This window comes from Micromonospora sp. NPDC007208, from assembly GCF_042869175.1.
GTDB classification, from domain to species: domain Bacteria; phylum Actinomycetota; class Actinomycetes; order Mycobacteriales; family Micromonosporaceae; genus Micromonospora; species Micromonospora foliorum.
In genome coordinates, this window is record NZ_JBIAFG010000025.1 from 1 (window position 1) to 57541 (window position 57541).

The 57541-nt window shown below is 69.7% G+C and carries 47 protein-coding genes and 2 pseudogenes (1 of these 49 cut by a window edge); 16 read left to right on the forward strand and 33 right to left on the reverse strand.

Annotated elements, in window-relative coordinates:
* The first annotated feature begins 281 nt into the window (after positions 1-281).
* Complete coding sequence (locus tag ACFYL6_RS31530; protein WP_030333934.1) at positions 282-623, forward strand: helix-turn-helix transcriptional regulator; 342 nt, start codon at positions 282-284, stop codon at positions 621-623.
* A gap of 115 nt (positions 624-738) precedes the next feature.
* Here ACFYL6_RS31530 and ACFYL6_RS31535 read toward each other — a convergent pair.
* A pseudogene (locus ACFYL6_RS31535) lies at positions 739-1044 on the reverse strand (hypothetical protein); the annotation flags it as partial.
* On the opposite strand from ACFYL6_RS31535, the gene ACFYL6_RS31540 reads away from it, so the two are divergent.
* Both ACFYL6_RS31540 and ACFYL6_RS31545 read left to right on the forward strand, forming a co-directional pair.
* Complete coding sequence (locus ACFYL6_RS31540) at positions 980-1735, forward strand: hypothetical protein (protein ID WP_387176935.1); 756 nt, start codon at positions 980-982, stop codon at positions 1733-1735. The pseudogene ACFYL6_RS31535 and the gene ACFYL6_RS31540 overlap by 65 nt on opposite strands.
* 182 nt (positions 1736-1917) lie before the next feature.
* Entirely contained in the window at positions 1918-2406 is a 489-nt protein-coding gene (locus tag ACFYL6_RS31545) for a nitroreductase/quinone reductase family protein (RefSeq protein WP_387176876.1), read from the forward strand.
* Positions 2407-2463: 57 nt separating this feature from the next.
* On the opposite strand, the gene ACFYL6_RS31550 is transcribed toward ACFYL6_RS31545, so the two are convergent.
* Entirely contained in the window at positions 2464-2847 is a 384-nt protein-coding gene (locus ACFYL6_RS31550; protein ID WP_387176877.1) for a hypothetical protein, read from the reverse strand.
* 407 nt (positions 2848-3254) lie between these two features.
* On the opposite strand from ACFYL6_RS31550, the gene ACFYL6_RS31555 reads away from it, so the two are divergent.
* Complete coding sequence (locus tag ACFYL6_RS31555; RefSeq protein ID WP_387176878.1) at positions 3255-3740, forward strand: DUF6223 family protein; 486 nt, start codon at positions 3255-3257, stop codon at positions 3738-3740.
* On the opposite strand, the gene ACFYL6_RS31560 is transcribed toward ACFYL6_RS31555, so the two are convergent.
* From ACFYL6_RS31560 to ACFYL6_RS31575, 4 genes are all read right to left on the reverse strand, one after another.
* On the reverse strand, positions 3695-4357 hold the full coding sequence (locus ACFYL6_RS31560) for a response regulator (RefSeq protein ID WP_387176879.1): 663 nt from the start codon (positions 4355-4357) through the stop codon (positions 3695-3697). The genes ACFYL6_RS31555 and ACFYL6_RS31560 overlap by 46 nt on opposite strands.
* The gene (locus ACFYL6_RS31565) at positions 4354-5487 is read right to left on the reverse strand and encodes a sensor histidine kinase (protein ID WP_387176880.1); all 1134 of its coding nucleotides are present in this window, start codon (positions 5485-5487) and stop codon (positions 4354-4356) included. Before ACFYL6_RS31565 ends, ACFYL6_RS31560 begins: the two co-directional genes overlap by 4 nt.
* Before the next feature lie 69 nt (positions 5488-5556).
* The gene (locus ACFYL6_RS31570; protein ID WP_387176933.1) at positions 5557-7437 is read right to left on the reverse strand and encodes an ABC transporter ATP-binding protein; all 1881 of its coding nucleotides are present in this window, start codon (positions 7435-7437) and stop codon (positions 5557-5559) included.
* Positions 7438-7686: 249 nt separating this feature from the next.
* On the reverse strand, positions 7687-8178 hold the full coding sequence (locus tag ACFYL6_RS31575; RefSeq protein WP_387176881.1) for a MarR family winged helix-turn-helix transcriptional regulator: 492 nt from the start codon (positions 8176-8178) through the stop codon (positions 7687-7689).
* A 109-nt stretch (positions 8179-8287) separates the two neighbouring features.
* Between ACFYL6_RS31575 and ACFYL6_RS31580 the strand changes: the two genes are divergently transcribed.
* From ACFYL6_RS31580 to ACFYL6_RS31590, 3 genes are read left to right on the forward strand one after another with little or no spacing between them, the layout of a single operon-like run.
* Entirely contained in the window at positions 8288-9337 is a 1050-nt protein-coding gene (locus ACFYL6_RS31580; protein ID WP_387176882.1) for an LLM class flavin-dependent oxidoreductase, read from the forward strand.
* Complete coding sequence (locus ACFYL6_RS31585) at positions 9330-10358, forward strand: LLM class flavin-dependent oxidoreductase (protein WP_387176883.1); 1029 nt, start codon at positions 9330-9332, stop codon at positions 10356-10358. Before ACFYL6_RS31580 ends, ACFYL6_RS31585 begins: the two co-directional genes overlap by 8 nt.
* A gap of 27 nt (positions 10359-10385) precedes the next feature.
* Positions 10386-11087 carry an NADPH-dependent F420 reductase gene (locus tag ACFYL6_RS31590; RefSeq protein ID WP_387176884.1) on the forward strand — a complete coding sequence of 234 codons (702 nt, stop codon included), beginning with the start codon at positions 10386-10388 and terminating at the stop codon, positions 11085-11087.
* Between the two features lie 83 nt (positions 11088-11170).
* On the opposite strand, the gene ACFYL6_RS31595 is transcribed toward ACFYL6_RS31590, so the two are convergent.
* Both ACFYL6_RS31595 and ACFYL6_RS31600 read right to left on the reverse strand, forming a co-directional pair.
* Positions 11171-11893, reverse strand: coding sequence for a tetratricopeptide repeat protein (locus ACFYL6_RS31595; protein ID WP_387176885.1), 723 nt, complete (start codon positions 11891-11893; stop codon positions 11171-11173).
* 53 nt (positions 11894-11946) lie between these two features.
* Positions 11947-12720 (reverse strand): GNAT family N-acetyltransferase, encoded by a 774-nt coding sequence (locus ACFYL6_RS31600; protein WP_387176886.1) that lies wholly within the window; start codon positions 12718-12720, stop codon positions 11947-11949.
* A gap of 206 nt (positions 12721-12926) precedes the next feature.
* On the opposite strand from ACFYL6_RS31600, the gene ACFYL6_RS31605 reads away from it, so the two are divergent.
* The 4 genes from ACFYL6_RS31605 (at position 12927) to ACFYL6_RS31620 (ending at position 16128) form a co-directional block, all read left to right on the forward strand.
* A complete protein-coding gene (locus ACFYL6_RS31605) occupies positions 12927-13373 on the forward strand; it encodes an iron chaperone (protein ID WP_387176887.1) in 447 nt (148 codons plus the stop codon).
* Positions 13374-13439: 66 nt separating this feature from the next.
* Entirely contained in the window at positions 13440-14237 is a 798-nt protein-coding gene (locus ACFYL6_RS31610) for an inositol monophosphatase family protein (RefSeq protein ID WP_387176888.1), read from the forward strand.
* Between the two features lie 114 nt (positions 14238-14351).
* On the forward strand, positions 14352-14756 hold the full coding sequence (gene sodN, locus ACFYL6_RS31615; protein WP_387176934.1) for a superoxide dismutase, Ni: 405 nt from the start codon (positions 14352-14354) through the stop codon (positions 14754-14756).
* A 61-nt stretch (positions 14757-14817) separates the two neighbouring features.
* Complete coding sequence (locus ACFYL6_RS31620; RefSeq protein ID WP_387176889.1) at positions 14818-16128, forward strand: radical SAM protein; 1311 nt, start codon at positions 14818-14820, stop codon at positions 16126-16128.
* Between the two features lie 132 nt (positions 16129-16260).
* Here ACFYL6_RS31620 and ACFYL6_RS31625 read toward each other — a convergent pair whose 3' ends face one another.
* On the reverse strand, positions 16261-17814 hold the full coding sequence (locus ACFYL6_RS31625) for a polysaccharide lyase family 1 protein (protein ID WP_387176890.1): 1554 nt from the start codon (positions 17812-17814) through the stop codon (positions 16261-16263).
* A 488-nt stretch (positions 17815-18302) separates the two neighbouring features.
* Here ACFYL6_RS31625 and ACFYL6_RS31630 point away from each other — a divergent pair, with 488 nt between their 5' ends.
* On the forward strand, positions 18303-19616 hold the full coding sequence (locus ACFYL6_RS31630) for a hypothetical protein (RefSeq protein WP_387176891.1): 1314 nt from the start codon (positions 18303-18305) through the stop codon (positions 19614-19616).
* Positions 19617-19677: 61 nt separating this feature from the next.
* Here the strand turns inward: ACFYL6_RS31630 and ACFYL6_RS31635 are convergent, their stop codons facing one another.
* The 8 genes from ACFYL6_RS31635 to ACFYL6_RS31670 all read right to left on the reverse strand — a co-directional run bounded on the left by ACFYL6_RS31635 (position 19678) and on the right by ACFYL6_RS31670 (position 31098).
* The gene (locus tag ACFYL6_RS31635) at positions 19678-20757 is read right to left on the reverse strand and encodes a hypothetical protein (protein WP_387176892.1); all 1080 of its coding nucleotides are present in this window, start codon (positions 20755-20757) and stop codon (positions 19678-19680) included.
* Between the two features lie 59 nt (positions 20758-20816).
* Positions 20817-21449, reverse strand: coding sequence for a hypothetical protein (locus ACFYL6_RS31640; protein ID WP_387176893.1), 633 nt, complete (start codon positions 21447-21449; stop codon positions 20817-20819).
* Positions 21450-21476: 27 nt separating this feature from the next.
* Positions 21477-23834, reverse strand: coding sequence for a family 43 glycosylhydrolase (locus tag ACFYL6_RS31645; protein WP_387176894.1), 2358 nt, complete (start codon positions 23832-23834; stop codon positions 21477-21479).
* 232 nt (positions 23835-24066) lie between these two features.
* The gene (locus ACFYL6_RS31650) at positions 24067-26532 is read right to left on the reverse strand and encodes a glycoside hydrolase 43 family protein (protein ID WP_387176895.1); all 2466 of its coding nucleotides are present in this window, start codon (positions 26530-26532) and stop codon (positions 24067-24069) included.
* 281 nt (positions 26533-26813) lie between these two features.
* On the reverse strand, positions 26814-27968 hold the full coding sequence (locus tag ACFYL6_RS31655; RefSeq protein ID WP_387176896.1) for a serine hydrolase domain-containing protein: 1155 nt from the start codon (positions 27966-27968) through the stop codon (positions 26814-26816).
* Positions 27969-27971: 3 nt separating this feature from the next.
* Positions 27972-28796, reverse strand: a complete 825-nt coding sequence (locus ACFYL6_RS31660; protein ID WP_387176897.1) for a carbohydrate ABC transporter permease — start codon at positions 28794-28796, stop codon at positions 27972-27974.
* Positions 28793-29746, reverse strand: a complete 954-nt coding sequence (locus ACFYL6_RS31665) for a carbohydrate ABC transporter permease (RefSeq protein ID WP_387176898.1) — start codon at positions 29744-29746, stop codon at positions 28793-28795. The genes ACFYL6_RS31660 and ACFYL6_RS31665 overlap by 4 nt, the downstream gene beginning before the upstream one ends.
* Positions 29743-31098: an ABC transporter substrate-binding protein gene (locus ACFYL6_RS31670; RefSeq protein WP_387176899.1), complete on the reverse strand. Its 1356-nt coding sequence runs from the start codon at positions 31096-31098 to the stop codon at positions 29743-29745. Before ACFYL6_RS31670 ends, ACFYL6_RS31665 begins: the two co-directional genes overlap by 4 nt.
* 374 nt (positions 31099-31472) lie before the next feature.
* Between ACFYL6_RS31670 and ACFYL6_RS31675 the strand changes: the two genes are divergently transcribed.
* Positions 31473-32498 carry a LacI family DNA-binding transcriptional regulator gene (locus ACFYL6_RS31675; RefSeq protein ID WP_387176900.1) on the forward strand — a complete coding sequence of 342 codons (1026 nt, stop codon included), beginning with the start codon at positions 31473-31475 and terminating at the stop codon, positions 32496-32498.
* Positions 32499-32549: 51 nt separating this feature from the next.
* Positions 32550-33512 (forward strand): annotated as a pseudogene (locus ACFYL6_RS31680) (family 43 glycosylhydrolase); the annotation flags it as partial.
* A gap of 52 nt (positions 33513-33564) precedes the next feature.
* On the opposite strand, the gene ACFYL6_RS31685 reads toward ACFYL6_RS31680, so the two are convergent.
* The 6 genes from ACFYL6_RS31685 to ACFYL6_RS31710 all read right to left on the reverse strand — a co-directional run bounded on the left by ACFYL6_RS31685 (position 33565) and on the right by ACFYL6_RS31710 (position 41617).
* Positions 33565-35958, reverse strand: coding sequence for an RICIN domain-containing protein (locus ACFYL6_RS31685; RefSeq protein WP_387176901.1), 2394 nt, complete (start codon positions 35956-35958; stop codon positions 33565-33567).
* Between the two features lie 81 nt (positions 35959-36039).
* Positions 36040-36891, reverse strand: a complete 852-nt coding sequence (locus tag ACFYL6_RS31690; protein WP_387176902.1) for a sugar phosphate isomerase/epimerase family protein — start codon at positions 36889-36891, stop codon at positions 36040-36042.
* Between the two features lie 6 nt (positions 36892-36897).
* Positions 36898-38079 carry a substrate-binding domain-containing protein gene (locus ACFYL6_RS31695; protein ID WP_387176903.1) on the reverse strand — a complete coding sequence of 394 codons (1182 nt, stop codon included), beginning with the start codon at positions 38077-38079 and terminating at the stop codon, positions 36898-36900.
* A 13-nt stretch (positions 38080-38092) separates the two neighbouring features.
* Positions 38093-39076, reverse strand: a complete 984-nt coding sequence (locus tag ACFYL6_RS31700; protein ID WP_387176904.1) for an ABC transporter permease — start codon at positions 39074-39076, stop codon at positions 38093-38095.
* A 2-nt stretch (positions 39077-39078) separates the two neighbouring features.
* A complete protein-coding gene (locus ACFYL6_RS31705; protein WP_387176905.1) occupies positions 39079-40050 on the reverse strand; it encodes an ABC transporter permease in 972 nt (323 codons plus the stop codon).
* A gap of 55 nt (positions 40051-40105) precedes the next feature.
* Complete coding sequence (locus tag ACFYL6_RS31710; RefSeq protein ID WP_387176906.1) at positions 40106-41617, reverse strand: sugar ABC transporter ATP-binding protein; 1512 nt, start codon at positions 41615-41617, stop codon at positions 40106-40108.
* Positions 41618-42137: 520 nt separating this feature from the next.
* Between ACFYL6_RS31710 and ACFYL6_RS31715 the strand changes: the two genes are divergently transcribed.
* Complete coding sequence (locus ACFYL6_RS31715) at positions 42138-45680, forward strand: ThuA domain-containing protein (RefSeq protein ID WP_387176907.1); 3543 nt, start codon at positions 42138-42140, stop codon at positions 45678-45680.
* An 89-nt stretch (positions 45681-45769) separates the two neighbouring features.
* Here the strand turns inward: ACFYL6_RS31715 and ACFYL6_RS31720 are convergent, their stop codons facing one another.
* The 8 genes from ACFYL6_RS31720 to ACFYL6_RS31755 form a co-directional block, all read right to left on the reverse strand.
* Positions 45770-46762, reverse strand: a complete 993-nt coding sequence (locus tag ACFYL6_RS31720; RefSeq protein WP_387176908.1) for an aldo/keto reductase — start codon at positions 46760-46762, stop codon at positions 45770-45772.
* Positions 46759-47637: an amidohydrolase family protein gene (locus tag ACFYL6_RS31725; protein WP_387176909.1), complete on the reverse strand. Its 879-nt coding sequence runs from the start codon at positions 47635-47637 to the stop codon at positions 46759-46761. Before ACFYL6_RS31725 ends, ACFYL6_RS31720 begins: the two co-directional genes overlap by 4 nt.
* Positions 47634-48395: a 2-dehydro-3-deoxy-D-gluconate 5-dehydrogenase KduD gene (gene kduD / locus ACFYL6_RS31730; protein WP_387176910.1), complete on the reverse strand. Its 762-nt coding sequence runs from the start codon at positions 48393-48395 to the stop codon at positions 47634-47636. Before kduD ends, ACFYL6_RS31725 begins: the two co-directional genes overlap by 4 nt.
* A complete protein-coding gene (locus tag ACFYL6_RS31735) occupies positions 48392-49417 on the reverse strand; it encodes a zinc-binding dehydrogenase (protein WP_387176911.1) in 1026 nt (341 codons plus the stop codon). Before ACFYL6_RS31735 ends, kduD begins: the two co-directional genes overlap by 4 nt.
* Before the next feature lie 106 nt (positions 49418-49523).
* A complete protein-coding gene (locus ACFYL6_RS31740; RefSeq protein ID WP_387176912.1) occupies positions 49524-50747 on the reverse strand; it encodes a mandelate racemase/muconate lactonizing enzyme family protein in 1224 nt (407 codons plus the stop codon).
* A 1-nt stretch (position 50748) separates the two neighbouring features.
* Entirely contained in the window at positions 50749-51576 is an 828-nt protein-coding gene (locus ACFYL6_RS31745) for a carbohydrate ABC transporter permease (protein WP_387176913.1), read from the reverse strand.
* The gene (locus ACFYL6_RS31750) at positions 51576-52556 is read right to left on the reverse strand and encodes a carbohydrate ABC transporter permease (protein ID WP_387176914.1); all 981 of its coding nucleotides are present in this window, start codon (positions 52554-52556) and stop codon (positions 51576-51578) included. The genes ACFYL6_RS31745 and ACFYL6_RS31750 overlap by 1 nt, the downstream gene beginning before the upstream one ends.
* A 4-nt stretch (positions 52557-52560) precedes the next feature.
* Positions 52561-53823 (reverse strand): ABC transporter substrate-binding protein, encoded by a 1263-nt coding sequence (locus ACFYL6_RS31755; protein ID WP_387176915.1) that lies wholly within the window; start codon positions 53821-53823, stop codon positions 52561-52563.
* Between the two features lie 147 nt (positions 53824-53970).
* On the opposite strand from ACFYL6_RS31755, the gene ACFYL6_RS31760 reads away from it, so the two are divergent.
* On the forward strand, positions 53971-54741 hold the full coding sequence (locus ACFYL6_RS31760) for a FadR/GntR family transcriptional regulator (RefSeq protein ID WP_387176916.1): 771 nt from the start codon (positions 53971-53973) through the stop codon (positions 54739-54741).
* Positions 54742-54814: 73 nt separating this feature from the next.
* Here the strand turns inward: ACFYL6_RS31760 and ACFYL6_RS31765 are convergent, their stop codons facing one another.
* Both ACFYL6_RS31765 and ACFYL6_RS31770 read right to left on the reverse strand, forming a co-directional pair.
* Positions 54815-56116 carry an RICIN domain-containing protein gene (locus ACFYL6_RS31765; RefSeq protein WP_387176917.1) on the reverse strand — a complete coding sequence of 434 codons (1302 nt, stop codon included), beginning with the start codon at positions 56114-56116 and terminating at the stop codon, positions 54815-54817.
* A 510-nt stretch (positions 56117-56626) separates the two neighbouring features.
* Positions 56627-57541, reverse strand: partial view of an endo-1,4-beta-xylanase gene (locus ACFYL6_RS31770; RefSeq protein ID WP_387176918.1) — the 3' portion only. 543 nt of this gene lie beyond the right edge of the window; 915 of the gene's 1458 nt are visible here — the last part of the coding sequence; its start codon lies off the right edge, out of view; it ends in the stop codon at positions 56627-56629.

Here is a 57541-nt window from a genome sequence, read left to right on the forward strand (position 1 = left end):
CCACGGGGGCGAACCCGTTTTTTACGGCCCACCTGTTCGCCGCGGGGCCGCCTTAGGCCCGCCCCCCCCCCCCGCCCGCGCCCCGCCCCCCCCCCCCCGGGCGGGGGGGCGCGGGGGCACCCCCCCCACGGCCCGTGTGCCACCACGGACGTCGGCGTTCGACTCACGTTCGGTGGTTCCATCGCGCCATCCGGACGCCATCGGAGGGCTGGTGCCGGATCTGCCGGTTTATTGATGGTGTTGGTGTCACTATGGCAGGCGTGGGAACTGCGAAAACTGCCATGCCTGCGATCTCGCCGCTCACCGGCGATCCCATCAAGCGGGCCGATGCCGAACGGCTAGCGGGGGTGCTGAAGGCCTTCGCCGATCCGGCGCGACTCCGGTTGCTCAGCCTGATCCAGTCCGCGCCGGAAGGTGAGGCGTCCGTCAGTGACCTCACCTCGGCGCTCAATCTCTCCCAGCCGACCGTGAGTCACCACCTTCGGATCCTCACCGAGGCTGGCCTACTCGAACGCGACAAGCGCGGGGTCTGGGCGTACTACCGCCTGGTGCCCGCCGCGATCGCGCAGATCGCCGACCTGTTGACGCCGCCCCGGAAGCGGGCGACGAAGAGGGCCCGCTGACCGAGGCGGGAGGCCGGGCGTCGCCCGCCACTGCGGCGACCAGATCGGCCAGGGTCCGGTCGGCAAGGGTCAGGTTGAGGAAGCCCGGCCCGGAGACCTCCGCCGACACGCCGAGGTCGTCGAGCACCGCGTGCGCCAGCACCGCGGCGGCGATGTCGCGCGGCGGGCGGCCGAGCCAGCGGCAGCGCCGCGTCGGACTGGAAGTCCGCACGCGGGGGCCGCCGCACGAGCGGGTCGACCGAACCGCCAGCCGGTCGGCAACAACCTCGGTTCCGGTGGTCCGGCCGATGCCCGAGGCGTGGTCGTTTCGTTGGACCCCGGGCAGGGCACTAGCCCAGGACAGACGAGGGGTGATGATGAGCCGACACACACCACTGCCGGTGACCCGTACGCGACGCGCGCTCGCGCTGCTCGGCACCATCGCCCTGACCGCCGCCTGCACCACCACGGAGGATCCGCCCGACTCGGCCCCGGCGACCACCGCACCGGCCACCGCGTCGGCGTCGACGCCCCCGACAGACCCACCGTCCCCGAGTGCGAGCACCCGGGTGACCATCCCGACCTCGGCCTTCGTCGAGTTGCCCGCCGAGCTGCGGAAGTCTCCCCGACGGACGACGCCCGTCGAGGAGGCCCTGCCGAAGCTGTGTGGCAACGAGTTCGGCACCGGCGGCCGGCAGGTCACCGCGAGCGCCGCGATGACAGTCACCTACCAGAAGGCCGGCGAGCCCTCCAGCAACGTGCCGCAGGGGATGATCCACCAGACCATCTTCACCTTCGACGGCGACGGCGCCTCGGGTTATCTGGGCCGTCTCCGCACCGCCCTGCGGGCGTGCCCCTCCTACGACCAGTCCGGAAACCGCGTCACCGTCAAGAGTCAGGCGCTGCCCGGCGTGGGCGACGAGGCGCTGCTGCTGACCCGGACCTGGCCGGAGACGAGCCTGAACGGCGAACGCACCGGCGGCACCGCGTCCAGCCAGACCGCCGTGGCCCGGGTGGACAGCACGGTGACGGTCTTCGACGACCAGGGCTGGGAGGGTGCCAGCGGCAACCCCGCCATCCTGGACCGGGTCGTGCGGGACGGCGTACGCGTCATCGACGCCTGGCAGCGGTAGGCCACCCGCCCGCCACCGACGCGGGCTTCCACCGATCGGTTCGATCCTCGGTCGAATCATGGACACCCGAACGCGAGTCGCGCTTCCGCCGGAAGACTTGAGGATCGCGGTCCACAGTGGCGGCCCCGACGACGTGCGGCAGCCACCCGGGCCATCAGCGTTGGTCGGTGGAGGAGGTCGTCATGTCGGATGGTCAGGAAACGAAGGCACCGTGGCTCCCACCGCGGTGGTTCATCCGACTGGCCTGGTCGGTGCACCGGGGTCTGTACCGGGTCACCGGCAGCCGGGTCGGGCTGTGGCTACCGCGCGAGACCCGCTGGGGCACGTTGCGGTTGACCACGACCGGTCGTCGCACCGGTCAGCAGCGCAGCGTCATCATCGCGTACTTCGAGGATGGCCCGAACCTGGTCGGGGTGGCGATGAACGGCTGGGGCGAGGGCGCTCCCGCCTGGTGGCTCAACCTCCAGGCGCACCCGGACGCGTCCGTCGATCTGCCCGACGGGCGGCGGCTGGTCCGCGGTCGCGCCGCCACGGCCGACGAGCGGTCGCGGCTGTGGCCACGCTGGCGCGAGGCCGACAAGAACTTCGACGCCCACGCTGCGCGGCGATCGTCCGAAACCACGGTGGTGGTGCTGGAGCCCAGAGCGGATGGCGACGCCTCGGTGCGATGACGCATCCCGCGGCCTCCGCACCCTCGGCTCTGCCGGGCTACCCGGCTCCACCCGGGCTCAACGGCCGAACGCGAGGTAGAGACCAAGGCCGAAGTTCACGACCAGGATGATCGCGCCGACGACCGCGAACCCGCGCTGCCAAGCGGTCCACCGGACCGTCCTCTGCGACTCGACGATGCCCGCCTCCTCCACTCGAACCGCCGCGATCCTGTCCCGCTCACTGGCGTCACGGCGGCCCTCGGTCACGTTGGCACTGAACAGAGAGACGTTGCCGCGGAGTTCCTCGGTGAGAGACCGGAGCGCCTCCGTCATCGCGTCGATCGAGCCGTTGATCCTTTGCAGGTGCTCATCGTGCCCCTGTAGACGCTGCTCGATCCGGCCCGCGTCGAGACCGCGGGCGTAGGCGGCCGCCATCCTCTCCGCGTTCTCCGGGCTTGTCATCGTGGGTCCGTCAGCCACGAGGACGCCGCCCCTATCCCGCACTCGGGCGGGATAGCCGTAGCCGCCGGGTGGAAGGGCCGCCGCCGGGGCGTGGTGCTCGTGAGACGCATCCGCCACCTCCTACCGACCCCGCACCACCCGGTCCGAGGTATCAGTCGTACCACTCCCGGGCCCCGAACACCACTGTTCGAATCCGACAAAACCGCAGGTCAGAGGCGCGTTCATGGCGGGGTCGGGCGTAGGTGGCAGGTGCCGGGCGACGGCCTGGAGACAACCGCTGCGGTACGTCAACCCGAGCGCGTACATCCCGGGTGGTAGGCCCTTCGGCAACTCCGGCATGACGACGCACCGGTGGTCTGCTTCCTAGGCTGCCATCCGTACCCGTCACGCGACCGAGGAGATCCACGATGTCCATCCGTCACCTGCTCGCTGCCGCCGTAGCCGCCCCAATCGGAGGGCTCGCGCTGGCCGCACCGGCAGCCGCGCACGTCTCGGCCCAACCGACCGCCGCCACTGTTTTCTCCATGAGCTCCGGGCGTTTCGGTGCCAGTACGGCCGTCCTGCTGGGACTTGTCGGCGCCGTCATCGGCGGGCTGGCCCTGGCCCGCCCCGCCAGTCGGCTCGGTACCGGCTCGGGAAGCCTCGGAGCAGTCTTGGCCCTGGCGACGGGGCTGATCGGCTTGGCGCTCGGCGGGCTGGTGGTGGCCACCTCCGACAGTGGCATCGGCACGGGTAACGGGCGAGGCGGGGCCTACGTGGCGCTGGCGGTTGGACTGGCCGCCGTGGTGCTCGGTGGGCTGGCCCTGGTTCGCGCGCGCCGCACCGGCCGACCAGCCGATGGTGGTGGTCAGGAGCGAGCGAGCCAACCAGGCACGGTCAGGCCGCACTCGTAGGCGAGGATCACCAACTGGGCTCGGTCCCGGGCATGCGCCTTGGTCATGATCCGACTGACGTGTGTCTTGGCCGTCGCCGGGCTCAGCACCAACCGCGCGGCGATCTCGTCGTTGGAGAGGCCGGCGGCGACAAGCGTCAGCACCTCACGCTCCCGCTCGGTGAGCACGCTCAGTCGCGGCCCAGGGTCGGGATGCTTGGCCCGGGCCGCGAACTCGGCGATCAACCGTCGGGTGATCGACGGCGCGATCAGCGCGTCACCCCGGGCCACCACCCGCACGCCGTGGATCAACTCCGCTGGCTCGGTGTCCTTGACCAGGAAGCCGCTGGCACCGGCCCGCAGCGCGCCGTAGACGTAGTCGTCCAGGTCGAACGTGGTCAGGATGATGACGCGCGCATCGGAGTTCGCGACGATCTCACCCGTGGCGGCCAGGCCGTCGAGACCGGGCATCCGGATGTCCATCAGGACGACATCCGGCCGCAGTTGCCGGGCCAGCCGCACCGCCTCGGCCCCGTCGGCAGCCTCGCCGACCACCTCGAGGCCGTCCTCACCGTCGAGGATGGACCGGAAGCCCGCGCGGACCAAGGTCTGGTCGTCGACGATCAGCAGCCGGATCACATCTGCTCCCTCGCCGGTGCCGGGCCGGGCCGCATCGGCAGACGGGCGCGGACCCGGAAGCCGCCGTCCGGCTGCGAGCCCGTGGTCAGTGAGCCGCCGAGCGCCCGGGCCCGCTCGCGCATGCCGAGGATCCCGCTGCCCGGCGCACCCGGCTGGCCGGTGCCGTCGTCCTCGACCTCGACGAGCACGTCGTCGTGATCGGGCCGGACCCGGACCACCGCGGCGGTGGCGCTCGCGTGCCGTGCCACGTTGGTGAGCGCCTCCTGGACGATCCGATACACCGCCAGGTCGACCTCCGGTGGCAGCGACCGGGTCTCGGCGACCTCGGTGCGGATCTCCAACTCCGGCCGGGCGGCCGTCCTGACCAGTTCGCCGAGGCGGTTCAGACCGGGTGCGGGCCCGATCGCCGGGTCCTGCCGCAGTGCGCCCAGCGTCGCGCGCAACTCACTCAACGTCTCCTTGCTGGTCAGTTTGATCGCGGTGAGGGCCTGCTCGGACCGGACCGGATCCGGTCGGTGCAACGCGGCGCTGGCCTGCACGTTGATCAACGACAGGTGGTGGCCGAGCACGTCGTGCAACTCCCGGGCGATGCGCAGCCGCTCCTCGGTGGCCCGTCGCCGAGCCTCCTCCTCCATCCGCTGCTCGGCGACGACCGCTCGGGCCTGCGCCTCGGCGAGGTAGGCGCGGCGGTTGCGGGTCACGCCAACGATGACCGCGACGAGCCAACCGGCGTGCAGCAGCGTCGCCCCGTTCATTGTGTTCGGGGACCGGTCGTAGCTGTCCGCCACGGCGAAGGCGATCACCGAGGCGAGACCGAGCCCGATGGCGACCGCGAGATGTCCCTCGTCGACGACTGTGTAGAGCGCCACGACGAACACCAACATGATCGGGCCGGGCCGGTGCAGCAACGCCCCGTACGCGCCGATGGCGGCCAGCGCCACGACGCCCACCGGCACCGGGTGGAGCCGGCGGACGTACAGGGCGCAGGAGGAGAGCAGCACCGCCAGCAGCGCCGCCCATTCGGCGGCGGTGTCGATGCCGCGCGACTGCACCACCAGGCCCACGACGGCGACCAGACCCACGGCGAGCACCAGGGCCACGTCCGCCGTCCGGCCCCGCCACCCTGACATGCGCCGAAGCCTAGCCTCCAGCGGGTGAGCGGGAGAAGGTCTGACGGCCGAGGCTGGCGGCGCCTGTCCTCACTGGGCGGTCCGGGTGCGCTGGTGGTCCTCGGCCAGGTTCGCGTCGTAGCCGGCGGCCTGGAGGGCGAACAGTTCGGCGTACCGGCCGCCGGCGGCGACGAGGTCGGCGTGCGTGCCGGCCTCGACCAGTCGGCCGTGGTGCAGGACGAAGATCCGGTCGGCGTGCCGGACGTTGGCGAGCCGGTGCGTGATGAGGATGGTGGTGAGGCGACCTCTGCGGTCCCGAATGGTCTGGAACAGGGCGTCCTCGGCGCGGGGGTCGAGCGCGGAGGACGGCTCATCCATGATCAGTAGTTCGGCGTCGCGGAGGAACCCGCGGGCCGCGGTGATGCGCTGCCACTGTCCACCGGAGAGGTCCTGGCCGCGCGCGAAGGTCCGGTCGAGCAACGTCTCGTACCCGTGCGGAAGTTCATTGATCATGTCGTGGGCGACGGCGCGGCCGGCGGCGGCCTCGATGCGATCCTGCCGGGCCTCGCTGTCGACGTCGCCGATGGCGATGTTCGTGGCCGCGGTGAACGGCCACTTGTGGTATTCCTGCGTCACCACCGCGATCCGGGCCCGCAGCCCGTCGACGTCCCAGTCCGACAACGGGCGGCCGTTCCACTCGATGCTGCCCTCGGTGGGTGCGCGGAGGCTGGCGATCATCGCGGCGAGGGTCGTCTTGCCCGAGCCGTTCTCCCCCACGAATGCGACCGTCTGTCCGGCGCTGATCGTCAACGTGACGCCGTCGACGGCGGGGGCGTCCCGATCGGGGTAGCGCAGGCTCACCTCGTTGACGGTCAACTCCCGCAGCCGGTCCGGGTCGGCCGCGGCTACCGGTCCGGTGTTGTCCGGTAGGTAGGCGTCGGCGCGGGTCATGAAGCCGGTGTAGTCGCCGAAGTGCTGCCCCTCGGTGTAGACGTGGTCGACCTGGAAGGTGGCGATGGCCAGGGATCGTTGCGCGGACTGCACCGCGATGACGCAGGTCGCCGCCGCGGCGAGCGGGATCTGCCCGTCCAGGAGCAGCAACCCGAGCAGGGCGTAGACGGTGCCGGTGGCGAGGCCACCGACGATCGCCCCGACCGTGGTCGTCGTGGTGACGCGTCGAGCGAGGGCGAGCTGGATGTCGGTCTCCACCTGCATCACCCGGTCGTACTGGTCGAGCAGGAACCGGCGCAGCCCGTAGGAGCGCAACTCCGGGGCCGAGGCACGTTCGGCCATCAACTTGTGCAGCAGCCACAGTCGACGTCGGCGCACCGACCCGGTGGTGTACGTCTGGTAGCGCAGATGCCCGGCCCGCAACGACGCCCACGCGTTGGGCACCGTGGCGACCAGCAGCGCCAGTAGCAGCAGCGGATGGATGACGATGACGGCAGCCGCCACGGCGAGCAGCCCGGCCAGCCCGGCGAGCAGGTTCATCGACGCCTGCACCAGCCCGATCGTCGACTCGGTGCCTCGCGAGGCGCGTTCCATGTCATCGGCGAACGCGTCGGCGTCGAACGCCTCCAGCCGGACCGCGGTCGACACCTCGAACAGGCCCCGCTCCACCTCACGGCTCACCCGAGGCGTCAACCCGTTCTGCGCGTACCCGGTGGCGATGCCCATCCCCGCACGGAGCGCGACCGTCGCCGCCAGCACGGCCAGCGCGGGCAGCGCCGCCCGCACCTTGTCCGCGGTGGGGCCGCCGGCGAACAGCTCCACCAACACCCGTTGGGTGGCCAACAGGCCGAAGGCCGCCATCACCCCCGCGCCGACCGTCGCCGCGCCCACCACACCGGTACGGAGCCGGTCCGCGCGCCAACTGATACCGAGGGCTGTCCAGACGAGCCTGGGCAGTTCCGCGAAGACGGCGAAGACGCCGGCCTCCGCGCGCGCCCGCACGCCCGTCTCCCACCACATCTCCCGCAGTTCCGGCAGCACCGACTCCGTGCGCCCAGGGTGAGACGTGCCGGGCGTGACGCGGTGGGCCTCTGCGGTGACGGTCTCGCTCATGGGCATACCTCCCGGGCGGCGCAGCCGTCGCCATCCCCGCCGGTCCGGCGGGGCGGCGGCTTTCTGGAGGATTGGACCACCCGGACGTAGCTCTCGGCAATCGCCCGAACACTCGCGGTTATGGATGCACCGGCGCCGGGGAGGCGCCCCGGCGTGTCACTCCGCGCGCAGGACGTCGAGGCGCGTTCTCAGCGCCGCGGCGATCTCGCCCGCCGCGACGATCTGCTCCGGCGTAAGGGCGTCGACGAACAGCTCACGGATCGCGCGTAGGTGCGGAAAGGTGGCCCCCGTGAACGCCTCGGCGCCGGCCGTCGTGAGCAGCACCTCCGCCCCCCGGGGAACCGTCGGGCACTCCTGGCGGCGGATGAGGCCGCGCCGCTCCATCCGTCCGAGATGGTGGGAGAGCCGACTCCGCTCCCACCCGATGTGCGCGGCGAGTTCGGACGACCGCATCGACTGACCCTCCGCCTCGCTGAGGGCGAGGAGCACGGCGTAGTCCCCGGTCGAGAGCGAGGAGTCGCTCTGTAGGCGGGACTCGAGCCGGGAGCCGAGCGCTGCCGTCGTCTCGATGAAGTCCCGCCAGATCCGCAGTTCGTCGGCGGTGGGGAGTTGGCGTCCGCCCCGCCGACCGGGTGTGGCCTCCGTCATCTCACTCTCCCGGGAATTGACGTGTCAATCGTCAAGTTAGCATCATTGACACGTCAACCGGTAGGTCCGCTCCCGCGAGCCGCCGGCGGATTGCACCGAGGAGGAGACGATGGCAGCTGCAGACTTCGAGCTGGGGCTCAACTCGTTCGGGGAGGTGGCCACCGACGGCGACCGGGTCCTGAGCGACGCCGAGACCGTACGGCTACTGGTGGACGAGGCACGGCTCGCCGAGTCGGCCGGAATCGACGTGTTCAGCGTCGGTGAGCACTACCGCGAGGGTCACAACGACTCGGCTACACCCGTGTTGCTGGCGGCGGTCGCGACGGCGACCGAGCGAATTCGCCTCGGCACCTCGGTCACCGTGCTCAGCACCAACGACCCGGTACGGCTCTACCACGAGTTCTCCACCCTCGACGCCGTCTCCGAAGGCCGCGCCCAGATTGTCCTCGGCCGCGCGTCGGCGACCGAGTCGTTTCCGCTGTTCGGTTACGACCTGGCCGACTACGAGCGGTTGTTCGAGGAGAAGCTGGACCTCTTCCTGCGGCTCCAGCAGGACGAACCGGTCACCTGGTCCGGGACGGTACGAAGCCCGCTGACCGCACAGCGCCTGCACCCACGGATGCGGCCCGGCGGCATTCCGACCTGGATCGGTGTCGGAGGGAGCCCGAACTCGGTGATCCGCGCCGCCCGGTACGGACTACCGCTCATGCTCGCGATCATCGGCGGGCGTCCCCAGCGCTTCGCCGGCCACGTCGACCTCTACACCAGGGCGCTCGAACAATCCGGGAATACCCTGCAGCCAATCGGGCAGCACTCACTCGGCCTTGTCGCAGACACCGACGAGGAGGCGGTGGAGACGTGGTGGCGATACTGGCAGCCGGTCGTGGCGGCCCTGGCCGCCGAACGCGGCTTCTACAAACCGGACCGCGCGCGCTACGAGGCCGAAATTGACCACGGGGCGCTGTTCGTCGGCTCACCCGAGACGGTGGCACAGAAGATCGCCACGGTCGCTCGCGACCTGCGACTGAGCCGCTTCGACCTGAAGTACGACATCATGCACCTGCCCCGCGAGGCACGCGCGCGCACCATCCAACTGCTGGGCAGTGAGGTCGCGCCGCGGGTCCGGGAGCTGCTGGCGAAGGAGCCCAACAATGTCTGATCTGCTGTTCGGCCTGGACACGTTCGGCGACGTACCGCAGGACGACGCCGGCAAGCTCGTCTCCCACGCGGCGGCGATCCGGCAGGTCGTCGACGAGGCCGTGCTCGCCGACCAACTCGGGGTCGACGTCATCGCCCTTGGCGAGCACCACCGGCCGGAGTACTCGGTCTCCACACCGGAGACGGTGCTGGCCGGAATCGCCACCCGCACGTCGCGGATCCGGTTGGCCTCCGGCGTGACCGTGCTGAGTTCGGACGACCCGGTGCGGGTGTTCCAGCGCTTCGCCACCGTGGACGCGCTGTCGAACGGCCGAGCCGAGGTCATCCTCGGTCGCGGCTCGTTCACCGAGTCGTTCCCGCTCTTCGGTTACGACCTGCGCGACTACGACACGCTGTTCGAAGAGAAGATCGAACTGTTCGTCAAGTTGCTGGACGAGAAGCCGGTCACCTGGAGCGGCACCCTGCGGGCCCCACTGGAGAACGCCGACGTGTTCCCGAAGACCGAATCGGGTCACCTGGACACCTGGGTCGGTGTGGGTGGCTCGCCGCAGTCGGTGGTCCGCACCGCCCAGTACGGGCTGCCGCTCATGCTCGCCATCATCGGCGGCGCCCCGGAACGCTTCGCGCCGTACATCGACCTGTACCGCCGGGCGGCCGACCAGCTCGGTACCACCGCGCACCCGGTCGGCATGCACTCGCCGGGCTTCATCGCCGACACCGACGAGCAGGCCAAGGAGATCTACTGGCCGCACTACCGCGTCATGCGGGACCGGATCGGCAAACTGCGGGGTTGGCCCCCGATCCGCCGTCAGGAGTTCGACTCCGAAGTGGAGAACGGCTCCCTCTACATCGGTTCACCGGAGACGGTAGCCCGGCGGATGGCCCGCGCGATCCGCAGCCTCGGCGTCGGACGGTTCGACCTCATCTACTCGGCCGGAGCGCAACCGGCCAGCGCCCGGATGCGCGCCGTGGAGCTCTACGGCTCGAAGGTGATCCCCATGGTCCGCGAACTGCTGGCCTGATCAGCACTTCCCAAGCGAGAGGACGACATGAACGACAACGACCGGAGCCGGCCCGCGACCCTCGGCATCCTCGGGGCCGGCAAGGTGGGCACGGTGCTCGCCCGGCTCGCCGTCGCCGCCGGCTACCGGGTACGGGTGGCCGGCTCCGGCGACCCGGCGAAGATCGCCCTCACCGTCGAGGTCCTCGCACCGGGGGCCGAGGCCACCACGGCGGTCGACGCGGTGGCCGACGCCGACGTCGTCATCCTCGCCCTGCCCCTCGGCAAGTACCGCAGCGTTCCCGCCGAGGCGTTGCGCGGCAAGCTCGTGGTCGATGCCATGAACTACTGGTGGGAGATCGACGGCATCCGCGACGACCTCACCAACCCGCGTACCTCGTCGAGCGAGACCGTCCAGGCGTTCCTGTCCGGCTCGCGTGTCGTGAAGGCGTTCAACCACATGGGCTATCACGACCTGGAGGACGAGGCCCGGCCGGCGGGGGCGCCCGGCCGCAAGGCCATCGCGATCGCCGGGGACGACAACGCCGACCTCACCGAGGTCGCGGCCCTGGTCAACGCGCTCGGCTTCGATCCGGTCGTCGCCGGCCGGCTGGCCGAGGGGGTACGGCTCGAACCGGGCAGCGAGTTGTTCGGCGCCAACGTCAGCGCCGACGAGGTACGCGCCATGCTCGACCGCTTCCCGGAGTCGGAGCGAGGGCGGACCATCACCGCTGCCCGATCGGCGACTTAGCATCGCCACTCATGCCCAACAAGACATCAGGCTGTACAAACTGTGCGGACCCGTCCCGAACGATAGCTGGACCGCTCGGCGGGTCAGTCGGTGCCGAACGCGGCCCGCGGTTCGAGGAGCTGGCCCACGGCGTACTCGTCGTCGAAGTCGGCCGGGCCGAGCGCCTCGACCGCGGCGGCGCGCATCCGGGCGAGGTCCGCCGCGTCGTCCGGGTCCGGCACCTGGCCGAGCGCCGCGAACGCGGCATCCGCGACACCGATCATCCGCGCCGCACGCGAGTGGTCACCCTCGGCGGACGCGAGCGCGGCACCCGCAACGCAGACGTACGGCACGAAGTCGGCCCAGTCGTTGCGGAAGACCCGCTCACGGTTCTCGGCGAACAGCGTCCGCGCCACGTCGAGGTTGCCCAGCCCCAGCTCGCAGAACGCGAGGTTGTGAAGCTCGGAGTTGACCGTCTTGGGTTGGCCGAGCGCCTCGTTCAGCGCGATGCTCTCCCGGTACAGGTCCCGGGCGCGGGCCAGGTCGCCGGACATCCGCGCCACGCCGGCGAGCACGTGCCTCGGTCGTTCCTCCAGGGCCCGGTCACCGGAGCGCAGCGCCACCGCGAGAGCCTCCCGGGCCCGGGCCTCTCCACCCGGCAGGTCACCGCCGCGAATGGCGACCCGGGCGAGGCTGTACCGGGCCTCCACCTCGCCCGCCGGGTCGCCGGCCGCCCGGGCCCGCTCGATCTCGGCCTCGCTCATCCGCACCACGGCCTCGGTCTCGCCGCGGCGGAAGGCCGAACGCACGCTCTCACTGAAGGTCATCGCCCTCTCCCCCCTCGCCGGCACCGCACGACAGCCCCTGTCGAACTCGTCGGTCAGCGCGCGTGGAACATGGTCCAGGTCTCCACGAGCGTGAAGCCCATCGACTCGTAGAGCGGCCGACCCATCGCGCTGGTGTGCAGGTAGGCGGCGTCCGCGCCGGCGGCGATGCCGTCCCGCAGAACCGTCTCGGTGAGCACCCGGCCCAGGCCACGGCCCCGGGCGGACGGAACGACGGCGATGTTGAACACGCCGACCACCCCGGAGGTCTGCATCCCGAGGCCGGTGCCGACGGGCTGGCCGGACTCCTCGGCCAGGTAGCCGGTGACGGCATCGGCGTCGAGCACGGCACCACCCATCAGCGACCCGAAGAGGCCGTCGGGAACCTCGAAGCTCCGGGTGAGGGCGTCGGTGTAGAGGCCGTTCTCGGCAGCACCGACCTGACGCACCGACGTGCGCTGCGCCGAGCCGGCACCGAAGGTGGCTCGGAACGCGAGGTCGTGCGCCGCGCAGGCCAGCAGGGGAAGTTCGGTACGCCCGAGGAGGCCGTGCCGGGCCGCGAGGTCAGCGACCGCGTCGCCCGCCTCACCCCGAACCATGATCGACCAGTGCGCGGCCTGCCTGCCGACCTCGGTCGCCATCTCGTCGAGCGACCCGAGGTCGGGCTCGGTGGACCTGTCGTAGGCCGCGTTGAGCGTCGCGACGCCGGCCTGGGTCACCCCCGCGCGGGCGGTGCCCCGCTCGGCGTACCCACCCTTCGGGGTCACCCTGCACAGCGTCTCGAAGGCGTCGAAGTACGCCGTCGCCATCCGATCGGCGGTGATGCTCATGACGGCCCCCTAGAACGGTCGTTCTGCCCGGCCGACAACCTAGCCACTGATCACGCTGACCAGCAAATCACGGGCGCGAGGGCGGCCACCTGCCGTCCGGCTTTCGAACCGATCAGGAATCGAGAAGCCCGACAACGCCGGGCGACCTAGCCTTTCCCCAGGTGAACGGCAGCACGCCGACCTGGACGACGAGAGGGAGCCCGAGAATGTCCGCGAAGACCACTACCAAGTCCGACGGCTTCAGCCCCGAGGAGCGGGCCGCGATGAAGGAGCGCGCCGACGAGCTGCGCGCCGAGGGCAAGAAGGGCGCCAAGAAGGCGGACGGGCTGCAAGCTGTCCTCGACCGGATCGCGCAGATGGAGCCGGAGGACCGCGCGCTCGCCGAGCGTGTGCACGTGACGGTGACCGCCGCCGCCCCGGGCCTGACGCCGAAGACCTGGTACGGGATGCCCGCCTACGCGAACGAGGACGGCAAGATCGTCGTCTTCTTCCAGGACTCGGGCAAGTTCAACTACCGGTACTCGACCCTGGGCTTCCAGGACCCGGCCAACCTCGACGACGGGGACATCTGGCCGGTGGCGTACGCGTTGCAGCAGTGGAGCCCGGCCGTGGAGAAGAAGATCACCGAGCTGGTGCAGGCAGCGGTCTCCTGACCGACGCCCCTCCCATGGCCCTGTCCGGCCGTCACCGACAATGCCCACGGCTCCTATGGTTCGGACATGTCGATCACAGACCATGCGCTGGCCATCGAGGCGGCGGAAGCCGGAGCCGCGGTCGTCCGCTCCCGGTACGGCTCAGCACTGACCCGCGTTATGAAGACCGCCGGTGACTTCGCCACCGCCGCGGACGTCGAGGCCGAGCGGGCCATCCTCGACGTCCTGGGTGCGGCACGTCCCGAGGACGCCGTGCTGGCCGAGGAGAGCGGACGCACGGGTACCGGCGACAACGGACGCACCTGGCTGGTCGATCCGCTGTGCGGCACGTTGAACTTCGCCGCGCGGACCATGCTGGCCTCGGTCAACGTCGCTCTGCGGGTCGGGTCGGACGTCACCGTGGCGGCCACGGTGGACCCTTTCGCCGCCGAGGTGTTCTGGACCGACGGCACCGCCGCGTACGTCCGGGGTGCGGGGACGGACGAGCGACTCGTTCCGTCGGCCGAGTCGACGCTTGTCGACCTGAATCTCGACCCGCCCTTTCCCAACCGGGATGTCTTCCTGGCCGCCCGCATGCTCACCGACGAGGACTTCCTCGAACAGTTCCGGCCCCGGGTGGTCTCCACCAGCCTCGCCGTGGCCTGGGTCGCCGCCGGTCGCCGCGCCGCCTACGTGACGGACCGCCACGACCTGCGGAACAGCGTCCACTTCGCGGCCGGGATCGCGCTCTGCCAGGCGGCCGGCTGCGTGGTCACCGGGCTCGACGGTCAGCCGCTGCACACCGGTGGGGATGGTCTCGTCGCGGCCGCCGACGAGCGGACGCACGCCGCCCTGCTGGCGCTCATTCGGAAACAGCGCTCGTGATGGACTCGGTCTTGACATGAAGTGCGGTTGAGGTTCTAGCGTCCCTAGATGATCACGTTCGGGCCGTCGCGCCCGGACGTCCGTCGCCCGAGCACCACCGTCGAAGGGACTCCGATGCACCTGTCACGCCTTCTCCGCCCGCGTACCGTCGCGAGCGCGCACTGCGACCTCCCGTGCGGCGTCTACGACCCGGCGCAGGCCCGCATCGAGGCCGAGTCGGTCAAGGCGATCTCCGAGAAGTACCAGGCCAGCGACGACCCGGAGTTTCGCACCCGCGCGCTGCTCATCAAGGAACAGCGGGCCGAACTGGTCAAGCACCACCTCTGGGTCCTGTGGACCGACTACTTCAAGCAGCCGCACTTCGAGAAGTACCCCCAGCTGCACGGCCTGTTCAACGAGGCGACCAAGCTGGCGGGTGCCGGCGGCGCGAAGGGCGCCGCGGACCCGGCGGTCGCCGAGCAGCTCCTCGGGAAGATCGAGGAGATCTCGAAGATCTTCTGGGAGACCAAGCAGAGCTGACCAGCCGGCACCGGGTGGCACCGGCCACCCGGTTCGGCGTACCGCGTTCGGGAGGAACCGCATGACGTCGCGCACCGACCTCGTCGAAGAGTTGATGAGCCGTTTCCCACACGTGCCGCGGGAGGCGGTCCTCAAGGAGGACCTGCTGCGGGGCGGGCTCGCCTTCGACGACGCGGCACTGACCGACAACGAGCACGGCGACGTCAAGCCGAAGTCGTACTTCATCTTCTCCTTCGACCACCGGACGCTGCCCGAGTTGGGGACGGCGGCGCTGCGCCGGCCACCGGAGGAGATCGTGCTCACCGGAGGTCCGTACGAGCTACGCCGGACCGTCGTGTCGGTCCGCACCAACCCCAGCTCGCCGTACCGCGTCGGCACCGACAGCGACGGTCGACTCCGGCTGTTCCTGGACGGGCGGCCGATCGCCGATGTCGGGCTGCCCCCCATGCCGGCGTACTACCGCCACACGCTGGCCAACGGCAAGTCGGTGATGGAGGTCGCCCCGACGATCCAGTGGGGCTATCTCATCTACCTCACCGCGTTCCGGGTCTGCCAGTACTTCGGCGCCAAGGAGGAGTGCCAGTACTGCGACATCAACCACAACTGGCGGCAACACAAGCAGGCCGGCCGGCCCTACACCGGGGTCAAGCCGGTCGACGAGGTCCTTGAGGCCCTGGAGATCATCAACCGGCACGACACCGACCGCGCGTCGCAGGCGTACACGCTGACCGGCGGCAGCATCACCTCGCAGGTCAACGGGCTGGCCGAGGCCGACTTCTACGGCCAGTACGCGCAGGCGATCGAGGAGCGGTTTCCGGGACGGTGGATCGGCAAGGTCGTGGCCCAGGCGCTGCCCCGAGCCGATGTGCAGCGGTTCCACGACTACGGGATCCGCATCTACCACCCCAACTACGAGGTGTGGGACAAGCGGTTGTTCGAGTTGTACTGCCCGGGCAAGGAGCGGTACGTCGGCCGGGAGGAGTGGCACCGGCGCATCCTCGACTCCGCCGAGGTATTCGGCCCGCGCAACGTGATCCCGAACTTCGTGGCGGGCGTCGAGATGGCCGCCCCGCACGGCTTCACCAGCGTCGACGAGGCGATCGACTCCACCACCGAAGGGCTCGACTACTTCATGTCCCGGGGGATCACGCCCCGGTTCACCACCTGGTGCCCGGAGCCCACCACCCCGCTGGGCCGGACGAACCCGCAGGGTGCGCCGCTCGAATACCACGTCCGCCTGCTGGAGGCCTACCGCGCGACCATGGACGCCCACGGCCTGTCCAGCCCGCCCGGGTACGGCCCCGCCGGGCCCGGGCGGGCGGTCTTCTCGGTCAGCTCCTTCATGGACACCCTGCCGTCGACCGATTCGTGACGGACGCGCTCGGCTGACCCGCCCAGGTCGATCCGCCGAGGAGCGGTATACCTCAGAGGCATAAATATGCCTCTGAGGTATACCGCTCGAACCCGAATCCGTCCCGACGACGGTCCGAGAGGGCTTACTCGTCTAGCTGGCGTACGTCTCGAACTCACCGACCCGTGGCGTACCGCTGGAGCTGTTGATCTTGAAGTTGAGCTTGCTCGTCGCGGTCGGCGAGAAGGCGATCGAACCGGCCCCGCTGCCGGCGGCCAGGACGGCCCCGTTGTCGTTGTTGATCAGCTGCCAGGAGCCGATGGAGCCCTGGGTGCCGGACGGTTCCCGAATCACCACGCGGGACACCTGGGTCGCGGAGCCCCACTTGATCGAGATCGTGCCGGTCGACCCGGCCGGCGACCAGTAGGTGCTCAGGTTGCCGTCGCGCACGTTGCCATAGCTGGTCCCGCTGGCCTTGCTGGAACCGTCGGCGCCGGCGCCGAGGCTGAGGTTGGTCCCGCCAGAGGGCGGCGGGGTGGTGGGCGGAGGGGTGGTCGGCGGAGGTGTCGTGGGCGGCGGGGTGGTGGGCGGCGGGGTCTGCGGCGAGCAACTGCCGTTCGACACCTTCAGGCCCGTGTTGGCGCCGACCGTCTGGCGGACGATGTCCGGCACGCAGCTCGCCCCGTCGAGGCTGTACGAGTACGGGATGCTGACCGTGGTGTTGGAGGTCGGGTTGGGTCCGGCGGGGTAGTTCTCGCTGCCGGCGCTGGACCAGGTCACGTTGTCGAAGACGTTGCCGGCGACCTGCCAGTAGCCGCGCTCGTTGGTGTAGAAGGTGCCCAGGACGTCCTTGGAGTCCCGGAAGTAGTTGTTCTCCACCTTGGCCCTGGCTCCCGCCCGGGAGTTGATCCCGGACTCGTGCAGGCTCACGTAGTGGTTGTTGTAGATATGGGCGACCCCGCCGCGCAGCAGCGGCGTGCGGGAGTCGATGTTCTCGTAGAGGTTGTGGTGGTACGTGATGAAGCCGTTGGACAGGTCGCTCTCGCTGGACCCGACGAGGCCGCCGCGACCGGAGTTGCGCAGGATGCTGTAGGACAGCGTCACGTACTGGGTGTTGTCCTTCATGTCGAAGAGACCGTCGTACCCCTCGGACTCGCCGCCCGAGGCCTCCAGGGTGACGTGATCGACCCAGACGTTGCGGACCGTGCTCTCCATGCCGATGGCGTCCCCGCCGTTGGAGGTGGGCGAGCCCGACTTTCTGACGTTCCGCACCGTCACGTTCTGGATGATGATGTTGCTGGAGTCCCGGATGTGGATGCCGAGCTGGTCGAAGACCGCGCCGCCGCCGACCCCGATGATGGTGACGTTGCTGATCTGCTTGAGCTCGATCACGCCCGCCGCGGTGTTGCAGCTCGACCCGGACACCTTGCTGGTGTTGCCGTGGTTGATGGTCCCGCTGACCTCGATGGTGATCGGGGTGCTGCTGCTGGGCCGACCGCAGAGCGCCGCGTGGATCGCCGTGCCCGTGCTGGCCCGGACCGTCTGTCCGCCGGCGCCGCCGGTGGTCCCGCCGTTCTGGGTGGCGTAGCCGGTGGCGCTGCCGACCGCCGCCGCGGCCTGGGGGGTCGGCAGGGCCACCCCGACCGCGATCACCACGGCCGCCGTGGCCAGCACTGCCTGATGTCGCAACACGACTGGTCGTCTCATGTCGCCTCACTCTCGCATTCGTCTCGTGCCAGGCTTCGACCCGACGGACAGCGCGATCGCACCTGCCGACGAACGTCATTCAGGAATTGGCGGCAGTCAATCGCAGGATTTCATCGAGGTCTCTCGCGCCCTGGTAGAAGCAGGGACGTGTCGTGCGAGCGGGGTGTGCCCGGTGACACCGCTCGCACGATCGTTAAATGAAACATCGATGCAACGCAATCGTAGGAAAGCGGTTTCCCTGAAGGCAATAGCTGACGCTTGCAGGTTTGTTGCAGTGCTCACGGGAGGGGCCGGCCGTGCGGGTCAGGGTGGCCCGCGCCGTCGGCGGGGCAGGTTCCGGCTTGTTGCGCGCTCGGTATTGACACCGCCGGGCCCGCCATCGATGCTCTGCTAAATCAGTTTAGCGTCGCCTCGCTCCGACCCGTCCCACTCTCCCGGTCCCGGGCGGGATCGCTGACTGAGCGCACCACCCCCGAGAAAGGACCCGCATGAGACTGCGAAGAGGACTGATCCCGCTCGCCGCCACCCTCGTCCTGGCCGGCGCATCCGGCACGGCGTACGGCAGCGCGAGCGGCAGCCCGGGCGCCACGGACGGAATCCGCAGCATCACCCCGATCACCACCGTCTACACGTACGGCCAGAAGGTCTCGGCGGTGGCGATCGAATACGGTGCCACGGTCAACCCCCGCACCCTCGACACCGCCACGTTCTCGGTGACCGACACCATCTACAACTTCCGCTTCAACCCCATCGAGGACCTGCCGAAGCTCGCCGACCGCACCGTCACCCACACCTACACCAACGGGGTACCGGGCACCCGTGTCGACCACCGATCGGCGCCGGGCAGGTACGTCATCGTCGAGCTCGACCCCGCCGACACCGGCGGCTCGACGGTCATCGTCTCCAAGTGCCCGACCTTCCTCTGCACCGTGAAGGTCAATCCGGAGCTGCCGACCCGAATCGTGCAGCGCAAGGACGTGCATGGCCAGCCCGGCCGCGGGGCCGGCAAGGGACCGGTGCTCGCCCGGGCCACCCCGCGCGAGTCCCGACCGGTCACCGAGAAGCCGGTCAACCAACTGGTCGACGAGTTCACCTACGGCTCGTTCCTGAATGGCGGAATGGTGCTGCCGTACCACTACCACCTGCCGAAGAACTACCAGCCGGGCCGCACATACCCACTGATGGTCGTCCTGCCCGGTCACGGGATGGGCTGGGACGGCGACAACCTCGGCGTCCAACTCGCTGCCGACATCCCGGCGACCGCGTGGCTCCAACCGCAGTGGACCGGCACCGCCGAGGACGTCATCGTCCTGGCGCCCCAGCACCAGCGGGTCGGTGGGGTCGCCGAGGCGGACCTGCTGGTCAAGCTGCTCGACCAGTTCGTCGACCAGTTCGCGGTGGACACCCGTCGGGTGTACGCGACCACCGTGTCGTACGGTTCCCAGTTGCTCTGGGAGGCGTTCGCCAAGCGTCCGGACCTGTTCGCCGGCGGGTTGGTGACCGGTGGTTTCCCGGTCAACGCCACCCAGGCGACCGCCATCGCGGCGGCCGAGGTGCCGGTGTGGATCACCCACGGCGAGCACGACCACCTGCTCAACGTCACGGGCGCGCGCAACTCCACGGCAGTGCTGCGGCAGGCGTACGCCGCCCGGGGTAAGACGCCGGAGCAGACCGCCGACCTGGTGCGCTACACCGAGTACGCCGACGCCGCGTTCTCGGTGCCGGACTACCACGCGGCGTTCGGGCCGACCTACGAGGACGCCAGCATCCTGCGTTGGCTGCTCGACCAGTCCAAGCCCTGAGGCCGCGGACCGGGCGACGCCTCACCGTGATCCGGCAGCGCGATTTCCTCGCGCCGACGGGTTACCGGCGGGCGTCGCCCGCGTCGGGTTCGGCAGCAGCGGGCGCGCCCCCGACGAGCACGGACTCCTGAGCCTCCTGCCGGCCCTCCTGCCTCGCGCGGGCCAGCAGTCCGGCCAGCCGACGCCGCCGGTGCCGGGCCGCCGCCCGCAGCCCCAGGAGCAGGCCGGCGAGCAGACCCAACAGGGCGAGCTGCGCCCACGGTACGACCCAGGTGGTGACGGTGGCCGAGGCCGGTCGGAGGTCCGCCCCGGCCTGGCCGTCGCCGAGCAGCGTCGGCGACGTGCTGACGGTCGTACGGAGGCGCCCCAGGGCCCAGACGCCATCGGCCCGGGTCTGCACCTGCCGGCTGCCGCCGGGAAGCAACTCCTCGACGGCGCTGCTGGCGTCGTGGCTGCTCCGGCCCAGGAGGTCGGACATCGCCACCTGACTTGTTCCGCTGACCCAGACGTTGCCGTCGTTCTCGACGGTGTAGCGGACCCGCACCGTGCCACCGGCGAAGGGGTTCCACGACGGGGAGTACGTCGCGCCGAGGCCCCGGACGGCCAGGGCCGCCCGCGCGGAGCCGTTGACCCGCAGCATGACCCGGAACCCGACGCGGCTCTCGACGTTGACCGTGCCTCCGGTGCTGGTGACGGTCGCGGCGATGCCGGCCGGGTGGTCGCCCGGGGTGGCGTCCTTGGGCGCCGTGATGGTGAACGGCACCACCCGCGTCTCGTTGGGGCCGACGGTGACCTTCTCCTGCACGTCGATCCAGGTGCCGCCGTCGACCGAGGGCCGGTCGGACGACAGCATGTTGAAGCGGCCCTTGTCGGTGAGGTAGCCGTCGGCGGCCTTCAGCGAGAAGGCGACAGCGGTGCGGCTGAGGTTCCGTACCGCCAGGTGCTCGGTCACCGCCTGCCCCGGGTCGAGGCTGGCGTTGATCCACCGGCGTTGGTCCGGCCCACTCGCGGTGGCCGGCTGGACCGTCCAGGTCAGGGCCTTCGGGTCCGGTTCCGCCGCCGCCGCGGTCGGCGCGGCGGCAACCGCGAGCGACGCGACGGCGAGGACGACGAGCGCCCGGCGCAGCGGGGTGACGGTCATGAGGCGGCCCTTCGGCACAGGGCTGGGCGGGGGCCCGAAGCGGGCCCCCGCCCAGGCCACTACTCGAACAGTGAGAGCGTGAGCGTGGAGCTGTACTCGCCGGCGGCGACCTCCGCGGGGGTCCGCAGGTACAGGTCGGCGTTGACCGAGTACGAGTCGCCGGCGACGGCCTCGGAGTCGAAGGCCGAGACCAGCAACTCCTGGTCGACGAGGCCGACATTGTTGCCCGGCTGGGTCGGCTCGTCCAGGCTGGTCACCACCTCCTCGCCCTCGGTGACCAGGCCGGTGTCGCCACCGTCGAGCAGGCGCGGCTTCCAGCCGAAGTGGTCGGCGGTGATCGGCGCCTGGCCGGCGGTGCCGGCGAAGTCGGTCGCGCTGCCGAGCACCGCCCAGCCGGCGCCGTCGGGCACCTCGTCGGCGACGCGGGTGTCGGTGACCGTCACCGTCGGCAGCGTACCGACGAACTGGCGAACCAGAAGGGTCGAGCCGTCCTCGGACAGCGCGACGGCGTCGCCGGCGATCGACAGGGCGAGCACGCCCGGTTCCCTGATCTCGTCGATGTCGACAGTGACCCGCACGCTGGCGTCGTCACCCGGCTCGGCCAGTGCGGGCGACGGCAGCACCGCCGCCCCGGTCAGCACGGCGCCGACCGCGCCGGCCGCGAGAAGCTGCCGCCGTTTGTATGTGCTCATGGAATCTCCGTTCTCCGCCATCAGGGGTTATCCGCCGCAGGTGCCGGCGGGGTGTTGCACGGTGCGGACGGTCGTCACGTCCTGTCCGCCGATCGCCCCGGTCACCCGGACGGTCGCCGACCCCGCCGGCACCGACGCGGCGCGGGTGTTGAAGGACTGGTAGGCGTTCGCGCCCGGCGCGACGGCCGTGAACGACCGCTCGCCGTACGGCGTCTCCAGGGTGATGCCCACCGGCGCGTCGTGGTCGTTGCGCGCCTGCACCGCCACGTACGCCTTGCCGCCCACGCACCGCGTGGACGCGGTGAGCGTGACGGGCAGGTCGAGGCTGGCCGCCGCGAAGGCCCAGGTGTCGATCTCGAAGAGGTCGACGCCGGCCGGGCCGGTGTAGGTGAAGTAGACGTCGTGCACGCCGCTGACGCCATCGAGTTCGGCGGTCACCTCGGCCCACTGTCCGACCGGGGTGTCCACCGCGACCGTGCCGACGACGGGACCGTTGACGTCGTCCAGCCGGACCTGGACCTGCCCGCCGGCGGCGAGCGCACGCACCCGCGCCGTCAGGCTCTGCGCGCCGCCGTCCCCGAAGTTCACCGAGGACAGCGCCGTCCAGTCGCCGTTGTCGATGTCGCGGACCACCAGGTTGGGCGCCGCGCCACCGAACTGGGCAGAGCTGCCGTCGACCTTCGTGGTAGCGACGCCCTTGCTCCAGCCGAAGGTCTCGGCCTCGAAGACGCGGTACGGGTCGAAGTCCCGGACCTGTTCCACGCCGGCGTAGGTGCCGACGACCTGCTGGATCGTGCCGTCCGCGTTGAAGGTCAGTTCCTGGATGTGCGGGCTGCGGTACCCCTGCGTGGTGTTGCCGTTGATGCGCTTGTTCAGCGTCGGGGCGTGGTACGTGAAGTAGTACTTGCCCCCGAACTCGAACACCGACTGGTGGTTGTTGCCACCGGTGCCGGCCCCGAAGAACTGCGACTGGTTCGGGAAGAGCACCCCGGCGTAGGTCTCCTTCGGCCACGACATCGGGCCGTCGGAGATCATGTAGCCGATCTGGCCACCCCCGGGATAACCGGGAAGCGGCTGCTGGTTGCCACCGAAGTCGTTCCCGCCGAAGTGCGACGAGTACGAGAAGTAGTACTTGCCCTGGCGCTTGAAGACGTGGCCCGCCTCGAAGGCGACCGGGGCGTCGACCACCGCGGCCGTTCCCTCGGTGGAGACCATGTCGTCGCCGAGTTCGATCGACCGGATGTTCTTCGGGTTGTTGAAGCGCTCGGCCGGCGGCATGCTCGTCGAGGCGGGACCACCACCGAAGTAGAGGTACGGCTGGCCGTCGTCGTCGACGAACGGGGCCGGGTCGAACTTCCACGCGACGGTCTCGGCGCCGGGGGTACGGCCGTCGATCAGTGTGCTCGTGCGCTCGCTGGTCCACGGGCCGAGCGGCGACGCACCCGTGATCACGTTGCTGGAGCCACCACCGTTGGCGTAGTAGAGGAAGAACTTCTCCACTCCGTTCACCACCTTCTTGGTGATGCCCGGAGCCCACGAGTTGGCGGTGAACGGGACCACCCCGTTCGGGCCGGCGACCTGGATCTCGCCATGGTCCGTCCAGTTCACGAGGTCCTCCGAGGAGATCACCGTGATCTGGTTGATGTCGCCGTAGTTGATCCCCGGCGAGACGCCCGTGCTCGGGTTCGGGGCGTAGCCCTGGGTGTCGTTGGTCATGTACATGTAGACCCGGCCGTCGTGCACGAGGCCGAAACCGTCAGCGCCGAACTTGTGCCCGATCAACGGGTTGTGCTCCCCGGGCAGCTTGCCGACGACCTCGATGGTCTTCGAGGCGGGCGCGGGCGGCGCGGCGCCGACCACCGACACGTCGTCGAGCTTGAAGTCCATCAGGTGCAGGGCCGGGTCCGTGGACGGCGTGCTCGTCCAGGGGGTCTCGAAGAACAGGCGCGCCGTCGACACGCTCTGCGTCGTCGGGATCGTGAACGTACCGTTGAACTGCGCCCACTGACCCTTCGTCGCCGTCACGCTGACGAGGTTGGTGTAGGTGCCCCCGCCGTAGTGCATGGTGGCGAAGAACTGCTTCGTCGCCGGTCCGCTCTCGTTCTCGTACTTGATGCGGGCCGTGAGGGTGTACGCCTGGCCGGCCTGCACCTTGCCGCTGAGGTCCTGCATCGGGCCGGACCCGGTGGTCGTCCGGCTGGTGACGAGCGCCGCGTTCGCACCGGAGTGGGCGTCCGACGTGGCCGACAACTGGGCGCCGTCGGTGGCGTTTCCGTTGTTGACGAACCAGTTGGCCAGGCCGTCCTCGAACCCGCCGTTGACGACGAGGTTCGTGTCGGCGGCCTGGACCGGCGCCGCCGGGGCGACGAACCCCGTTGCCAGCATCAGGCCTACTGTCGCGAGTGCGGCGGCCCGTCCTCGGGTCGCCCGTCGCATTCGTTGTTCCACGAGACATCCTCCTTCATCTCTGACGTGCGGTCATCGGTGTACGGGGGATCGGTGGGTGTGCTTCCTGGGTGGTCCGGACATCAGGGGTCGACTGCCGCCACCGGTTGTCCGGGGCGGCCGCGCCGGTCGCCGGTGGTGCTGGTCGGTGAGCCGAGGGCTCGTGGTGGGGTTATCCGCCGCAGGCGTTGGCGGGGTGTTGCGCGGAGTGGACGGTGGTCACGTCCCGGCCGGCGGCCGTGCCGGTGGCCCGGACCGTCGCCGAGCCGGCCGGCACCGACGACGCGCGGGTGTTGAACGACTGGTAGACGTTCGCCCCCGGCGCGACGGCCGCGAACGACCGGTTTCCGTACGGGGTCTCGACGGTGATCTCGACCGGCTCGTCCGAGTCGTTGCGCACCTGCACCGCCAGGTACGCCTTGCCACTCAGGCAGCGCACCTGGGCGGTGGCCGTCACGGGCAACGCCGCCAGCACTCCGAGTCGGGCCAACTGGTAGCTGAGCGCCCACTCGGGTGCGTCGATCTGGTTCTGGGTGCCGAACTGGCCGGCCCGTGCCGACGTCGCCGCCGCCAGCGCGGACTGCGTCTCGGCCCAGGCGTCGGCCGGGTAGTGCCGCGGGTCGAGTGCCTGCGCGTGGGCGATGGCCGCGTCGAGGGCGGTGGTGTCCAGTGGCCGGGCCTGCGCGGTCAGCACGTCGCTGAGCAGGTAGTCGTCGAAATCGACGTGGCCGCCGGTCTGCTGGGTCGCGTAGTTGAAGAGGCCCACCCGGTGACCCATGAAGTGCGCGAGGCTGCCGTCGAGCGCCTGCGGGCCCACGCGGTTGCCGAGCCGGGTCCACTGGACCCCGTCCAGGCTGTAGTAGAACGTCGTCCACAGTTGGCCGACCGGCGAGGCGAAGTCGAGGTCCGCCTTCACGTGCACCTCGGCCGCGTCGCCCAGCGACACAGTCGTGCCGGCGACGAAGTTCTCCAGCGTCGACTGGTCGAGGTCGACAGCGAACGGCTGCGACCGGTTGACGACGCCGAGGGTGTTGACGTCACCGACGCGCTTCACCGCCACGTACGAGAATCCGCGGTTGTAGGCCGCCAGGCCCGCGACGTCGCCATTCCTCATCCCGGAGATGTCCATCCGGGTCTGCACCGACTGCCGTGGCCCGAACGTCCGCTGCGAGAGCGTGTTGCGTGCCTCCTCGAACCACGCCAGCTCGGCCCGGTTGGACAGCTTCGTGTAGACGTACTGGCCGGTGACCACCTTGCCGGCCGTCAGCCGCAGCCAGCCGTCGCGGTCGGTGAGTGACCAGTACCGGTTGTCCGGGGCGTGGTTCCACTCCCACGCCAGGTCCAGCCGTGAGCCGTTGGGCGCGATCTCCGCCGGGTCGAGCGGCGCCGGGACAGTCCACTGCTCGTCCTGGTACGCCTTGTGCGGCGCGTCGTTGGCGAAGTCGTCCGAGGCCACGATGCTCTTCTGCCGCTCGAACAGCTCCTCGGCCGGGCTGAGCCTGATCGGCTTGTCGAACAGGCCGTTGACCGGCACGACGCCGTTGGTGCCGAAGGTCGGCCACCCGTCCTGCCAGGTGGCGGGGATGAGCGCCGGGATCCGGCCGATCGGGAACGTGTCCCGGAAGAACATGCCGTGCCAGTCGGTCCCGCCGCCCGCGCGGCTGATCGGCACCAGGCTGCCCTGCGCGAAGCCGTTGGAGTTGAGCACTCCGCGCGCCTCGTAGGTGTTGACCCCGCCGACCGAGGTGTAGCGACCGAGCAGGTCCTTCGACCGGAACATCACCACCTGGCGCCCCTGCCCGGACGGCCAGGTGATGATGACGGCGTAGTACCAGCCGTCGATGTGGTAGACCTGCGCGCCCTCGAACAGGCCGCCGATGAACGGCTGCCCGGCGTAGTTGTTGGCGGTGAAGATGTTCGGGTAGTCCTGCGCGATGGCGGTCAGGTCGGCGTTGAGGCGTACGGCGCTGGTGCCCCCGGAGCCGTAGAAGATGTACGGCGTGCCGTCGACGTCGAAGAAGAGCGACGGGTCGTGCAGGCCACGGCCGAGGGCGGTGCGCTGCCACGCGCCGTTCTCGATGTCGTCGGTGCGGTAGAGGTACGCCCCGCTGAGGTTGTTGGTGTTGAAGACGGCGTAGAACGTGCCGTCGTGGTAGCGCAGCGACGACGCCCACTGGCCCTGGCCGTACGAGTTCTGGCCGTTGCGCAGTGAGAAGGAGTCGCCGATGCTCGCCCGGTCGAAGACGTAGTTGACGATCTCCCAGTTGACGAGGTCGTACGACTTCATGATCGGCGCACCCGGGCTCAGGTGCATGGTCGTGCTGATCATGTAGTAGAGGTCCCGGCCCTCGTCGTTCTCGGCGGCCGGCACCCGCTCGACGCTGATGTCCGGCACGTCGGCGTTGAGCAGCGGCACCGAGTAGGTGCCGGCGCCGGTGTCGGTCGAGGTGTACGACGATCGGGGCGACCATCCGTCGGCGGCGTGCGCGACGGCCGGAGTGGCCACCAGGCCCGCTCCGCCGAGGACGGCGGCCGATGCGAACGCGCACAGTGGACGAATACGACGCGGACGCACCGCGGACGCCAGCCGAGCCAACGCGCTCACGACGTACAGGGCGGCGGCGTTCAGGCTGTTCACAGCGGATGCGCGGGCGATGTTCAGGACACGCGAGCGGACCGACACGACCAAGGCGAGCTCCAAACGCGAGAGCGGCGTGAAGGCCATCGTGTTATCGCTAACAACGCCTGTCAAGACTATCGATGAAACGTGCCCGAAGTATCCCCGTAACACCCCCACCAACCACAGTGGACGGTCCAATCCCAGGTCGAACCCCGGTGATCATGAAGTTGTTGCTCCGACACGCCGTCATCGACGGCGATAACTTCATGATCACCGGGGTCGCAGTGGCCCGGGTCGCCTCAGTCGTTGAGGCAGGCGCGGACGGCGGCGGTTAGGCGGTTGGCACGCTCGTCGCCCATCCCGCGCATCTGGTTGACCACGTAGCCGAATCCCACCTGATGCTCGGCGTCGGCGAAGGCCAGGTTCCCGCCCGCGCCGTCGTGGCCGAAGCTGCGCTCACCCAGCAGGGGCCGGGCCGGTGGGGAGTGCAGCAGGAAGCCGGTCCCCCAGCGCTGCCCGGTGTCCGGCGGGCCGTGCCGCTGCTGACCTTGCGAGCGAACCACGACCGCGTCGTCCACCGACGCGGCAGTGAGCAGCGGTCCACCCTCAAGGTCGGAGACGCAGGCGGCGTAGAGGCGCGCGAGGCCCTCGGCGGTACTCACCGCGCCCGCGCCGGGAACACCCGCGGCCCGGATGGCGTCGTCGTTGAAGCTGACCAGGCCGTCGGCGTCGGCGGGGAAGGCGAAAGCGCCCCCCATGGTGATACCCCGTTCGGCGACCGGGTCCTCGAACGGGTCGGGGTCCGGGGGCGGTGCCAGGTCCCAGGCGACGGTGTCGCTCTCGGCGGCCGGGAGCCCCAGCCAGGTGCGCAGGCCGAGCGGGCCCGCGACGGTGTCGGCGAAGAACGCGCCGGGTAGTTGGCCGGTGATGCGGTGGATCACCTCTCCGACCAGCCAGCCGTAGGTCATCGAGTGGTAGCCGTGCGCGGTGCCCGGCTCCCACAGCGGGGCCTGCGCCTCGATCGCCTTGATGACCGGATCCCACGCCAGGACCTCGTCGAGGGTCAGGGGTCGGTCCACAGCGGGCAGACCTGCCTGGTGCGCGAGCAGCCAGCGCACCGGGATGTCCGCCTTGCCGTGCTGTCCGAACTCCGGCCAGTAGCGCGTCACGGGAGCGTCGAGGTCGAGCCGATCCTGTTGGGCCAGCAGGTAGGCGCAGATCGCCAGGATCCCCTTGGTGCAGGAGAAGACGACGGCCGGCGTGTGCGCGTCCCAGGGCCGCCCGGTGCGGGAGTCGGCGACCCCGCCGTACAGGTCGACGACCCTGCGGCCCCGCACGTAGACGGTGACCGCGGCGCCGACCTCCCCGCGGGAGGTGAAGTTGTCGCGGAAGACGTCGGCGACGCGCCCGTAGCGATCGTCGACGTCGCCGTGGATCTGCGGCTGTGTGACCACTGCCTACCCCTTCACTGACCCCTGGATCAGGGCCTTGATGAACTGTCGCTGGAAGATCAGGAACACGATGAGGGTCGGAGTGAGGATCAGCAGCGACCCGGCACACAGCAGCACCAAATCGGTGCCCCACTGGCCCTGGAACGCGCCGAGCGCCCCGGCCATGGTGCGTTTGGTGGCGTCGTCGACCAGGACGATGGCGAGCAGGAACTGGTTCCACGTCCACAGGAACAGCAGGATCGTCAGCGAGGCGATAGCCGGCCGGGCGAGCGGCACCTGGACCCGCCAGAACAACTGCCACGTGCTGCTGCCGTCCACCCGGGCCGCCTCGGACAACTCGACCGGCACATTGGTGAAGTGCGCCCGCATCCAGAACACCGCGAACGGCATGTACAGCCCGATCAGCGGCAGGATGATGGCCCAGCGCGTGTTGAGTAGGCCGAGATCCTGCATCTGGTAGTAGAGCGGCGTGACCACGGCCTCGAACGGCAGGGTCAGCCCCAGCAGGAAGAGACCGAGGACGAGTCGGCCGCCGGGCACCCGCAGCTGACCGAGCCCGAAGCCCGCCATGGTCGCGATGAGCACCGACACGGGTACGACACCGGCCACGATGAGCAGGCTGGAGCGGAGCAGGGCACCCATGTTCGCCGCGGTGAAGGCGTCGGCGAAGTTCCCCCACTGCGGGTCGGACGGCCACTCGAGCCCGCTGGGCACGGTGCCACGGGGCTGCAACGCCGCCGAGAGCATGCTCACGAACGGCAGCAGGGTGACCACGATCAGGGCGATCAGGAAGACGCGCCCGGTCAGCTGTTCGCGTCGGCTCAGGTTCACGGCTTCTCCCCTCGGCTCAGGCGCTGGATCGGCAGCACACACGCCAGCACCAGCAGCATGAGTACGACGGCGAGCGCCGAGGCGAGCCCCACCTGCCGCTGCGAGAAGGCCAGCCGGTAGATCTCCAGGCCCGGCACGGTGGTCTGGAGGCCGGGGCCGCCGCTGGTGGAGATGTAGACGATGTCGAAGCTCGCCAGCGCCGCGATGATCGTGACGGTGAGGCAGACGCCGATCTCCTGGCGCAGGCTGGGCAGGGTCACGGCGAGGAACTCGCGGACCGGGCCGGCACCGTCCAGGCGGGCGGCCTCGTACAGCGCCGGGTCGATCTTGCTCATGCCGGTGACCAGCAGGATCGTGCAGAGGCCCAGCAGGACCCAGGCTCCGATGACGCCGACGGCAGGCAGCGCCGTGTCGAAGTCGCCGAGCCAGGCGCGGGCGACGCCACCCAGCCCGACCGCACGCAGCGCCTGGTTGACCAGACCGTTCGACGACAGCAGCCAGCTCCACGCGATGCCCGCCGCGACCAGGGGGATGACCTGCGGCAGGAACAGGATGGTCCGGACGACGGTGCCGAACGCCCCGGTGGTGATCCGGCGAACCATGCTCGCCACCAACAGTCCGAGCGCGACCGGGATGAAGCTGAAGAAGACGATCAGGACGATCGCGTTGCCGATGATTTTCAGCAGATCGCTGTCGGTGAAGACGGTGAGGTAGTTGTCCAGGCCCACCCAGCGGGCCACCCCGATCCCGTTCCAGTCGTAGAGCGAGTACTGGAGCGTCAGGACGAGCGGGCGCAGGACGAACACCGCGTACATCACCAGGGCGGGCAGGACGTACAACCAGCCGGTCCCGGCCGCGCGGGCCCACCGGAATCGGTGGGCCCGCGTGGGGGTGGGACGGGCGTGACGGTCGTCGCGCCCGGTTGGTGCGCTGCCGAGGGCAGACGTCATCGGGACAGTTCCTTCTGGTACTCGGCCTGGACCGCCTTCACGTACCCCTCGGGTGTCTGCTGGCCGGCGATCAGCTTCTGCATCTCCGGAGTGATCGCGGCGGCGAAGATGCCACCGGTCGCGTTCGCGGTGAAGTCCACCGCGCCGTTCTCCGCGCCGAGCTGCTGCGATGCCTTCAGGGTCTCGGCCAGCACGGTGTTCGGGGCGGCGCTCGGCACCGGCAGGTCACTCGGGCCGCCGGGGCTCGAGCCGCCGACCGTCACCGAGATCTCGCGGGCCTTGGCGTTGGTGTGCACCCAGTTCAGGAAGTACGCGGCGGCGTCCGGGTTCTTGGCCTTGGCGGAGACGCCGAAGGTGTTGGGGGCGGACATCGCCACGTGCTTGCCACCGGGAGACTCGGTGGGGAAGAGGAAGAAGCCCACGTTGCCGGGCATCGACTTGTCGAGGTTGGCGGACTCCCAGTCACCGTTGAACATGAACAGGCCGTTGCCCTTCTGGAACTCCCCCACCATGCCCGCGTAGTCCAGGGCGTTGGCGTCCTTGGTGAAGTAGCCGGCCTGGGCCCACTTCTGGATGGTCTGGGTGGCCTTCAGGGCGGCCGGGGTGTCGAACGTGGCCCCCGGCTTCTGGAAGATCCAGTCGGCGACCTGGGTCGGGTCGCCGAACTGGTTCTGCAGCGCCTGGTGCGGGAAGTTGATGCCCGCGGTGTTCTTGTTGAACTGCATGATCGGCTGGACCCCGCCGGTCTTCGCCTTGGCCAGCAGCTCCTCGAACTCGGCGACCGTGGCCGGCGGCTGGGTCATGCCGATCTGACTGGCCAGCTTCTTGTTGTAGAAGACGCCGGTGACGCTGTAGCCGAGCCCCATCCCGTACAGGGAACCGGTGCCCCGGGTGTTGTCGCCGACGCGCAGCTGCATGAGCTGCGAGGCGGGGAACTTGTCCCAGCCGTACGCGGTGAAGTACGGGTCGAGGTTCTTGAGCAGGTCGTCCTTGACCAGGTCGACCATGGTCGGGAGCCGGATGATGTCGGGCGAGTTGTCCGACGCCATCACCCGGGGCGCGTTCTCCACGATCACCGTGAACTGGTCCTCGCGGATGTTGAACTTGACGTTCGAGTGCTGCTTGGAGAATTCGTCGGCCAACGCCTTGGCCAGCGGGAAGCCGGTCTCCGCGTACATCTCCAGGGTGATCGGGTCGGTCCCCAGCTCCGTCTTGACGGCGGCATCGGACTTCTGGGTCGACGACCGGTCCTCCCCCGGCGCGCTGCAGGCCGTCGCGGTCATCCCGACCGCCAGCAGCGACGCGAGGAGCACGAATCTCCGTCGCGGAAACTTTGTCAGCAATTCTGCCATTTCATGACTCCTTGACATCTCCACGCGTCCCGCGGCCAACGGCCGCGCGACGGCTCCACCGGGACCACCGCGACCGGGTGGCGGCCACGACACGTACGCCGTGACCTGTCGCCCGGGCGCAGCACCCGTACCGTCAGCAGAAAAAGAACCCGGCACGGCCACCGAAGGCACCTCTGGATGCGCCAGAAGTGGCCGCTAAACTGATTTAGCAGAGCATGCGCGCGGCACGGGAAGCTGTCAAGGACAACTTGGCAACGGTGCGGAAACGTCGGGTTCACACCGCGCCGACGTGGCCGACGCTCGACCTCGGACGGCGACGCATCATGATGGGCAGGAGCGGCGCCTGTGGCACCGCGCCCTGATTCGGAGGACTGATGGGCCGCAACAGAGCAACACTCGCCGACGTCGCGCAGCGAGCCGGGCTGTCCAAGACCGCCGCGTCGATGGTGCTCAACGGCAGAGAGGGCACCCGGCTCTCGGCCGAGGCGCACCAGCGGGTGTTCGCCGCCGCCGAGGAACTCGGCTACCGGCCCAACCTCGCCGCGCGCAGCCTCCGCACCCGCAAGACGGCCACCATCGCGTTCGTCTCCGACATCGTGGCCACCACCCGCTTCGCCGGTGACCTCATCCGCGGCGCCCTCGACGCGGCCCGCGAACGCGACCACGTCCTGCTCATCACCGAGACGCAGGGCGACGCCACCTTCGAGCAGTACGCCATCGAGGCCGTCCTGGACCGGCAGGTCGACGGCGTGATCTACGCGGCGATGGCGACCCGACGACTGGCGGTGCCCGCGGCCATCCTCGGCGGCCCGGTGGTGCTGCTCAACGCCACCAGCCCCGACGGCCTGCCCAGCGTGGTCCCCGACGACGAGGGGGCCGGCCGCTCGGTCGCCACCGCCCTGCTGGATCTCGGCCACCGCGACGCGATCGCGCTCATCGGCCGCAACCGACTCAAGGAGGACGACCCGGAGGTCTCACTCGCCGCCCGCGCCCGCCTGCACGGCATCCGGCAGACGCTGGACGAGGCGGAGGTCAGCCTCCTGGCCGAGTGTTTCTGCACCGAGTGGTTGCCCGAGCACGGGTACGCCGCCATGCGCAACCTGCTGAGCAAATCGAAGCGACCCAGCGCCATCATCTGCATGAACGACCGGCTCGCCTTCGGCGCCTACCAGGCGCTCGGGGAGGCGGGGCTGACCGTCCCGGAGGACATCTCGGTCATCTCCTTCGACGACGACCCGATCGCCGCCTGGCTGCGTCCGAGCCTGGCCACCACGGCGCTGCCGCACGAGCAGATGGGGCGACGCGCGGTCGAACTGCTCCTGGACGGGGGTTCCGCCGAGCCCTCCCTCGTTCCGATGCCCCTGCGCCGACGCCGGTCCCTCGCGCCTCCGGCCGGCTGACCAAAGGCCCTCCGGCCCGTACCGTCGGGTTGGCCCCGGGCGACGCTAAAACGGTTTAGTGCTAGGTTTCCGACCATGCTTCGTCTACCCGACCACTGGGTGTGGGACAGCTGGTACGCGCGGGACGACAACGGCCTCTGGCACGTGTTCTTCCTGCGCGCGTCCCGCGCCCTGCACGACCCGCACCGCCGCCACCGTCGGGCCACGATCGGCCACGCCGTCTCGGCGGACCTGCGCTCGTGGCGTCTGGTCGCCGACGCCGTGGTCCCCGCCGACGCGCCCAGCTGGGACGACCTGGCGACCTGGACGGGCTGCACGGTCCGCGGGCCGGACGGACGGTGGTATCTGTTCTACACCGGGGTCGGTCGCGCCGAGGACGGGCTCGTCCAACGCATCGGACTGGCCGTCTCCGACGACCTCATGACCTGGCACCGGCACGGCACCGAGCCGATCGTCCAGGCCGACCCCACCTGGTACGAGCTGCTGGACAAGGACCTGTGGTACGAGCAGGCGTGGCGCGACCCGTGGGTGTTCCCCGACCCCGACGGCGACGGTTGGCACATGCTCATCACCGCCCGCGCCAACACCGGGCCGACGAACACCCGTGGCGTCGTCGGCCACGCCACCTCCACCGACCTCGTCACCTGGACCGTCGCGCCGCCGCTGTCGACACCGGCCGGTTTCGGTCACCTCGAGGTGCCCCAGGTCGCCGTCCTCGACGGGCAGCCGCTGCTGCTGTTCTCCACCGAGGCCACCGGCAGCGCCCGGCGCGACGACCACCGGATCTGGGTGGCGACCGGCGAGACCACCCTCGGGCCGTGGGACATCGCGTCCGCCCAGCCGTTCGCCCACCCGCACCTGTACGCGCCCCGGCTGGTCCAGGGACCCGCCGACGACTGGTCCCTCATCGGCTTCCTCGACCACGTCGACGAGACGTTCGTCGGGGAACTCACCGATCCCATCCCGGTCCGCTACCGCTCCTCCACCGGGTTGACCGTGCTCGAAGGGCCGTAACCGGACAGGTCCGGGCCGAGGCGTCTCGCCCCGACCCGGACCCGTCGCTGGCTCAGCTACGCAGCTGCCACTGCTGGTTGGTGCCGCCGCTGCAGGACCAGAGGATCAACTTCGTGCCGTTCGCCGTCGCGGCGCCGTTGGCGTCCAGGCAGAGACCCGACTGCGCTCCCGTGATCGTGCCGTTGGCGTTGACGTTCCACTGCTGGTTGGGCTGACCGTTGCAGTCCCAGATCACCACAGTGGTGCCGTTGCTGGTGCCCTGGCCGGAGGCGTCCAGGCACTTGGTCCCGTAGACCATGAGCTGCCGGCTGGCGGTGTGGGTCCACCGCTGGTTGGCAGCGCCACTGATGCAGTCCCAGATCTGGGCCTGCGTGCCGTTGGTGGTGCTGGAGTTGCCGATCTCGGCGCAGCGGCCCGACTGGGCGCCCACGATCTGCACGTTCGTCGGGTTGGTGCTGCCGCCGCTCTGCACGCCAGCCGTGTTGATCACCGTCTGCGCGCCCGACGGCCAACTGCCGTTGCTGACCGTGACGTTGCTGTTGACCACGTTGCCGCGGTCGCCGTTCGTCACGTTCGTGCTGCCGTTGGTCGACCAGTTGTTGGTGACGGTGAAGTTGCCCATGTTCTCGGCGTAGTAGTAGTTGGCGGTTGCCCAGGTGCCGGTGGACGAGAACACGTTGTTGCGGGCGGTGTAGTAGCGCGAGCCCTCGTCGAAGTAGAGCCCGAACCAGCCGTTGGTCCGCAGGCAGTAGTTCTGGGTGATGGACCCGCCGGGGTTCGCCGACAGTGTGTAGATGCACCCGCCGTCGGTCATCTGCTGCATCACGTCGTGCACGTAGTTGCCGACGACCTGGTTGTTGGCCGCCGTGGTCGCCGTGGTGTAGCGCGGCTGGTAGTTGTACAGGCCCCGGTTCGCGTAGTGCTGGCTGCCGCCGGCGTCGTTGGCGCCCCAGCCGTAGCCAACCGACAGACCGGTATACGGCATGTTGTAGACCTCGTTGTGCGAGACCAGCGAGGTGTTCACGTAGGTCGTCAGGATCGAGACGACGCCCCGGTACTCCAGACCGAGATCGTGCACCCGGTTGTTGCTGATGGTGATGTTGCGGTTGACCATCCGCTGGTCGCTGGGGTGGTGGGCGTCGGCGCGTACGCCACCGACCACGATGCCACCGGCCGAGTTGCGGGCGATCTCGGAGCGGGTGACGGTGATGTTGTTGGCGGCCAGGCCGACACCGCTGGCGTGGGCGTTGGCGTCGTTGCCGATGCCGATGGCCGTCTGCCCGAGGTTGACGAACTGCGAGTCGCTGAAGGAGATGGTGTTGGCCGCGGAGACCTGCACGGCGGCGGGCATCTGGGCCCAGCTCGGACGGGTGGCCTCGAACAGCGGGCAGCCTTCCTGGCAGGAGGTCAGCGCGTCGGACGGACGGGCCCAGGTGCCGACGATGTGCGCGCCGGTCTGCTGGTCGGCGAAGCCGTTGCTGCTGCTCGGGCCGAGCCAGCTGGTGCCGGTGAAGGTGATGCCGCTGAACGAGATGTGGTGCGCCGGCGCGTCGAGAGTGCCGCCGACGTTCACCAGGGACTGCAACTGTGGCAGCTCGACGCTGACCGAGCTCATGGTCTGCCCGGCGAGCGGGATGTAGTTGAGCTGGCCGTTACTCGGGTTGAGGTACCACTCCCCCGCCGAGTCCAGGAACTCGTACGCGTTGGCCAGGTAGAACGGACCGGCGCGGTGCGGGCGGGAGAGGGTGTCGAACCCGAAGGTGTTGTTGTTCCACGCGGGCTGCTGCATCGTCAGGAAGTTGCCGCTGATGCTCTGCACCGGCGAGTACCGGTCGGTGAACGAGCCGACGCTCTCCACCTCGACCCGGTTCTGGTTGCCGAGGTTGTTGAGGTAGTTGAGCGCGCTGTTGGTGAACCGCATGCCGGACGTGGTGAAGGTGAAGTCGGAGCGGTTCACGGCGGTGCGTGCCCGCGTGGCGACGGCCCCGTTGACGTAGAGCTGACGGGAGTCGAGCCCGGCGGGGACGTTCGCCCGCCAGATATTCTTCCCGGAGTCGACGAGCGACCAACCGGTGACCGCCCGGGCGCCGGTGATCGTCGGGCGGGCGCCGGTGGCCGCCCGCCAGATCACCTGATAGCCGTTGTTGCCCGAGTCGGCGGCGGTGAACCGCAGCGGCGACGAGAGCCGGTACGCGCCGTTGGCCAACTCCACGACGATGTCGCCGGACATCGCGCTGTTGATCCCCCGCACCGCGGTCTGGGCGGCGGTCAGCGAACACGGTTGGCTGGCGGAACACGCGGTGCCGGTGCCGGAGGGCGACGCGTAGAGGGTGGTGGTGGCCGCGAGGGCCGGGGACGCCGAGGCGGTTACCGCCACCAGGGCGGTCACCGCTGTCGCGGCGGCGCCGGCCAGCAGTCGGCGCAGCGACGGAATGGACGAGGACACGGGACGGTGCTCCTGACGTGAGAACGGGGGTGGGGGTGGCGGAACGGCCTCAGCCAACGCGGGGGTGGGGGGCCGGGGCGGTCATCCGAGGATCTCCCGGAGATAGCGCAGGCCGTCCGTGGCGAGACGGTCCTGGGAGGGGGCCAACGGACGCCAGATCGCCGCGGCGGTGGCGATGGCCTCGTTCTCCGCCGTGAACGACTCGATGCAGATCGCGCCCTGGTAGCCGGTGTCCCGCAGGACGGTGAAGAAGCGGGGCCAATCGAAGTGGTCAGCACCGGGAGCGCCCCGGTTGGTGCCGCTGACCTGCACGTGCTTGATGTGTTGGCCGGCGACGGCGAGGGCCGCGTAGGGGTCGGCCTCCTCGATGTTCATGTGATAGGTATCGATCATGATGCCGACGTTCGGCGGTAGCCCGTCGATCAACTCGATCGTCTGCTCGATCGTGTTGACGACGCTCGTCTCGTAGCGGTTCAACGCCTCGACACCGATGCTCACGCCCACCTCGCCGGCCCGCTCGGCCACCGGCGCCAGGGCCCGCCGGAAATCCGCGTAGCAGGCCGCGCGAGCCGCCGGTGACATCCGCCAGGTGCGGCCGACCGAGGCGTACGCGGGACCGCCGACGCACGGTGCGCCGACGGCCGCCGCGCTCGCCACGCAGCCCATGAGGTACGCCACCGTCGACTCGACGACCGCCGGCGCAGCGTCGACCAGTTCCCGCCCTGGCGGGGTGACCGCGCAGACACCGGCGGCGGCGAGGCCGTGCGCCGCCAACAGGTCCCGGGTACGGATCGGGTCCCAGTCGCCGGGCTGCTCGATCGGCAACTCGACCGCGTCGAAGCCGAACGCGGCGATCCGCGGGATCAGCTCGGCCAGGGCCTTGTCGTCGACCGGCGAGGCCCAGACCCAGGGGTTGACGCCGATGGCGTACATCAGGCCCTACTTCCAGCGCTGCGGGTAACCGGGCAGGTCGGTGCAGCCGCACATCGCGTAGTGCAGCGGCGGCATGCCCGCGTCGAGGTACTGGTCCAGGTTGTCCTGGGTGACGGTCGGCTGCGGCAGCTTCCACGGGCTGGACACCTGCTGGCCGTCGAGGATCCGCAGCGCCGCGATGATCGGCGTACGCCACTGGTAGGTCGGGTAGGTCGGCGCGATCGCCGTGAGCTTCTTGTCCTTCCAGATCTTCAGGAAGTCGAGCTGGTCCTCACCGTTCATCGGCGGAACGGGCTTGCCCGCGTCCTGGAACGCCTCGACCGCCGCGACGGCCACCGCTCCGGCGTCCATCCAGACCCCGTCGATCGTGCCGTACCGCTGGATGTAGTCGTCGACGATCTTCTTGGTCTTGGCCGGGTCACCATCGGTGAACTCGACGCCGACGACGTCGACCTTCGCCTTGTCGAACGCCACCTTCGCCGCCGACCAGCGGGTCTCCAGGACGTCGACGCCGGGCAGGATCCGCAGCGCGAGGACCTTGCCGCCGGGCTTCATCTTCTGGCTGACGAACTCGGCCCCGACGTGGCCGAAGCCGTAACCGCCGATGGGGTTGATGAACGTCACCGGGCACTTCGTGTTGACACCACGGTCGAAGACGACGACCGGCAGCCCGGCCTGGCAGGCCGCCTCGACGGCCGGGGTGAGCGTGGCGGTGGTGTTCGGCGAGACGATGAGCGCGTCGCAGCCCTTGCCGAGCAGATCGTTGATGTCCGCGATCTGCTTCTGGTCCTTGCCCTCGGCGTCGACGTGCACGAACTCCTTGATGCGGCTCTTCTGCGCCTCGACCTCGGCCTGCATGGTCTTGAAGCCGACCTGCCGCCAGGGGTTGTTCAGGGCCGCGTTCGAGAAGCAGATCTTGTGTGGGCCGTTCTTCTTGAACTTGGCGGTGTCGACCATCGTCGGGTTGAGCACCTGCTCCCACGGCTTGTCGGCCGGGCCCGTCGGAGCCGCGTCGAGCAGCGCCAGCTCGGCGTCGTAGTCGGCCTGCACGAAGAACTTCGACTGTTCTCCGGTGCCGGACCCGGGAGCGGAGGCGCTCCCCGACGGGCCCGCGGCCGGCTCGTCGGTGGAGCAGGCGGCGAGGGACAGCAGGGTGACAGCGGCAAGCGCCGCCATGGAACGTCGCACTATGGTTTCCCCTTTATCTCGACGAAGAACGCGATGCCGAGACCGCCACGGCGAGCAGGATGATCCCGCCCTGGACGGTCGACCTGAGGGCGCCGGAGACGCCGTAGAAATTCATGAGGGCGAACAGCAACTCGAGGGTCAGCGCGCCGAGCATCGCCCCGACGACCGCGCCCCGACCCCCGCCGAGCGCCACGCCACCGAGGACGACCGCGGTGATCGCGCCGAACTCCAGGCCCGCGCCGGCCTGGAACGACACGCCGCTGTAGCCGCCCAGGAGGATCGCCGCCACCGCCGCCGCGAGGCCGCTGAGGATGAAGGCGAAGGTCCGGGTACGCCACACGCGTACGCCGCTCAACTCGGCGGTGCGCGGGTTGTCGCCGACGGCGACAAGCGTCCGACCGAAGTCCGAGCGCATCAGCAGCACGGCCGCCACCGCCAGGACCACCAGGACCAGCAGCGCGTACGGCACGCGGCCCAGCACCGGCACGTCCTCGAAGGCCCGCCGGCCGAACCGCCGGAACTCCTCGGAGAGCCCACCCTTCGGGGCGCCGTCGGACCACAGGTAGACCGCGCCCACGAGGATCAGGAACATGCCGAGGGTGGTGATGAACGACGGCACCCGCAGCCGTGTCGTGATCAGGCCGTTCACCAACCCGACCAGCGCTCCGAAGGCGAGCAGGAGCAGCACCACCGGCCAGGTACGCGCCGGGTCGCTGTCGATCAGCCGGGCGGCGACCACCACCTGCGCGGTGACCAGGGACCCGACCGAGAGGTCGAACTCGCCGGACACGATCACGAAGTACTGGCCGGCGGCGAGCAGGATGATCGGCGCCGAACGACCGAGGAAGGACATCAGCGACGGCGGGGCCAGGAAGTCGGGCTGCCGGATGCCGACGAGCACCAACAGCACCGCGAGGATCGCGAGGATCGGCAGGACACCACCGGGACGCACCCGCGGCAGACGCAGCGGCAGGGAACGGGGCTGGACGGTCTGCATGGCTAGGCCGCCTTTCGCATGGCCCGGCGGGCGTAGACGGCGACCGCGGCGATGATGATGACGCCCCGGATCACCTGCTTGAAGAAGGCGTCGACCTCGAGCTGGTTGAAGATGGCGTCGATGCTGGCGAGCAGCAGCACCCCGCCGACCGTCCCGATGACGCCGCCGCGCCCACCGGCGAGGGCGGTGCCGCCGATCACCACCGCGGCGATCGACTCCAGGTCGTAGAGCCCCTCGGTGCCGACCCGCGGGGCGCCCGAGCCGAGCCGACTGGCGAGGTAGATGCCGGCGAGCCCCGCGCACATCGAACACAGGACGTGGGCGGTGACGAGGACCCGGTCGTTGCGGACACCGGAGAGACGGGCCACCTCCGGGTCCCCACCGACGGCGACCAGGTGGTGGCCGAAGCGGGTCCGCGACAGCGCGAACCAGGCCGCCGCGGTCACGACTACCAGCAGCAGGAACGACACCGGCACCGGCCCGACGCGCTGGTAGCCGAGCGACTGCACGAGCGAGGGCGCGGTGGTGCCGGCCGGCCCGTCGTAGCCGTTGTCGAGGTATCCCTTGAGCAGCAGCCCGACGCCGAGGGTCGCGATGAACGCGTTGACCCGGAACCGGGTGACGAGCAGCCCGTTGAGCAGCCCGACTCCCGCACTGACGACCAGCACCAGGCCGATCGCCGGCAGCACCGCACCGTCGTTGCCGTTCATCGTCTCGGCCGCGACGAGGGTACTGAGGCTGATCACGTACGCCACCGAGAGGTCGAGCGAGCCGCCCAGGATCACCAGGGTCTGGCCGACCGCGACCAACCCGAGGCCGGCGGCGACATGCAGCAGACTCACCGTCGTGGACTGGTTGAAGAGCTGACCGCCGTCGAGCAGGACGACCAACCAGCCGATCGTGAGGGTGAGGGTCAGGGCCACGAAGACGCCCGGTACGGGACGCCGGGCCGGCAGCAGCGACAGAGCACTCACTGGGCCTCCTCGGTTCGCGACTGCGGGGCTCGCAAACCCGGCTCACTCCTCGCGCTCACTGGGCCACCTCGCGCACGGTGCCGACCGCCAACGCGACGACCTCCTCCTCGGTCGCGCCGGCGGGCAGCTCGCCCGCGACGTGACCGTCCCGCATGACGACGATCCGGTCACTCATCCCCAGCAGCTCCGGTAGGTCGGACGAGATCATCAGCACGGCCGCGCCGTCACGGGCGAGGCGGCGGACGAGGTCGTGGATGGCTGACTTCGCGCCCACGTCGATGCCCCGGGTCGGCTCGTCGAAGAGCAGGATCCGCGGGTTGAGCGCGAGCCATCGGGCCAGCACGACCTTCTGCTGGTTGCCCCCGGACAGAAAACGGATCTCCTGGTCGTCGCCGGCGCCGCGGACCTCCACGGCGGCCAGCAACTCGCGCACCCGAACGGTCCTCGCCGCACGGCCGGACCGGGCGGCGAAGACGGCCCGGCTGGCGAGCAGCGCGTTGTCGAGCACCGACTGCCGGGGGACGATCCCCTCGCCCTTGCGGTCCTCGGTGACGTAGGCGATGCCGGCCCGCATCGCGGTACGGGGCGAGCGCAGCCGGACCGGCCGGTCGTCGAGCGTGACGTCCCCGGTCGTGAACGGCGACACCCCGAAGATCGCACGGGCCAGCGCCGAGCGCCCGGAGCCCTGTAGGCCGCCGATGCCGAGCACCTCGCCGGCGCGCAACTGGAGGTTGACGTCGCGCAGCTTCCGGTTTCCCGCGTCGCGCAGGTTGAGCCGCACCGGGCCCCGGTCCTCCGGGGCGGCCCGGTCCGGGTAGTAGCTGGACAGCTCCCGGCCGACCATGTGCCGCACCAGCTCGTCGGCGGTGGTGTCCACGGTGTCCACTGTGGTGACCCGACGGCCGTCCTTGAGTACGGTGATCCGACCGGACAGGTCGAAGACCTCGGCGAGCCGGTGCGAGACGTACAGCAGCCCGATGCCCCGCTCCTGAAGTCGGCGCACCAGCCCGTAGAGCAGCTCGACCTCGTGGTCGGCCAGCGCGGCGGTCGGCTCGTCCATGATGAGCAGTCGCGCGTCCAGGGCGAGTGCCTTGGCGATCTCGACAACCTGCTGCTGGGCGACGCCCAGCTGCCCCACCCGGGCGTCGGCCGGCAACGTGGTCTCACCGATCGAGGCGAGCAGTCGCGTGGTGCGGTCGAGCATCCCCCGGCGGTCGACGAGCCCGCGGCGGACCGGCTCGTGCCCGAGGTAGACGTTCTCGGCGACGGTACGCTCCGGGAGCAGGTTGAACTCCTGGTGGATGATGCCGATGCCGGCCCGCTGCGCGTCGCGCGGACCACGGAACGTACGTGTCGCACCGGCGAACTCGACAGTGCCCCCGTCCGGGGCGTACCCGCCCGAGACGATCTTCATGAGGGTCGACTTCCCGGCGCCGTTCTCACCGACCACGGCGTGCACCTCGCCCGGCGCTACATCGAGGTCGACACCGTCGAGAACGCGGACTCCGAGGAAGGACTTGCCAATGCCCCGAAGGGTGAGCAGCGGCACCGGCCGCGAGTCTGACATCCCGAGTGCCCTCACAGACAGTAGTTATCGACAGGACTCAATGCCACACTACGGCGGCTTTGAGGCGCTGGACATCAAACTTTCGTAGGAACAGCGATGGCTTACGTTCGCGCGTCCAAAACATTTCCTTGACACCAACGAAACATCACACGTATGAAGATAGATGTTTGGATGCGGGTCCGCAATCCTCGATCAAGCCCGACTGCCAGCCCGGGCCGCGATCGACAGGCGGAACCGCAGCGAGGGAGCCGAGCGCGACCGCCGTCCACCGGGCAGGACGTCGGACGTTACTTCGTGAATTGACAGTCTTCGATCTCTAGCTCATCCTGACCTCGTGGACCACGGGACGAGAACCACGGCCAGCATCACGCTGTGTGACGTCCCGCAGGTCTGACTGCCGTTGCGGCGAACGGCACGAGGACAGACCAGCGCGCCCGTGTCCCTCGCGTGTCCAGGTCAACCTGACGCGTCGTAGGACCCGTGGTCGCAACCCCTACGCCCGCCCAACCTAGGAGACGGCATGCGTCGCAACACATTGCTCATCTCGGTGATCGCCGGCCTGTTACTGGCGCTCGGACTCGCCCCACCCGCGTCGGCGGCTCCGGCCTTCCGCGCGCTGCTGTTCACCAAGACCGCCGGCTACCGGCACGACTCGATCCCCGCCGGAATCGCCATGTTCCAGCAGCAGGCCGCGGCGAACAACTTCGAGCTGGTGGCGACCGAGGATTCGAGCGTCTTCACCGCCAGCAACCTGGCGACCTTCGACGTCATCATCATGTTCCAGACCTCCGGCATGGTCTGGACCTCGGCGGCCCAGCGCCAGGCGGTGGAGGGTTACCTCGCCAGCGGCAAGGGCATCGTCGGCATCCACAACGCCACTGACATGGGCATCGACACCGAGTATCCGTGGTGGGACGAGACCATCAACGGCGGCGCCCACATGCCGGAGCACTCCCCCGGCGTGCTGCCCGGCACCGCCATCGTCGCCGACAAGAAGCACCCGTCGACGGCCGGTCTGCCGGATCGGTGGAACCGCAGCGAGGAGTGGTACAACTTCGACACCAACCCGCGCGGCAAGGTGCACGTCCTGGTGACCGCCGACGAGCGCACCTACAACCCGGGATCGCGGGCGATGGGCCCGGACCACCCGATCTCCTGGTGCCGCAACACCGCCGGCGGGCGGGTGTGGGCCACCGCGATGGGCCACGCGATCGCCTCCTACAGCGAGACGAACTTCCAGAACCACGTGCTCAACGGCGTGAAGTGGGCCGCCGGTAACGTCCCCGGTGACTGCGGCGGCACCGTCTGGGGCAACTTCGAGAAGCGCACGCTCGACGACAACACCGTCGACCCGATGGCGATGGCGGTGGCCCCGGATGGACGGGTGCTCTACGCCCAGCGCGGCGGGCAGCTGAAGATCTTCAAGCCCTCCACCAACAGCACCGTCACCGCCGGCACGCTGAGCGTCTACACCGGCGGCGAGGACGGTCTCACCGGCATGGCGCTCGACCCCAACTTCGCCACCAACGGGTACGTGTACCTGTACCACTCACCGGCGAGCAGCTCGACAGACGTCAACCGCGTCTCCCGCTACACCCTCAGCGGCGACACGCTGAACATGTCCAGTGGTGTGACGATCATCGACATCCCGGCGTACCGGGACCGGACGTTCCCCGAGCCCGGCCACACCGGTGGCTACATCGAGTTCGGTCCGGACGGCAACCTCTACATCGGCACCGGCGACGACACGCCCCCGAACCTCGACCCCAACTGGCAGGGCTACGCCCCGCTGGACTGGCGCTCGGGCAAGTCCAACCTGGACGCGGCCCGCACCGCGGGCAACACCAACGACCTGCGCGGCAAGCTGCTGCGTATCCGCCCGGGAGCCAGCGGCAGCTACACCATCCCGAGCGGCAACCTCTACCCCCAGGGCACGGCGCAGACCAAGCCGGAAATCTACGCGATGGGCTTCCGCAACCCGTTCCGTTTCTCCATCGACGCGGCCACCGGCTGGGTCTACCTCGCCGACTACGGGCCGGACCGCAACCCGCCGACCACCAACCGGGGCCCGGAGGGCCTGGTCGAGCTCAACGTGATCAAGACGCCCGGCAACTACGGCTGGCCGTTCTGCCACGGTGACAACCAGCCCTACGCGCCGTTCAACCCCGACACCGGCGTGGTCGGCGCGAAGTTCAACTGCTCCGCCCCGGTCAACAACTCGCCCAACAACACGGGCCTGACCAGCTTGAAGCCGGTCGTCGCACCCAACATCTGGTACGGCTACGGCACCTCGCCGACCTTCCCGGAGCTCGGCTCCGGCGGCTCCGCGCCGATGGGCGGCCCGGTCTACCGCTACGACGCGTCGAACCCGTCCGCGACGAAGTTCCCGCCCTACTACGACGGCGTGCACTTCTTCTACGAGTGGTCGCGCAACTACGTCAAGGAGGTGCACTTCGACTCCTCCTCGGCCGTGACCCGCACCAACCCGTTCCTGCCCGGTGGTGGCTTCAACAAGCCGATGGACATGGAGTTCGGTAAGGACGGCTCGCTCTACCTGCTGGAGTGGGGCACCAACTTCGGTGGCGGCAACAGCGACTCCGGGCTCTACCGCATCGACTACATCCAGGGCGGCCGGTCACCGATCGTCAAGGCCACCGGCACGCCCACCAGTGGCACCTCGCCGCTGACCGTCCAGTTCAGCAGCGCGGGCACGTCCGACCCGGACGGCAACACGCTGACCTACCAGTGGACGTTCGGCGACGGCACCACCTCCACGGCGGCCAACCCGTCGAAGGTCTACACCGCCAACGGCAACTACACGGCCCAGTTGAAGGTCACCGACAACACCGGTAAGACGGGCTTCGCCAACGTCCAGATCACCGTCGGCAACAGCGCACCGGTGGTCACCATCACCACCCCGCCCAACGGAGGCATGCTCACCTTCGGCGACAAGGTGCCGTACCAGATCACCGTGACCGACCCCGACGGCGGCACGGTCGACTGTTCGAAGGTGATCCTCAACCCCGCGCTGGGTCACGACGACCACGCGCACGAGACCACCGAGTATCCGGGCTGCTCCGGCACCATCTCCACCGACCTGCTCGGCGGGCACCCCGACGGCGCGAACCTGTTCTACGTGCTCAACGCCCGCTACACCGACAGCGGTGGCGCCGGTGGCGCGGCCCCACTCACCGGTACCGCGCAGGTGATCCTGCAACCGAAGCACAAGCAGGCCGAGTACTTCAGCAGCCAGTCCGGCATCCGGGTCGTCGACCAGGCCGCCGCGGAGAGCACCAAGCGCGTCGGTGACATCTCCACCAACGACTGGATCGCGTTCAGCCCGATGAGCCTGTCGGGCATCTCGACGGTCAGCTACCGGGTGTCGTCACCCTCCGGCGGTGGTTCGATCGAGCTGCGCGCCGGCTCGCCGACCGGCACCCTGCTGGCCACCACCACGGTGCCCAGTACGGGCGGCTGGGACAACTACCAGTCCACGACTCCGGTGAGCGTCGCCGCGCTCAGCGGGACACAGACGCTCTACATGGTGTTCAAGAACAGCAGCAACTCGTTCGACCTCGACTCGCACACCTTTGGCGGCAACGGTGTCGGTACGCCCAGCACCGGCGGTGGCCTGGCGGGGAAGACCTACACGGTCACCGCACAGCACAGCAACAAGCTGATGGATGTCAGCGGTGTCTCCACCGCCGACGGCGCCCAGATCACCCAGTGGGCGTCCACCGGTGGCAACAACCAGAAGTGGCAGGCGGTCGACGCCGGCAGCGGTGCGGTCTACCTGAAGGCGGTGCACAGCGGCAAGTGCGTCGAGGTGGTCGGCAGTTCCACCGCGGCGGGTGCCTTCCTCCAGCAGGCCACCTGCAACAACGGCAACCAGCAGAAGTTCACCGCCACCGCGACGGGAACCTCCGGCGTGTACACGGTGCGCAATGTGCTGAGCGGGCTCTGCGTGGACGTCAACGGTGCCGCCACCACCGACGGCGCCCGGCTGTTGCAGTGGACCTGCCACAGCGCCACCAACCAGCAGTGGCGGTTCACCGCCGTGTGACCCCGCGGCTGTCGCGGTAAAAGCTGACGTCCCGGTCGGGACCGGTATCCGAGGAACGGAGCCGGTCCCGGCCGGGACGTCGTCGTCGATCAGACCGGCCGGCCGGGCGGCGCGGCGAGCAGCCCGGCCGCCGCCAGGTCATCCCACAACTCCTCCGGTACGACGACCCCGGACCGTCGTACCGTCTCGACCGCCTGCGCCTCGTTGCGGATGCCGACCACCGTCGACACCACGGCCGGGTGCCGGCGGACGAAGGCGAGGGCCGCCTGCGGCAGGGTCACCCCGTACGTCTCGCAGACCGTGGCGATCCGCCGCGCCCGCTCGATCAGCTCGGCCGGGGCCTGCTGGTAGTTGTAGACGGCGTCGGCCGGCGGCCGGTCCCGCGACAGCAGCCCCGAGTTGTAGACGCCCGCGATGACCACGCCCACCCCCCGGTTCTCGGCGGCCGGCAACAGGTCGGCGGCGGCGCCCTGTTCGAGCAGGGTGTACCGCCCGGCGCACATCATCACGTCGACGTCGGTCTCCCGGACGAACCGCGCCAACATCGCCGACTGGTTCATACCGGCACCGATGGCACCCACGACGCCCTGGTCCCGCAGGTCGACCAGAGCGGGTACGGCCTCGTGCGCGGCCTGCTCCCAGTGGTCGTCCGGGTCGTGCAGGTAGACGATGTCGACCCGGTCCAGCCCGGTCCGGTCCAGGCTGGCCTCGATGGAGCGGAGCACACCGTCGCGGCTGAAGTCCCACACCCGTCGGTGGGTCGCGGGCACGTCGAACCCGTCGGAGTCCCGCAGGTGCGCGTCCCCGGGCGACGGCACCAGCAGTCGCCCGACCTTCGTCGACACCACGTACTCGTCGCGCGGCCGGTGGCGCAGCGCGGCACCGAGGCGGCGTTCGGAGAGCCCGAGACCGTAGTGCGGCGCGGTGTCGAAGTACCGGACGCCCGCCTCCCACGCCGCGTCGACCGCCGAGGCGAACTCCTCGTCCGTCGTCGTCCGGTACAGGTTGCCGCCCTGGGCCGCGCCGAGGCCCAGCTCGGTGAGGCGTACCTCCGGGCGACGCGGCAGCGCGCGCGCCATCATGACGCCTCCAGCCCGTAGACGCGGCGTGCCGTCCCGCCCCAGACCGACGCCTGGTCGGCCTCGTCCTGGCCCGCCAGCAGCTCCGCGAGGGTGTCGACCCACCGCTGGTACGAACTGGCGAGCAGGCAGACCGGCCAGTCCGAGCCGAACATCAGTCGGTCCGGTCCGAACGCGTCGAGGGCGTCCTCGACGGCGGGTCGAAGGTCCCCCGGCGTCCAGTGCGGGAGCGGCACCTCGGTCACCAGCCCGGAGAGCTTCGCGGTCATGTTGGGCGAGGCCGCCAACGACCGCAGGTCCCGGCTCCACTGCGCCAGCTCCGGACGGCCCAGCGCGGGCTTGCCCAGGTGGTCGAGGACGAAGCTCACCTCGGGCAGATCGCGCGTGAGACGCGCGGCCATGGGGAGCTGGTGTTGGCGTACCAAAAGGTCGAAGACGAGGCCGGCGGCGCCCACCGCCGCGATTCCCCGACGGACGTCCGGGCGGTCCAGGTACGCCGGGTCGGTCTCGGACTGCACGAGGTGGCGGATGCCGACGAGGCGTTCCCCGCCCCGCGCGGACCGCAGACGGTCGAGGCGCTCCGGAACGTCGTCGGCGGTCAGGTCTACCCAGCCGACGACCCCACGGACCAGTGTGTCCTCGGCGGCGACCCCCAGCAGTTCCACCGTCTCGTCCGCGGAGGCGATGGACTGCACCACCACGGTCGCGGTGACCCCGGCCGCCCGGGCCAGCGGCGCGAGATCGGCGGGTTCGAAGTCGGCGTCGATGGCCGCCATGGTCACCGGGTCGATCCACGGCTGCGGGTGCCGTGCCCGGACCCAGAGGTGGTGGTGTGCGTCGACGATCCCGGCGCGTCCGGGCTCCGGTGCGCCCGTCATCGGCCCAACCAGCCGCCGTCGACGGGCAGGACGACGCCGTTGACGTAGTCCGACGCGGTGGACGCCAGGAACACCGTGGCACCCCCGAGATCGTCGGCCCGGCCCCACCGCCCGGCCGGGATCCGGCCGAGGATCGCCTGGTTGCGGTCGGGGTCGTCGCGCAGCGCCTGGGTGTTGTCGGTGGCGATGTAGCCGGGCGCGATGGCGTTCACGTTGACCCCGTGTGCCGCCCACTCGTTCGCCAGCGCCTTGGTGAGACCGGCAACGCCAGACTTCGACGCGGCGTAACCGGGGACGGTGATGCCGCCCTGGAAACTCAACAGCGACGCGGTGAAGATGATCTTCCCTCGGCCACGCTCGACCATCGTCCGGCCGATCTCCCGGCTCAGGATGAACTGGCTGCTGAGGTTCACCTCGATCACGTGGTCCCACATCTCGTCCGGGTGCTCCGCGGCCGGGGTGCGGGCGATCGTGCCGCCGTTGTTCACCAGGATGTCGACCGGCCCGAGAGCGATGATGTCGCGGGCCAACCGGTGCACGGCCGCCCGGTCGCCGAGGTCCGCCCGCAGCGCGGTGAACCGGCGGCCGGTGGCGCGCACCCGGTGTTCGACCTCGCTGCCCTCCGCTTCGAGCTGGGCGGAGACGCCCACGATGTCGGCGCCGGCCAGGGCCAGCGCCTCGGCCATGGCGAGGCCGATACCGCGCCGCGCCCCGGTCACGACGGCGGTCCGTCCGGACAGGTCGAACAACGCCGTCACTGGTTACCCTCCCGCACATCGAGCAGCACCTTCATCACGCCGCCACCCTCCAGGGCCGCGAAGGCCGCGCTGGCCGCCTCGACCGGCTCCACCCGGGAGATGAGCTGCCGTGCCGGGATCGCACCCGAGGCGACCAACCGGATCGCCTCCACCATGTCGTCGCGCTGGTACAGGCGGGCGCCGAGGAGTTCCAGCTCGCGCCAGAAGAACCGGTGCAGGTTGACCTCCCGGGGCTGGGGGTGGATCGCCACCATCACCAGCCGCCCGCGAGTGGTGAGCACGTCGACAGCCGTCGTGACGCCGGCCGGGGCGCCGGACACCTCGAAGGCGATGTCCGCGCCCGCGCCGTCGGTACGGTCGTTGACCAACGCCACGACATCTGTCGCTCGCGGGTCGACGGCCTCGATCCCGATCCCCTCCGCCACCTCGCGTCGGAACGGGTCGGGCTCGACGAGGAGCACCCGCGCACCCCGGCCTCGCGCGACGGTGGCGATGAGGACGCCGACCGGCCCACCACCGACCACGACCACCTGGTCGTCGGCGGTCACGTTGCCCCGGCGTACGTCGTGCACGGCGACCGCCACCGGCTCGACGAGCGCCGCGTGGTCGAGGGGCAACTCCTCCGGGAGCGGCAGGACCAGCTCCACCGGCACGGTCCAGGAGGACTGCATGGCACCCGGTGAGTCGATGCCGAGGAAGTTCATCGCGTGACAGACGTGGGAGTTGCCCCGCTGGCAGGCCGCACAGCGTCCGCAGGGCCGGGTCGGCATCACGGTGACGGGCTGACCGACGTTCCAGCCGGTCACGCCCTCGCCGACGGCCGCGATCCGCCCGGACATCTCGTGCCCGATGATCGCCGAGTCACCGACCCGGGCGTCCATGTCCCCGTGATAGATGTGCAGGTCCGTACCGCAGATCCCGGTGTACGCCACCTCGATCCGTACCTGGCCGCGGCCCGGTGGCTCCGGGTCGCGGTTCTCGATTCCGAGGTGTCGCGCTCCCCGGTAGACGACTGCCTTCATCGTTCCTCCGTCTCGACGGTCGGTACGTCGGTCGTGCCGACCGGGCATGGTCGTGGGTGCATCGCCGTCGCGATGCACCCACGCCTTCCCTGTTCTGGTGGTCAGCTCAGTGCCGTACGGTCGGCGACACCTCGTTGTGGGAGTTCAGCGGCACCACAGGCACCTGGCGGGTCGGGATCACCCCGTCGACCCCGGCCAGCAGGCGCCGTCCGGCCCGCTCCGGCCGGACGTTGGGGCTGTCGGCCGTGTGCGCCTGCGGTCGGCGGTTCGCCGCCCGGATCCGCTCCTCGTCCACCCGGACGCCCAGCCCGGGTGCGTCCCCGAGGATGAAGGCGCCATCCTCGACGTGCAGATCGATGGAGACACCGACCGGCGGGTGCAGGTCCTGCAACTCGCTGGTGAGGTGGTTCGGCACCGAGGTCGCGGCGTGCAGCAGGCCGACCGGACTGTTGCCGATCGGGCTGACCGGCAGGTCGTGGGCGTGGGCCAGGGCGGACGCCCGCAGGAAGTGGGTGACCCCCCAGACGGCCGCCATCTGGACGATGTCGACCGCGCCGGCGGCGATCAGCGGACGGTACTGTTCGAGCCCGGTGAGGTTCTCACCGGTGGCGACCGACGCGGAGACGCCTCGGCTGACCGCGGCGAGACCCTCGGCGTCCCAGCGCCGGACCGGCTCCTCGATCCAGATGAGGTCCAGGGTGCGTTCGATTTCGCAGACGTGCCGGACGGCCTGCTTGCGGGTCCACGCCTCGTTGACGTCGAGCATCAGGCCCGGCCGCCGGCCGTGCCCGGCCTCGGTGAGGACCTCCTTGACCAGGCTCAGGCGGTGCCGGTCGCGCTCGATGTCGAGACCGCCCTTGAGCTTGGCCGCCCGTAGGCCGTGGCTCGCGTAGACCTCGTACTCCGCGACGAGTTCGTCGTCGGTGAGCCCGATGTCCAGCCCGGACGCGTAGGCGGTGACCCGCCGGTCTCGCCCGCCCAGCAGCCGCCACAGCGGTTCGCCGGCGGCCTGTGCCTTGATGTCCCAGAGGGCGGTGTCCAGGGCGCCGATGGTGCCGAACACCGGCCCGGCGTGGCCGGCCTTGAAGGTGTGCCGCAACATGCGGTCGTACAGGGACGTCACGGCCCGGGGGTCTTCGCCCTCGATGGCTGGGAAGATCCGCTCGATCTCGACGTGCGGCCCGAGGCCGACTCCCGAGATGCCCTCGTCGGTGTCGACGATGACGATCGAGACCGGGACCACCCCGTCGGCGAACACCCCGTTGGCGTCGCCGACGGGTCGCCCCCATTCCTGGACCGTGGTGAGCGTCCGATATCCCGTGATCCGCATGTCAACCCTTCGTGGAACCGGCGGCTACACCGTCGGCAATTTGGCGCTGGAGGAACAGGTAGACCAACAGGACGGGTATTGCCGCGATCAGCACCCCGGAGGCGAAGGTGGGGATGTTGTCGGAGTACTGCCCGCGCAACGAGGTCACCCCGATCATGAGCGTCCGGTGATCGGCCGACGGCATCATCACCAGCGCCATGAGGACGTCGTTCCAGCAGAACAGGGCGTTGAGGATGCCGACCGACAGCAGCGCCGGGGTGCCCAGGGGCAGCATGATCCGGCGGTACACGCCGTACACGGTGCTGCCGTCGATCCGCGCGGCGTCGACGATCTCCGGCGGGATGCCCTTGTAGTAGCTCGTCATGAGGAAGACCGTGAAGGGCAGGAACTGGGCCACGTAGACCAGGATCAGGCCGGGGTACGTGTCGATGAGCGCGGTGTCGGCCATGATCCGAGCCAGCGGCACCATGATCACCTGGAACGGGATGAAGAGGCCCGCGAGGCAACCCAGGAACAATGCCGACGAGCCGCGGAACCGCAGCTGGCTCAGGGCGAAGCCGGCCATCGACCCGAACAGCAGCAGCAGGAGCACCGACACCGTCACCACGAACAGCGAGTTCACGAAGTAGCGGCCCATGCCGACGCTGGTCCACGCCGCGCTGATGTTCTCCCAGCGCAGGGCGTCGGTCAGGCCGAACCGGTCGAGGATGTAGTCACGCCGGGTCTTCATCGCGACGTTGGCGGTGAACAGCAGGGGGTAGATCGTCGCCAGGGCGAGCAGCGACATGGGGATGGCGATCAGCCACCGTCCCAGGCGGAGGCGAGACATCAATCCTCCTTTCCGGATCGTTCGAGCAGCTTGATCTGAAGAAGCCCCACGACGAGCATGATCATGAAGAGGATCGTCGAGGCTGCCGACGCGAGAGCCGGACGGTTCATCTGGCCCTGCTGCTTCCAGATGTAGAACTCCGGTAGGTACGTCGACCCCTCCGGCCCACCGCTGGTCATCACGAAGAGCAGCCCGAACATCGAGGTCAGCATCCCGATCATCGTGGTCACGAAGACGAACTGGATGGTGCGCGACAGGGCCGGGATGATCACGTGCCAGACGACCTGGCGCAGCGACGCCCCGTCCACCCGGGCGGCGTCCAGGAGCGCGGCGTCCAGCGTGGCGAAACCGGCGAGGAACACCACCAGCGCCATGCCGAAGGTGGCCCAGATGTGCACGCCCGCCACCATGAACATCGCGATGTCCGGGTCCCCGAGCCAGTCCACCGGACCGACACCGAACGACCCGAGCACGGCGTTGAGGGGGCCGTCGAAGGCGAGCAACAGGTTGAAGATCGCACCGACGATGACCGGCGAGAGCACCGCCGGAAAGAAGTAGACGCTGCGGTAGAAGCGGTGGCCCGGCACCCGGAGGTAGATGAACGTCGCGAGCAGACCGGGGATCGCCACCGCCACCGGCAGGAGCAGTACCAGCAGCCCGACGTTGCTCAGCGCGGTCCGGAACAGCGGATCCCCGAACAACTCGCGGTAGTTGCCGAATCCGACAGCGGTCCCGTTCTGCGCGCCGTCACCGGTGAAGGAGAAGTTGACGCCCAGCAGCAGCGGGTAGAGCCGCAGCAACACGATGATCAGGACGGCCGGAAGGACCAGGATGTAGGGGGCGAAGCGCTCGGCCCGCGGGCCGCCACGGTTGCGACGGGGTCGTACGCCACTCTGATGCGCGGCGGGGGGGACCGCCGCCCCGCCGGCCCGTCCGGCCGAAGCCGGACGGACCGACGGTTGCGTGTTTCCGATCGGCACGAGGTCAGCCCGCCTGGTCGGAAGCGGCCAACTGCTTCACCACCTCGTCGACGGTGACCGAACCGCTGAGCAGCTGCTGGGAGAGGCGCCCCATCAGGTCCAGCGTCTTCGAGGAGAGCGCCACGTGCAGAGCGGGCTTGCCGCTCTTCAGCTCGCTGACGATCGTGCCGACGGCCGGCCCGGCCTGCGACACGTCGATGGTGGTGTCGGCGGCGATCGCGCCGGCGTCGGCGTAGAAGGCCTTCAACGCGTCGGCCGAGCTCAGGGAGCGCACCAGGTCGGCGGCCACCTTCGGGTCCTTCGTCCACTTGGCGACCGCGTAGCCGATGCCACCGTCGTACGGGAGGCTCGGGGTGGTGCCGGCGGTGACGATCGGGGCCTTCATGACGCCGAGCTGCTCCGGGGTCAGGAACTCGTTGAAGTCCTGCCAGTGCCCCACGTCCGACATCAGACCCATCACGTGGGCGGCCTTACCGGACTGGAAGAGGGCGAAGGAGTCGTTGAACATGGCGGTCGAGTTGGCCCCGTCGCTGTTCATCTTCTTGTCGCCGGCCTCCTTCCACGTCTGGAAGATCCGCTTGACGTTTGGCGACTTCCAGTCGCGCTTGCCGGCGATCCAGGAGTCGTACTCCGCGGTGGTCAGGGTGGTGGAGCCCAGGCTGGAGAGCCAGAACTGGATGCCGACGCCCTCCTTGTTGCCGAGGGCGAAGCACTTGGCGCCCTTCGTGGCGATGACGGCGCAGTCGGCGACGAACTTGTCCCAGGTGGTGGCCGGGGTCGCCGGGTCGAGGCCGGCCTTCCGGTAGATTTCCTTGTTGTAGTAGATGGGGTAACCCTGCAGCGTCACCGGGGCGGCGTAGGTCTTGCCGTCCTTGGCGAACGCCTCCCAGCCGGCCAACCGCTGCCTGTCCTCGGCCACGTACTCGTCGAGGGGCACCAGCGCGTCCACCCGGTCGCGGATCTGGCCGCCACCGTTGAACAGCATGACGTCCGGGCCCTTGCCGGACTGGATCGCCGCACCGAGCAGGGTGTAGTACTGGTCGAAGGGCTGTGCGACGAACTCGACCTCGACGTCGGGGTGCTTCTTCTTGAAGTCGGCCTTGGCCTTGTCCAGATAGGATTTGGCGAACGGCTCACCGGACTTCCAGTCCCACACCACCAACTTGCCGTCCGAGCTGGTTGACTTGCCCGAATCGCTAGCACTTCCACAACCGGCCAGGGCCAGGCTCACAACGAGGACGGCCGACCATATTGCGCGCTGTCTCATCGATTGTCACCTCTGTATGGGGGGTGGCCGGCGGGCGCCCCGCGAGCCAAATGTTGACCGGAAGGTAACTCGTATGACGTGTGACGTCAACAGTCGGCCGTACACTGACCCGGACGTCGTGCCACGGCGAGCCATTCGGAGGGGGACATGACGCCACCGCAGGAGACAGCCCTGAACAGCCCGGCAACCCCGGCGTGGGTGCGTCGGCCGACCAACCTCGCCAGGGCGGTCACCGCCGAACTGGTGGAGCGCATCGTCCGCGGCGTACACCCGTCCGGGACCTCCCTGCCCCCCGAGCCGATCCTCTGCGAGACCTTCGGCGTGAGCCGGACCGTCGTCCGGGAAGCGGTGAAGATCCTTCAGGAGAAGGGGCTGGTGCAGGTCCGCCAGGGCGCCGGCACCATGGTCACCCCGCCGTCACACTGGGACATGCTCGACGAGTTGGTCCTCGCGGCGACCATCGCGGTGGACGACAGCCTCGCCATCCTCGACGACCTGGTCGTCACCCGACGGGTGCTGGAGTCCGACATGGCGAACGTCGCCGCCCGCCTCGCGGACGCCGAGACCGTCGATCGACTGCGGGCCATGGTGGACCGGATGGACGAACTCGTCGACGACCACGTCACCTACCACGACCACGACCGGGCCTTCCACGACACGATCATGCAGACCTCCGGGAACCGCATCGCCCGTGGTGTCGTCCGCGCGCTGGAGAGCCAGGTCATCAACACCGCCCGGTACATGGGCCGCACCGAACGCGCATTGTGCGTGGCGTCCAACCAGGGTCACCGACGCATCTACGAACGCATCGCCGCCCACGATCCCAACGGCGCCGCCGAGGCGATGTTCACCCACATCACCGAGGCCTGGCTGGTCCGCCGCAGTGGCTCGGGGAGCCCGGTCCGCCTCGAACGCTGACCGTCCCGGGCGAACCAACGGCGCCCACCCCCGAGGTACGGGAGCGGGCGCCGCCGGCTGAGGCCGAGAGGTGTCACGAGAACTGGGCGAAGAACCTCCAGATCTCACCCTTGGTCCAGGTCGTGATGCCGCTCTCGGCGTAGGTGCCGTCGACCGGGCCGGGCATGTGACCGTTGTCGTACGCGGCCCACTGCACCGGGTAACCGGCCCGGCAGCCCGAGTACGTGGTCGTGACGTGCGTGCGGCTTCCGGCTGCCGGCTCGCGCGGGCTCTGCGCGGTGCAGCCGTTGTTCCGGACGAACGTGTCGCGCAACGCCCGGCCACCCGAGATGCCCAGGACGTTGTCCGAGATGCCGTGCAGCCCGAAGTACGCGATCGGCTGCGTACCGCCACTGCAACCGCTGATCTGCCCACCGGAGATGACCGCCACGGCGCGGAAGACGTTGGCCCGCGCGCAGGCGACGGCGTAGCTCATGCCGCCACCCCAGCTGAAGCCGAGCGCGAACCGCTGCCGCGGGTTGACGCAGAGGCTGCTCTCGATCCGGCTGATCATGTCGTCGACGAAGGTGATGTCCTCACCGCCGGAGTTGCCCCAGCCGTTGCCGAATCCCTGGGGCGCCACCAGGATCGCGCTGTTGTTCGACTGCTCCTGCTGCCCGTAGTAGGACCACGCGGTCCCGCTGGTGCCGCCGGAGGAGATCTCCTGCATGGTGCCGCCCCGCCAGTGGAAGGCGAAGATCAGCCGGTAGGGGTTGCTGTTGTTGTAGTTGGCGGGCACCCGCAGGATGAAGGTTCGGCTCTTGCCGTTGCTCTGGATCGTGTGCGTGCCGCTGGCCAGCGTCGGCGCCTTGCCGCATCCGCTGCCACCCGAGGGCGGTGGGTTGCCACCGTCGACGGGGACGAGTTGCCACTGCTGGTTGGTGCCGCCCCAGTCGGCGTACTGCACCACGTTCCCACCATCGGCGGTGGACGCGCCCTGCACCTCCACCGCCTTGTTGCTGTTGCGGTTGATCAACCGAACATAACCACCGTCCGAGTCCGCCAACCGGAACTGCTGGTTCGTCCCATTGAGATCAGCCCACTGCACGATCGCACCACCATCAGCCGTGGAGAAGCCACTGACGTCGAGCACCTTGCCCGAGTGCCGCGACTTCACCCGGTAGTAGCCACCCCCGGAATCCACGAACTGCCACTGCTGATTGACCCCGTTGTTACGCGTCCACTGACTGACCCGCGCCCCGTCATTCGTAGCCGAGGCGTACAGGTCCAACGCCTTACCGCTGTTCCGGTTCACCAGCACGTACCACGCGTTCGTGTCCACTGTCGCTGCCGCCGCAGGCGCCGCGTTGACCGCGACGAGTGTGCTGGCTGCCATGACCGCGGCCGCCGCCGCGGCCAACCCTGACCGCCAGCGACGTCTCTGTCGAGAGGCGGGACGAGCCTCACCGAGGGCTTTCATGGTCCACTCCTTCGATCGGGGTCACCACGAGCGGAACGCCCGCGCGTGCCCTGGCGTGCGTGCCGGCGTCCTGGTGGTGGCGTCAGCACGTCTGGGGTGTTGGGTGCGGGCATCCTGCGGCCAGCGGCGCACGTCGATGGCGATGCCACGATCCGGGCTTCGAAGCAGGCCCGCGCCAAACGGCGCGGTGCGACGTGCTGGCTCCCGGCGACCGCGTGGCCCGCGGGGTGAAAATTAGCGGTAAAGACGTCATACGTCAAACGACTGCCGTCGATCCGATCGATCGACCGACAACGACAACCTGGCGGCCACGGCGGCCCGCCCGGACGGGGCGGGCCGCCGTTCGTCACACCTCGCCCGGGCTGGCACCGGCCGGATCCCGATCGGCCGGCAGCTCCCACTTCCCCAGGTCGATGGCGCCGGTCGCTAGCCGATCCGGACCAGTTGCCACTGCTGGTTGGTGCCGCTCCAGTCGGCGTACTGCACGACGTTTCCACCATCGGCGGTGGATGCGCCCTGCACCTCGACGGCCTTGTTGCTGTTGCGGTTGATCAGGCGCACGTAGCCGTCAGCCGAGTCCGCGAGCCGGAACTGCTGGTTCGTGCCGTTGAGGTCGGCCCACTGCACGATCGCGCCGCCGTCGGCGGTGGAGAAGCCGCTGACGTCGAGCACCTTGCTGGAGTTGCGGGACTTCACCCGGTAGTAGCCACTGCCCGAGTCGACGAACTGCCACTGCTGGTTGACCCCGTTGTTGCGCGTCCACTGGCTGATGCGCGCCCCGTCGGTGGTGGCCGAGGCGTACACGTCCAGCGCCTTGCCGCTGTTCCGGTTCAGCAACACGTACCAGGCGCTGGTGTCCACCCCGGAGCCCGGCGGGGGCGTGGTGGGCGGGGTCGAGCCGCCGTTGAGGGCGTCCAGGACGGCGGTGTACGCGGCCTTCTTGTTGCCGTTGCAGTCGAACAGCAGGGCGTTGTCGGACCCACGCCACGAGTCGCAGTCCCGCACACCCCAGGTGGTGATTCCCGTGCAGCGCGAGACGTTCATGCACGCGCGGGTAACGGCGCCGAAGATGTTCGCCTGGTTGCCGCCGGTCATCACGTCCAGCTCGGTGATCTGCACATCCACACCGAGATCGGCGAACCGCTGCAGGTTGGCCTGGTAGTCACCGGCCAACGAGGTGCCCAGGTGCGACTGGAACCCCACGCAGTCGATCGGCACACCACGGGACTTGAAGTCCCGCACCATGTTGTAGATGCCCGTCGACTTCGCGTTGATCCCGTCGGTGTTGTAGTCGTTGTAACACAACTTCGCACCCGGGTCCGCCGCCCGCGCCGCCCGGAA

Coding starts and splice junctions, on each gene's coding strand:
- ACFYL6_RS31735 (WP_387176911.1), bottom strand. CDS start 49,417: ATGAAGGCAGTCGTCTACCGGGGAGCGCGACACCTCGGAATCGAGAAC.
- ACFYL6_RS31760 (WP_387176916.1), top strand. CDS start 53,971: ATGACGCCACCGCAGGAGACAGCCCTGAACAGCCCGGCAACCCCGGCG.
- ACFYL6_RS31580 (WP_387176882.1), top strand. CDS start 8,288: ATGGCAGCTGCAGACTTCGAGCTGGGGCTCAACTCGTTCGGGGAGGTG.
- ACFYL6_RS31590 (WP_387176884.1), top strand. CDS start 10,386: ATGAACGACAACGACCGGAGCCGGCCCGCGACCCTCGGCATCCTCGGG.
- ACFYL6_RS31745 (WP_387176913.1), bottom strand. CDS start 51,576: ATGTCTCGCCTCCGCCTGGGACGGTGGCTGATCGCCATCCCCATGTCG.
- ACFYL6_RS31550 (WP_387176877.1), bottom strand. CDS start 2,847: ATGACAAGCCCGGAGAACGCGGAGAGGATGGCGGCCGCCTACGCCCGC.
- ACFYL6_RS31740 (WP_387176912.1), bottom strand. CDS start 50,747: ATGCGGATCACGGGATATCGGACGCTCACCACGGTCCAGGAATGGGGG.
- ACFYL6_RS31720 (WP_387176908.1), bottom strand. CDS start 46,762: ATGATGGCGCGCGCGCTGCCGCGTCGCCCGGAGGTACGCCTCACCGAG.
- ACFYL6_RS31765 (WP_387176917.1), bottom strand. CDS start 56,116: ATGGCAGCCAGCACACTCGTCGCGGTCAACGCGGCGCCTGCGGCGGCA.
- ACFYL6_RS31540 (WP_387176935.1), top strand. CDS start 980: ATGAGCCGACACACACCACTGCCGGTGACCCGTACGCGACGCGCGCTC.
- ACFYL6_RS31570 (WP_387176933.1), bottom strand. CDS start 7,437: ATGTGGTGGGAGACGGGCGTGCGGGCGCGCGCGGAGGCCGGCGTCTTC.
- ACFYL6_RS31665 (WP_387176898.1), bottom strand. CDS start 29,746: ATGACGTCTGCCCTCGGCAGCGCACCAACCGGGCGCGACGACCGTCAC.
- ACFYL6_RS31710 (WP_387176906.1), bottom strand. CDS start 41,617: ATGTCAGACTCGCGGCCGGTGCCGCTGCTCACCCTTCGGGGCATTGGC.
- ACFYL6_RS31725 (WP_387176909.1), bottom strand. CDS start 47,637: ATGACGGGCGCACCGGAGCCCGGACGCGCCGGGATCGTCGACGCACAC.
- ACFYL6_RS31585 (WP_387176883.1), top strand. CDS start 9,330: ATGTCTGATCTGCTGTTCGGCCTGGACACGTTCGGCGACGTACCGCAG.
- sodN (WP_387176934.1), top strand. CDS start 14,352: ATGCACCTGTCACGCCTTCTCCGCCCGCGTACCGTCGCGAGCGCGCAC.
- ACFYL6_RS31645 (WP_387176894.1), bottom strand. CDS start 23,834: ATGCTGGCAACGGGGTTCGTCGCCCCGGCGGCGCCGGTCCAGGCCGCC.
- ACFYL6_RS31595 (WP_387176885.1), bottom strand. CDS start 11,893: ATGACCTTCAGTGAGAGCGTGCGTTCGGCCTTCCGCCGCGGCGAGACC.
- ACFYL6_RS31755 (WP_387176915.1), bottom strand. CDS start 53,823: ATGAGACAGCGCGCAATATGGTCGGCCGTCCTCGTTGTGAGCCTGGCC.
- ACFYL6_RS31670 (WP_387176899.1), bottom strand. CDS start 31,098: ATGGCAGAATTGCTGACAAAGTTTCCGCGACGGAGATTCGTGCTCCTC.
- ACFYL6_RS31555 (WP_387176878.1), top strand. CDS start 3,255: ATGTCCATCCGTCACCTGCTCGCTGCCGCCGTAGCCGCCCCAATCGGA.
- ACFYL6_RS31630 (WP_387176891.1), top strand. CDS start 18,303: ATGAGACTGCGAAGAGGACTGATCCCGCTCGCCGCCACCCTCGTCCTG.
- ACFYL6_RS31635 (WP_387176892.1), bottom strand. CDS start 20,757: ATGACCGTCACCCCGCTGCGCCGGGCGCTCGTCGTCCTCGCCGTCGCG.
- ACFYL6_RS31715 (WP_387176907.1), top strand. CDS start 42,138: ATGCGTCGCAACACATTGCTCATCTCGGTGATCGCCGGCCTGTTACTG.
- ACFYL6_RS31605 (WP_387176887.1), top strand. CDS start 12,927: ATGTCCGCGAAGACCACTACCAAGTCCGACGGCTTCAGCCCCGAGGAG.
- ACFYL6_RS31610 (WP_387176888.1), top strand. CDS start 13,440: ATGTCGATCACAGACCATGCGCTGGCCATCGAGGCGGCGGAAGCCGGA.
- ACFYL6_RS31620 (WP_387176889.1), top strand. CDS start 14,818: ATGACGTCGCGCACCGACCTCGTCGAAGAGTTGATGAGCCGTTTCCCA.
- ACFYL6_RS31690 (WP_387176902.1), bottom strand. CDS start 36,891: ATGTACGCCATCGGCGTCAACCCCTGGGTCTGGGCCTCGCCGGTCGAC.
- ACFYL6_RS31625 (WP_387176890.1), bottom strand. CDS start 17,814: ATGAGACGACCAGTCGTGTTGCGACATCAGGCAGTGCTGGCCACGGCG.
- ACFYL6_RS31640 (WP_387176893.1), bottom strand. CDS start 21,449: ATGAGCACATACAAACGGCGGCAGCTTCTCGCGGCCGGCGCGGTCGGC.
- ACFYL6_RS31675 (WP_387176900.1), top strand. CDS start 31,473: ATGGGCCGCAACAGAGCAACACTCGCCGACGTCGCGCAGCGAGCCGGG.
- ACFYL6_RS31545 (WP_387176876.1), top strand. CDS start 1,918: ATGTCGGATGGTCAGGAAACGAAGGCACCGTGGCTCCCACCGCGGTGG.
- ACFYL6_RS31600 (WP_387176886.1), bottom strand. CDS start 12,720: ATGAGCATCACCGCCGATCGGATGGCGACGGCGTACTTCGACGCCTTC.
- ACFYL6_RS31700 (WP_387176904.1), bottom strand. CDS start 39,076: ATGCAGACCGTCCAGCCCCGTTCCCTGCCGCTGCGTCTGCCGCGGGTG.
- ACFYL6_RS31530 (WP_030333934.1), top strand. CDS start 282: ATGCCTGCGATCTCGCCGCTCACCGGCGATCCCATCAAGCGGGCCGAT.
- ACFYL6_RS31575 (WP_387176881.1), bottom strand. CDS start 8,178: ATGACGGAGGCCACACCCGGTCGGCGGGGCGGACGCCAACTCCCCACC.
- ACFYL6_RS31565 (WP_387176880.1), bottom strand. CDS start 5,487: ATGTCAGGGTGGCGGGGCCGGACGGCGGACGTGGCCCTGGTGCTCGCC.